Source organism: Streptomyces sp. NPDC048361, from assembly GCF_040651795.1.
Classification (GTDB): domain Bacteria; phylum Actinomycetota; class Actinomycetes; order Streptomycetales; family Streptomycetaceae; genus Streptomyces.
Window position 1 is genome coordinate 1 of sequence record NZ_JBEZKW010000007.1, and the last position, 56,788, is coordinate 56,788.

Genomic DNA, 56,788 nt, shown 5'->3' on the forward strand with positions numbered 1-56,788 from the left:
GGTAACGGGTGGAGCTGACTGGTACTAATAGGCCGAGGGCTTGTCCTCAGTTGCTCGCGTCCACTGTGTTTGTTCTGAAGCAATGAACTCCCGCACACCCTGGTTGGGGTGTGTGCCGGTCGAGTTCAACTTCATAGTGTTTCGGTGGTCATAGCGTTAGGGAAACGCCCGGTTACATTCCGAACCCGGAAGCTAAGCCTTTCAGCGCCGATGGTACTGCAGGGGGGACCCTGTGGGAGAGTAGGACGCCGCCGAACAATCTTTAGGGAAAAGCCCCGCACCAGATCGTAGAAATACGGTCACGGTGCGGGGCTTTTTCGCGTTGGTGGACTGCCGGGGCCCGCCCTCGTAACAGGAGGAGGGAGCGGTTGTAGACGACCGACGCTGGGCTGCGTAGGGAAGAGTTTCCGGATCGATCGTTCAGATACGCGCGGCAGCCCGGACGAGTCCGGCCACGGCTCGGGAGCGGCTGTGGGGTGGCCACGCGATCACCGTTGTGACCTGCGGCGCGTCCACGACCGGTACGGTCAGCAGATCCGTACGGAGCTGCGCCCTGCACGACTCCGGGGCGATCCAGCAGGCCCGGCCGAGCGCGATCAGCTGAAGCAACTGGGCATGGTTGCGGGCCTGCGGGCCGGGGCCCTCCGGGTAGGAGCCGTCCCGGTCCGGCCAGCGTGGCATCGGCAGGTCGGAGAGTGCGGCGACCTCAGCGGTCCGTACCTGGTCGTGTCGGCCGAGGGGATGCCCGGCCGGCAGCACCACCACCTGTCCCTCCGTGCGCAGTTCCTCGGTGTCGAAGCCGGCCGTGGCATCGAAGGGCAGGTGCAGGAGAGCGACGTCGGCCCGGCCGTCGCGCAGCATGCGTTCCTGCTCGCCGATTCCGCAGAGGAGCAGATCGACGGCGACCGCATCGGGTTCGGCGGCGTAGGCGTCGAGGAGCTTCGCCAGCAGTTCGCTGGAGGCGCCCGCCTTGGTGGCGAGGACGACATCGGGCGCGCCGGTGGCGGCGCCGGCGGCTCGGCGGGTGCGGCGCTCGGCGGCCTCGATCGCGTCGAGTGCCGCGCGGGCCTCCCGCAGCAGCACCGCGCCGGCTTCCGTGAGCGTGACCGCGCGGCTGGTGCGCTCCAACAGCGTTGCGGCCAGGCGGCGTTCGAGCTGGCGGATGGCGCGGGACAGCGGGGGCTGTGCGATACCGAGCCGCTGGGCAGCCCTGCCGAAGTGCAGTTCCTCGGCGACGGCGACGTAGTACCGCAGCTCTCTCGTCTCCACACCGCCAGCGTACTGCTCCGACCTGGATCGATACTCGGGCGGTATCGATGCGAACCCGATCGGTGTTGGCCGGCCTCCGGTGGGGTGGGCCAGGATCGAGGCATGAGCGAACAGAAAATCGCGCTGGTGACCGGCGCGAACAAGGGCATCGGATACGAGATCGCGGCCGGACTCGGCGCCCTGGGCTGGATGGTCGGAATGGGCGCGCGGGACCAGGAGCGGCGCGAGGCCGCGGTGGCGAAACTGCGTGCGGCCGGTGTGGACGCGTTTTCCGTACCGCTGGACGTGACCGACGACGCGAGCGTGACCGAAGCCGCCCGGCTGATCGGGGAGCGGGGCGGCCGGCTCGACGTGCTCGTCAACAATGCGGGGACGACCGGCAACGCGCCGCAGATGCCGACCACGGTCGACGTGGAGACAGTGCGGGCGGCCGTGGAGACGAACGTGATCGGCGTCATCCGCGTCACCAACGCGATGCTGCCGCTGCTGCGCCGCTCGGCGTCGCCGCGGATCGTGAACATGTCCAGCAGCGTCGGGTCGCTCACCCTGCAGACCACGCCCGGCGCCGAAGTGGGCCCGATCTCCGCCGCGTACTCGCCCTCGAAGACGTTCCTGAACGCCGTCACCGTCCAGTACGCCAAGGAGCTCCGCGACACCGACATCCTGATCAACGCGGGCTGCCCCGGCTACTGCGCCACCGACCTCAACGGATTCCGCGGCGTCCGCACCCCGGCACAGGGCGCCGCGATCGCCATCCAGCTCGCGACCCTGCCCGACGACGGCCCGACCGGTCACTTCTTCGACGACGCGGGGGAGGTGGCGTGGTGACCTCCGCCGCTGTCGCGGGCGCCCGCTCCATGCCCTCCGGTCGACGGGTCGCGGCGCGGTGAATCCCCCCGAGCCGCATACGGCACGGGCGCAACTCGATTGCACGCACGGGTACTTGGCGCTTGCTCCGATCCGGGCACGTAGGGGTACGGGGGCAGCGCCCCGGGCCCTGTGCACTGCCGACGCAGAGGCTCCGTAACCGCAACTGAGCCGCCTCGGGTCACTGAGCAATGGCCGGACACCGGCTGCCCGTTGGGCGCCTGAGTTCGTCATCGAGAGGGCCCGGCGAGGGCCTCGCAGACACCCGGATGGCACCAGCGCCCCTACGGGCTGCCGCACCAACGCAAAGACCCCGTCCTCAGCGAACTCGCTGATGGCGGGGTCTTGTGACACTTACACAGTAAGTGCCCCCGGCAGGATTCGAACCTGCGCACACGGCTCCGGAGGCCGTTGCTCTATCCCCTGAGCTACGGGGGCGTCCGCCGCGTTCGGCGGCGACGGGTTGAACACTACCAGCTCTCCCGGGGTGGCTGTGAACAGGTATTTCCGGTGCCTGTGCGGGTGGTGTCCCCCGGCCGGGGTGGAAGTGGGGAAAACCCGGACGCGGTGGCGTCCTCGGACCTAACCTCAAGGTGTGCCAGGCGCGTCCGGCCGGGTTCTTGTTGTGGACGACAACAAGGTCATCCGGCAGCTGATCAGGGTCAACCTCGAGCTGGAGGGCTTCGAGGTCGTGACCGCGGCCGATGGTGCCGAGTGTCTGGAAGTCGTGCATCAGGTGAGCCCCGATGTGATCACCCTCGATGTGATGATGCCCCGGCTCGACGGACTGCGTACGGCCGCGCGGCTGCGCTCCGACCCGCGGACCAGCCGGCTGCCCGTGGCCATCATCAGTGCGTGCAACCAGTACGAGGTGGAGACCGGGCTCGCGGCCGGCGTCGACGCCTTCCTCGCGAAGCCGTTCGAGCCCGCCGACCTGGTTCGGCTCGTACGGCAGCTGCTGCACCGGGAGGCTCCGCCGTCTGCCGACGGCAGCAGGGAACCCGGCCGGGCCGGTAGCACCCGAGGCTGAGCCCTTTTCCTGCTCACGGGCTCACGGGCTCACGGGCTCACGGGCGTGTGCGGCGACACGGTCATCTCCATCGTCCCCGAGGCTGAGCCCTCCTCACGGGCTCACTCACGCGAGCAAGCCAGCAGCACCCAGCACCCCAGGCCGAGCCCCGCCGGCGCCGAGCCGCCCGCGCCGCGGCCCCGGACCGCCCACATGGCGAAACCGGTTCGCGGAAGGGCCCCCCTTCTCGCCTACGCTTGTCCCGTGACCCCCTCCGAGCTCTCCCGTACCGTCGTGCGCGTCGTGCGCAGCGCGGTGGACGAGGGCGTCCTCGACCTCCCGCCCGTGGGGGAGCTCGTCGTCAAGGTCGAGCGGCCCCGGCCCGGGGGGCGGGGGGACTACGCCAGCGGGGTCGCGCTCAAGCTCGCCGCCGCGGCCGGGCTGCCGCCCCGCACGGTTGCCGAAGTGCTGCGGCAGCGGATGACCGGGCAGGCCGGCATCGCGCACGTCGAGATCAGCGGGCCCGGGTTCCTCAACATCACCCTCGACCGCGCCGCCCAGGACGATGTCGTACGGCAGGTGCGCGACGCGGGGCTTCGCTACGGGTACGGGGAGGCGCTACGCGGGCAGAGCTTCACGTTCGCGGCCGTCTGCGAGGAGCGGGCCCGGGTGGTCGCCGAGGTCGTTGTGCGGTTGCTCACGGCCCAGGGGGCTCTCGCCCGGCTCGGTACGGACGGCGGCGTGGAGGATGGCGCGGAGGGCGGGGTGGGCCTTCCCGTCGTGCCGTGTGCCATGCCGCGCCTCGCCGATCTCGTCGGCGTCGACGCCGCGCGCTGGGCCATGCTCCGGGCCGCCCGGCACGACCGGCCGCGTACCGATGTCGAGGAGCTGCTCGCGCAGCGGGAGAGCAACTCCCTTTTCCGGGTGCGGTACGCGTACTCCCGCAGCCGCGCCCTCACCCGCAACGCCGGCGAGCTCGGCTTCGGGTCCGAGCCCGGTCCCGTGTCCGAGGGCGCGGAGCTGCTCGCGCTCCTCGGCGATCACCCCGCGGTGCTCGAAGGCGCCGCCCGGCACCACGCGCCCGACCGGCTCGCCCGGCACCTCGAAGCCGTGGCCGACGAACTGCTCCGCTTCCAGCACCAGGTGCTGCCGCTCGGTGACGAGAAACCCTCGGCCGCCCACCGCTCACGGCTCGCCCTCGCCGAGGCCGCCGGGACGGTGCTGGCCGGTGGCCTGTCCCTGCTCGGCGTCGACGCCCCCGAACTTCTGTGACATGCGCAGACGGACACCGCCGTCAGCCGCCGTCACGACCCAGACGTGCAACCCGACGTGCCACCACACGTGCAAGACGAGAAGAGACGCAAGAAGATGAGCCGATCCGCGCACCCCGCCGGCCCCCGCCACGCCGACGTGCTCCCCGAAGGCCACTACTCCGCGCCGCCCGCCGACCTCAACTCCCTCGACCCGAAGGTCTGGTCGAGCACGGTGGCCCGTGACGAGGACGGCGCCCTCACCGTCGGCGGGCTGCAAGTGGCGCGCCTGGCCGAGGAGTTCGGAACGCCTGCCTACTTCCTCGACGAGACCGACTTCCGGGAGCGGTGCCGCGCCTGGGCCGACGCGTTCGGCCGTGACGCCGATGTGTTCTACGCGGGCAAGGCGTTCCTGTCGCGGGCCGTCGTGCGCTGGCTGCACGAGGAGGGGCTCAACCTCGACGTGTGCTCCGGCACCGAGCTCGCCACCGCGCTCGACGCGGGGATGCCCGCCGAGCGGATCGCCTTCCACGGCAACAACAAGAGCGAGGCCGAGATCCGCCGCGCCGTCGAGGCCGGGGTCGGGCGCATCGTGCTCGACTCCTTCCAGGAGATCGTGCGGGTCGCGCACATCGCCCGGGAGCTGGGCAAGGTGCAGAAGGCGTTCATCCGCGTCACCGTCGGCGTCGAGGCCCACACCCACGAGTTCATCGCCACCGCGCACGAGGACCAGAAGTTCGGCATCGCGCTCGCCGGCGGCCAGGCCGCTGAGGCCGTGCGCCGCGCCCTCAAGCTCGACGGGCTCGAACTGACCGGAATCCACTCGCACATCGGCTCGCAGATCTTCGACATGGCCGGCTTCGAGGTGTCCGCCCGCCGCGTCGTGCAGCTCCTCGCCGAGGTGCGCGACGAGCACGGCGTCGAGCTGCCCGAGATCGACCTCGGCGGCGGCCTCGGCATCGCGTACACCTCCGAGGACGACCCGCGCGAGCCGCACGAGATCGCCAAGGCGCTCACCGAGATCGTCTCGCGCGAGTGCGAGTCCGCCGGGCTGCGCGCGCCCCGCATCTCCGTCGAGCCGGGCCGCGCCATCGTCGGCCCTACCGCGTTCACGCTGTACGAGGTCGGCACCATCAAGCCGCTCGAAGGGCTGCGTACCTATGTGAGCGTCGACGGCGGCATGTCCGACAACATCCGTACCGCGCTGTACGACGCCGAGTACTCCGTGGCGCTCGTCTCGCGCACGTCGGAGGCCGAGCCGATGCTTGTCAGGGTGGTGGGCAAGCACTGTGAGAGCGGTGACATCGTGGTGCGTGACGCGTTCCTGCCCGCCGACCTCGCGCCGGGTGATCTGATTGCCGTGCCGGCCACCGGTGCGTACTGCCGCTCCATGGCCAGCAATTACAACCACGCGCTGCGCCCGCCGGTCGTCGCCGTGCGCGACGGTGCGGCGCGGGTGATCGTCCGACGCGAGACGGAGGAAGATCTCCTGCGTCTCGATGTCGGATAAATGAAATAGTTGTCTCAGGATCCGGACGACGGGCAGAAACCCCCGTCCGGTGAGTGAGACTGGTTCGTATTCCAGGTTTGAAGAGGAAACGAGGTCGGATGATGCGTACGCGTCCGCTGAAGGTGGCGCTGCTGGGCTGTGGAGTGGTCGGCTCAGAGGTGGCGCGCATCATGACGACGCACGCCGACGACCTCACGGCGCGCATCGGCGCCCCCGTGGAGCTCGCCGGGGTCGCCGTGCGCCGGCCCTCCAAGGCGCGGGAGGGCATCGACCCCGCCCTGGTCACCACCGACGCCACCGCCCTCGTCAAACGCGGTGACATCGACGTCGTCGTCGAGGTCATCGGCGGCATCGAGCCCGCCCGCACCCTCATCACGACCGCCTTCGAGCACGGCGCCTCCGTCGTCTCCGCGAACAAGGCGCTGCTCGCCCAGGACGGCGCGGCGCTGCACGCCGCCGCCGTCGAGCACGGCCGTGACCTGTACTACGAGGCCGCCGTCGCCGGCGCGATCCCGCTGATCCGGCCGCTGCGCGAGTCCCTCGCCGGTGACAAGGTCAACCGGGTCCTCGGCATCGTCAACGGCACGACCAACTTCATCCTCGACAAGATGGACTCGACGGGCGCCGGCTACCAGGAGGCCCTCGACGAGGCCACCGCGCTCGGCTACGCCGAGGCCGACCCGACCGCCGACGTCGAGGGCTTCGACGCCGCCGCCAAGGCCGCCATCCTCGCCGGGATCGCCTTCCACACCCGAGTCCGCCTCGACGACGTGTACCGCGAGGGCATGACCGAGGTGACCGCCGCCGATTTCGCGTCGGCGCGCCAGATGGGCTGCACCATCAAACTGCTCGCGATCTGCGAGCGCGCCGCCGACGGCGGCTCCGTGACCGCCCGGGTCCATCCGGCGATGATCCCGCTCGACCATCCGCTGGCCTCCGTACGGGGCGCCTACAACGCGGTGTTCGTCGAGGCGGAGGCCGCCGGGCAGCTGATGTTCTACGGGCCCGGCGCGGGCGGCGCCCCGACCGCGTCCGCCGTCCTCGGCGACCTGGTCGCGGTCTGCCGCAACAAGCTCGCCGGGTCGACCGGGCCGGGTGAGTCGGCGTACACGCGGCTGCCCGTGAGCCCCATGGGCGACGTCGTGACCCGCTACCACATCAGCCTCGACGTGGCCGACAAGCCGGGCGTGCTCGCCCAGGTGGCGACGGTCTTCGCCGAGCACGGGGTGTCCATCGACACCGTGCGGCAGTCCGGCAAGGACGGCGAGGCCTCCCTCGTCGTCGTCACCCACCGCGCGGCCGACGCGGCCCTCACCGGGACCGTGGACGCCCTGCGCAAGCTCGACACCGTGCGTGGTGTCGCCAGCATCATGCGTGTTGAAGGGGAGTAACCAGCAATGACCCACCAGTGGCGCGGAATCATCGAGGAGTACCGGGACCGGCTCCCCGTCTCCGCTACGACCCCGGTCGTCAGCCTCCGCGAGGGCGGCACGCCGCTCGTGCCCGCGCAGGTGCTCTCCGAGCGCACGGGCTGCGAGGTGCACCTCAAGGTCGAAGGCGCCAACCCGACCGGGTCCTTCAAGGACCGCGGCATGACGATGGCGATCACCCGGGCCAAGGAGGAGGGCGCCAAGGCGGTCATCTGCGCCTCCACCGGCAACACCTCCGCCTCGGCCGCCGCCTACGCGGTGCGGGCCGGCATGGTGTGCGCGGTCCTCGTGCCGCAGGGCAAGATCGCACTCGGCAAGATGGGCCAGGCGCTCGTGCACGGCGCCAAGATCCTCCAGGTCGACGGCAACTTCGACGACTGCCTCACGCTGGCCCGCTCGCTCTCCGACAACTACCCGGTGGCGCTGGTCAATTCGGTCAACCCGGTGCGCATCGAGGGCCAGAAGACCGCCGCGTTCGAGATCGTGGACGCGCTCGGCGACGCGCCCGACATCCATGTCCTGCCCGTGGGCAACGCCGGCAACATCACGGCGTACTGGAAGGGCTACAAGGAGTACGCCGCCGACAGCATCTCGACGCACACCCCGCGCATGTGGGGCTTCCAGGCGTCGGGCTCGGCGCCGATCGTGCGCGGCGAGGTCGTCAAGGACCCGTCGACCATCGCCACCGCGATCCGCATCGGCAACCCGGCCTCGTGGCAGTTCGCGCTCGCCGCGCGCGACGAATCCGGCGGCTTCATCGACGAAGTGACGGACCGTGAGATCCTGCGCGCCTACCGGCTGCTCGCCTCGCAGGAGGGCGTCTTCGTGGAGCCCGCCTCCGCGGCTTCGGTCGCTGGACTGCTCAAGGCCGCCGAGCGCGGTCTTGTCGACCCGGGCCAGAAGATCGTGTGCACGGTGACCGGAAACGGTCTCAAGGACCCCGACTGGGCCGTCGCCGGAGCGCCGCAGCCCGTCACCGTCCCGGTGGACGCGGCGACCGCGGCCGAGCGCCTCGGCCTCGCGTAACACCAGGCCGCAGCGGTTGCGTACGCGTCCCGTTCCGCGAGGACACGTACGTAAAACCGGACAAGCCCGCACGTAGGGGCACAGGGGGCTCGCGACACGCATCGTGCGCCTCCTGTGCGCCCTATGTCGCCACGGAACCTTCCTTCGATAGGCTGTACTCAACCCGCCCCGCCGCATATGCCGCGGTGCAGTTGCCCACGTGGCCCTCGGGTGTTCAGTACGTCTTCGAGAAACCTCGCAGCAGACCCCAGCAGCAGCCTCACAAGGAGTCATCAGAGCGATGGCCGGTCCCGCATTCCGCGCCGCCGCCGTACGGGTGCGCGTCCCCGCCACCAGTGCCAACCTCGGCCCGGGCTTCGACTCCCTCGGCCTGTCACTGGGGCTCTACGACGACGTGGTCGTCCGCGTCGCCGACTCCGGCCTCGGCATCGACATCGCGGGCGAGGGCGCCGACACGCTGCCCCGCGACGAGAGCCACCTGCTCGTACGGTCCCTGCGCACCGCGTTCGACCTGCTCGGCGGGCAGCCGCGCGGCCTTGAGGTCGTCTGCGCCAACCGCATCCCGCACGGCCGCGGCCTCGGCTCCTCCTCCGCCGCCATCTGCGCCGGCATCGTCGCGGCGCGCGCCGTGACCATAGGCGGCGACGCCCGGCTCGACGACGCGGCCCTGCTGGAGCTCGCGACCGAGATCGAGGGCCACCCCGACAACGTCGCGGCCTGTCTGCTCGGCGGGTTCACGCTCTCCTGGATGGACGGCGGAGCGGCCCGCGCGATCCGGATGGACCCGGCGGACTCCATCGTTCCGGTGGTCTTCGTGCCGGGCAAGGCGGTCCTGACGGAGACGGCCCGCGGACTGCTCCCGCGCACCGTGCCGCACGTCGACGCCGCAGCCAACGCGGGCCGCGCGGCCCTGCTCGTGGAGGCCCTGACCAGGCGCCCCGAGCTGCTGCTCGCCGGCACCGAGGACCGGCTCCACCAGGAGTACCGCGCACCGGCGATGCCGGAGAGCGTGGCACTGGTCAACCGGCTGCGCGCGGACGGTGTCCCGGCGGTCATCTCCGGCGCGGGCCCCACGGTGCTCGCGCTGGTCGAGGACGGTGCGGCCGACAAGGTCGCACGCCTTGCGGGGGAGGGGTGGGCCGCCAACCGGCTCCGTCTCGACGCCGCGGGTGCGTGCGTCCTGCCGCTCGGGGCGTAGGACTGGCCAGGGCCCGGGGCCGGGCGTCAGGGAGCACGGCTTGCCGGTGAACGAGAGGGGGAATGTTTGTTGGATCCGGTAGTGTTAACCTCAAGTCTGCATCGGTCGTCTTCGTGGCGCGGTGCTTCGTGTCCCCTTCAGGGACCGCCTTTCTTCCGAGAGCCTCCCCAACTGCCTGCGCAGCCTGCCTGAGCAGTTTCGAGCACGCTCCGGAACCGGTACGACACCCCACGCTCCTTCCCGGCAGGGGCCGAGCAGGGGGATCTCGGGCCGGAACCCACGCACTTTGTCTCTCCGCCGTACGCGGCGGACCACCGCCCCGGCACGATCAGTGATCGACACGATCACGGGCCGCAGCCGGACAGCACAACCGGTCGCCGAGCCAGACAGGCCGACGTCCGCTCCAGGGAAGGACCCTTCGTGAGCGACACCACCGATCTGATGGGCGTGACTGCCGACAACTCTGTCGACAATGCCGCGCCCGCCGCAGGTGCTGCCTCCGGCACCACCGCACGGCGCCGCCGCTCCGGCACCGGCCTCGACGGCATGGTCCTGGCCGAGCTGCAGCAGGTCGCGTCCGGCCTCGGCATCAGGGGCACCGCGCGTATGCGCAAGAGCCAGCTGATCGAGGTCATCAAGGAGGCGCAGGCCGGTGGGGGCACCTCCCAGGCTCTTTCGGGCTCTGGGGGAGGTTCCGCGGCTCCCGCCAAGGCCTCCGCGTCGACCGCCGGTGCCGAGGCCAAGCCGAAGCGCCGCGCCACCTCCAAGGCCCGTACGGGCGACGAGGCCGCCGCTCCCGCCGCCGAGAAGCAGGCCGCGCAGCAGCAGATCGACATTCCGGGCCAGCCGTCCGCCAAGGCCTCCGACCAGAGCGCCGGCGACGAGCAGCCCGTAGGCGAGCGTCGTCGCCGCCGCGCCACCGCGCCGTCCGGCAGCCCCGAGTCCGCCTCGGTGGCGGTCGAGACCGCCACCAAGACGGAGGCCAAGGCCGAGGTGAAGACCGAGGCCAAGGAGCCCGAGGCGAAGGCCGCCGAGGCCGTCGACACCGCCGAAGGCCGCCGGGAGCGCCGCGACCGCGGTGAGCGCGGCGACCGCCGGGACCGTCAGCAGCGCGGTGAGCGCGGCGGCGACCGTGGCGAGCGCGGTGAGCGCGGCGACCGCGGCGAGCGCGGCGACCGCGGTGACCGTCAGCGCGGCGACCGTGGCAAGGCCGACGACCAGCAGGGCGGCCAGCGCCAGCAGCGCCAGGGCGGGCAGGGCGGCCAGCAGGGCCAGCAGCAGAACCAGAACAACGGCCCGCAGGACGACTTCGACGACGACGGCAGCCGCCGTGGCCGTCGCGGACGCTACCGCGACCGCCGTGGCCGCCGCGGTGTCCGCGACGAGTTCGGCGCCGAGCCGCAGGTCGCCGACGACGACGTCCTGATCCCCGTCGCGGGCATCCTCGACATCCTCGACAACTACGCGTTCATCCGGACCTCCGGCTACCTGCCGGGCCCGAACGACGTGTACGTCTCGCTCGCCCAGGTCCGCAAGAACGGCCTGCGCAAGGGTGACCACGTCACCGGCGCGGTGCGCCAGCCCAAGGACGGCGAGCGCCGCGAGAAGTTCAACGCCCTGGTGCGGCTGGACTCCTCCAACGGCATGGCTGCCGACTCGGGCCGCGGGCGCCCGGAGTTCAACAAGCTGACCCCGCTCTACCCCCAGGACCGGCTCCGTCTGGAGACCGACCCGGGCGTCCTGACCACGCGGATCATCGACCTCGTGTCGCCGATCGGCAAGGGCCAGCGAGGCCTGATCGTGGCCCCGCCGAAGACCGGCAAGACCATGATCATGCAGGCGGTCGCCAACGCGATCACCCACAACAACCCCGAGTGCCACCTGATGGTCGTCCTGGTCGACGAGCGTCCGGAAGAGGTCACCGACATGCAGCGGTCGGTGAAGGGCGAGGTCATCTCCTCGACGTTCGACCGTCCCGCCGAGGACCACACCACCGTCGCCGAGCTGGCCATCGAGCGCGCCAAGCGTCTCGTCGAGCTCGGCCACGACGTGGTCGTCCTGCTCGACTCGATCACCCGCCTGGGCCGTGCGTACAACCTGGCGGCCCCGGCCTCCGGCCGCATCCTGTCCGGTGGTGTCGACTCGACCGCGCTCTACCCGCCGAAGCGCTTCTTCGGTGCCGCGCGCAACATCGAGGACGGCGGCTCGCTGACCATCCTCGCCACCGCGCTCGTGGAGACCGGCTCGCGCATGGACGAGGTGATCTTCGAGGAGTTCAAGGGCACCGGCAACATGGAGCTCAAGCTCGACCGCAAGCTTGCCGACAAGCGCATCTTCCCCGCGGTGGACGTCGACGCGTCCGGCACCCGTAAGGAAGAAATCCTGCTCGGCAGCGACGAGCTGGCCGTCACCTGGAAGCTGCGCCGTGTGCTGCACGCGCTCGACCAGCAGCAGGCCATCGAGCTGCTCCTCGACAAGATGAAGCAGACGAAGTCGAACGCCGAGTTCCTGCTCCAGATCCAGAAGACGACTCCGGGTCAGGGCAACGGCAACGACTAGCAACTCCCGGCCCCGCAGGGCCAGTTGAGAGCGCCCCCGGCACTTCGGTGCCGGGGGCGCTCGCGTGTGCGGGCGGGCCTGCCGGGCCACGGCCGTACGTCATCGCGGTCACCGTGCGGTCACTGCGGTCGCCGCGTGGTACGTCATCGCGGGCGCCACGCGGTGCGTCACCCCGGTCACTGTGCGTACCGTCGCGTGCGCTGAGGTATTCGACACACGGGCAGTGGCCCGCCCCCGGCGGGGCGGCGTCCACGGCCTCCGCGAACCCGCAGGTGAGAGCGGTGTGCAGAGCGCCTGGCCGCACGCGGGACCTGCCCCGCTCTTAGCGGGCTCTTAGAACCCTGTGCAACCCTTCTTGGTGCTTCGACGTCTGACGAGTGTCGACAATCCGTGCCTGAACACCGGGGCAGGGGGTAATCGGAGGAGCGCCGAGAACTGAGGAGAACATGACCGAGCAGGGCACACGCACCAGCCGAATACGCGGGGCCGGCAAGCGCCGCAAGCAGCTCAGCACGCGCCGTCGCGCCGTGCGGATAGCCGCGTGGACCGCGGCCGGCGTAGTGCTCGTCGGCGGGGGCGGACTCGGCTACGTGTACTTCAAGCTCAACGGCAACCTCAAGGGCGTCGACATCAACGCCCAGCTCGGTACCGACCGCCCGCAGAACGTCGACAACGGCTCCGAGGACATCCTCGTCCTCGGCTCGGACTCGCGGGCCGGCGCCAACAAGGAGTACGGCGCCGACGAGGGCGGCGCCCGGTCCGACACCGCGATGATCATCCACGTCTACCAGGGCCACAAGACCGCGAGCGTGGTCTCCATCCCGCGCGACGCCCTGGTCACGCGGCCCTCCTGCACCACGGAGAGCGGCAAAACCGACCCCGGCGCCAAGCGCCAGATGTTCAACACGGCGTACGAGGTCGGCGGCCCGGCGTGCGCCGTCAAGACCGTCGAGCAGATGTCCGGCATCCGCATGGACCACTACATCGAGGTCGACTTCACCGGCTTCAAGAAGCTGATCGACCAGCTCGGCGGGGTGCCCGTCACCACCAACAAGCCGATCAAGGACGACAAGAGCCACCTCGACCTGCCGGCCGGCAAGCACACCCTCAACGGCGAGCAGTCGCTCGGCCTCGTACGGACCCGGCACGGCGTCGTCGGCGACGGCAGCGACCTCGGCCGCATCCAGCTCCAGCAGGCCTTCATCAAGGCGCTGATCGGCCAGGTCAAGAGCGTCGGCGTGTTCAGCAACCCGGCCAAGCTTTACGGCCTCGCCGACGCGGCCACCAAGACGATCACCACCGACTCCGACCTGAGCTCGGTCAACTCGCTCATCGGGTTCGCGAGCGGCCTCAAGGGCCTGGACGCCTCGAACGTCAAGATGATCACGCTGCCGGTGCAGTACGACAAGCTCGACCCCAACCGCGTCAGCCCCCTCGAAGAGCAGTCCCGGCAGGTCTGGGACGCCCTCTCCAAGGACCAGCCGATCCCGGCGTCCGCGACCGCCGACTCGGCGGGCGACAAGGGCACCGCGGGCGGCTACGTGGCCGGCCAGTAGCGTCCCGGGCCGGTTCCGGACGCCTCGGGCGGGGGTGGGGGAATAGTTCCGCCTCCACCCCGGTTTTGGGAGATGCGCCCAGTCCTGGCAGACTGGTACGTCGGCCCCGGTTCACGTATGCGCAATCCGCGTCTACGACCCGGCGCCCTCCCGAACCTAGGAGACACCTTGAAGCGCGACATCCACCCCGAGTACGTCGAGACCCAGGTCAGCTGCACCTGTGGCGCGGCTTTCACCACCCGTAGCACGATCGGCGGCGGCTCCATCCGCGCCGAAATCTGCTCCGAGTGCCACCCGTTCTACACGGGCAAGCAGAAGATCATGGACACCGGTGGCCGCGTGGCCCGCTTCGAGGCCCGCTTCGGCAAGGCCGCTGCCGGCTCCGCCCAGAAGTAGCGAGCCCACTGCGCCGGTCCGTGGCGCCTCCGTTCCGGGGGCGCCGCGACCGGCGCTTTGCCGTCAACACCTACTTCTACGTTTGACCCCCAGGAGCATCCGATGTTCGAAGCGGTCGAGGACCTGATCGGCGAGCACGCCGACCTCGAGACGAAGCTCGCCGACCCTTCGGTCCACGCCGATCAGGCCAACGCGCGCAAGCTGAACAAGCGCTACGCCGAGCTCACGCCGATCGTCGGGACCTACCGCGCCTGGAAGCAGGCCGGCGAGGACATCGAGACCGCCCGGGAGTTCGCCGCCGACGACCCCGACTTCCTGGCCGAGGTCAAGGACCTGACCGCGCAGCGCGAGGAGCTCACCGAGAAGCTCCGCCTGCTCCTGGTCCCGCGCGACCCGAGCGACGACAAGGACGTGCTCCTGGAGATCAAGGCGGGTGCGGGCGGCGACGAGTCGGCCCTGTTCGCCGGCGACCTCCTGCGCATGTACCTGCGCTACGCCGAGCGCGTCGGCTGGAAGACCGAGATCATCGACTCCACCGAGTCCGACCAGGGCGGTTACAAGGACGTCCAGGTCGCCGTGAAGACCAAGGGCGGCAACGGCGCGACCGAGCCCGGCCAGGGCGTCTGGGCACGGATGAAGTACGAGGGCGGCGTGCACCGCGTGCAGCGCGTGCCCGCGACCGAGTCGGCGGGCCGCATCCACACCTCCGCCGCCGGCGTGCTCGTCACGCCCGAGGCCGAGGAGGTCGACGTCGAGATCAACATGAACGACCTCCGCATCGACGTGTACCGCTCCTCCGGCCCCGGCGGCCAGTCCGTCAACACCACCGACTCCGCCGTGCGCATCACGCACGTGCCGACCGGCGTCGTCGCCTCCTGCCAGAACGAGAAGAGCCAGCTCCAGAACAAGGAGCAGGCCATGCGCATCCTGCGCTCCCGGCTGCTCGCCGCCGCGCAGGAGAAGGCCGAGGCCGAGGCCGCCGACGCCCGCCGCAGCCAGGTGCGCACCGTCGACCGCTCCGAGAAGATCCGGACGTACAACTTCCCGGAAAACCGCATCTCGGACCACCGGGTCGGCTTCAAGGCGTACAACTTGGACCAGGTCCTCGACGGCGACCTGGACGCGATGATCCAGGCCTGCGTCGACGCGGACTCCGCCGCCAAGCTCGCGGCCGCCCAGTAATCACCCCCGTACGACTGCCGGAGGACCAGCGTGCAGCAAAACTCTGGGGGGCGACCCCCAGGCCCCCGAAGCGTGCTGCTTGCCGAGGTGGCCCAGGCCACCCGGCGGCTGGCCGACGCCGGTGTGCCCTCGCCGCGGTTCGACGCGGAGGAGCTCGCCGCGCACATCCACGGTGTGAAGCGGGGAGAGCTGCACAACGTCAAGGACGTCGACTTCGACGCCCGCTACTGGGAGGCGATCGCCCGCCGCGAGGCGCGTGAGCCGCTCCAGCACATCACCGGCCGCGCCTTCTTCCGCTACCTCGAACTCCACGTCGGGCCAGGGGTGTTCGTGCCCCGCCCCGAGACGGAGTCCGTGGTCGGCTGGGCCATAGACGCCGTCCGCGCGATGGATGTCGTCGAGCCGCTCATCGTCGACCTGTGCACCGGCTCGGGCGCCATCGCGCTCGCCATGGCGCAGGAGGTCCCGCGCTCACGCGTGCACGCCGTGGAGCTGTCCGAGGACGCCCTGGCATGGACGCGGAAGAACGTCGAGGGGTCCCGCGTCGTTCTCCACCAGGGCGACGCGCTCACCGCGCTGCCCGAGCTCGACGGCCAGGTCGACCTGGTCATCTCGAACCCGCCGTACATCCCGCTCACCGAGTGGGAGTACGTCGCCCCCGAGGCGCGCGACCACGACCCCGAGCTCGCGCTGTTCTCCGGTGAGGACGGCCTCGACACCATCCGGGGCATCGAACGCACCGCGCACCGCCTCCTGCGGCCCGGCGGGCTCGTCGTCATCGAGCACGCCGACACGCAGGGCGGCCAAGTGCCGTGGATCTTCAACGAGGAGGCCGGCTGGGCGGACGCGGCCGACCACCCCGACCTGAACAACCGCCCGCGCTTCGCCACGGCCCGCAAGGCGACGCCGTGACCAGCATCAGCACCCAGACCGTGTACGTGTACGAGGAGGCCCGCTAATGGCTCGGCGATACGACTGCAACGACGCGACCGACCGCACGACCGGTCTGCGCGAAGCCGCGTCAGCCGTCCGCCGCGGCGAGCTCGTGGTGCTGCCCACCGACACCGTGTACGGCATCGGCGCGGACGCCTTCAGCTCGCAGGCCTGCATGGACCTGCTCGACGCCAAGGGCCGGGGCCGCAACATGCCCACCCCCGTCCTCATCGGCTCGCCCAACACCCTGCACGGCCTGGTCACCGACTTCACCGAGCAGGCCTGGGAGCTCGTCGACGCGTTCTGGCCCGGCGCCCTGACGCTGGTCACGCGCCACCAGCCGTCCCTCCAGTGGGACCTCGGCGACACCAGGGGCACCGTCGCCATCCGGATGCCGCTGCACCCCGTCGCCATCGAGCTGCTCACCGAGGTCGGCCCGATGGCCGTCTCCTCCGCCAACCTCACCGGCCACCCCTCTCCGGAGGACTGCGACGCGGCTCAGGGCATGCTCGGGGACTCCGTCTCGGTGTACCTGGACGGCGGCCCCACCCCGGGCATCGTGCCCTCCTCCATCGTCGACGTGACCGGCAAGGTCCCGGTGCTGCTGCGCGCGGGCGCCCTCGACGCGGACGCGCTGCGCAAGGTGGTACCCGACCTCGAGGTGGCCAATTGACCGCCCCTGAGGGGCGTGGCATAGGCACGGTTCACCCGGTGGGGAACTCGTTCCGCATCCTCCACGTCAGCACCGGCAACGTCTGCCGCTCGCCCATCACCGAGCGGCTGACCCGCCATGCCCTGAGCGACCGGCTCGGGGACCCGTTCACGGCCGGCCTCATCGTGGAGAGCGCAGGCACCTGGGGGCACGAGGGCGCTCCGATGGAGGCCAACGCCGCCGCGGTGCTCGCCGACTTCGGTGCGGACGCCACCGGCTTCACCGGGCGCGAGCTCCTCGACGAGCACGTCATCACCGCCGACCTGGTCCTCACCGCGACCCGCGACCACCGCGCCCAGGTCATCTCGATGGGCCACTCGGCGGGCCTGCGCACCTTCACCCTGAAGGAGTTCACCCGGCTCGTACGGGCCATAGACCCGGCCACGCTGCCCGACCCCCTCCAGGAGGGCATGGTCGAGCGCGCGAGGGCCCTGGTGCGGGCCGCGGCGGCGCTGCGCGGCTGGCTGCTCGCGCCGAACGCCGAGGCCGACGAGGTCAACGACCCCTACGGCGCACCCATCACCTTCTTCCGCTCCATCGGCGACGAGATCAACCAGGCCCTCGACCCGGTCGTCACCGCCCTCACGGGCGTGCCCACGCACCACTGAGACACGCCATCACACCGGGCGCGCCGGGCAACCGGGACCTACGCTGGACGCATGTCCGTCACCTCCGCAGTTGGCACTGAACGTGCGGGGTCCGACGCCCTGAGGCGGCAGGACCCCGACATGGCCGACGTGCTGCTCGGCGAGGCCGAGCGCCAGGCCACCTCGCTCCAGTTGATCGCGGCCGAGAACTTCACCTCGCCCGCCGTGCGCGCCGCCCTCGGCTCGCAGCTGGGCAACAAGTACGCCGAGGGCTACCCCGGCGCCCGCCACCACGGCGGCTGCGAGGTCGTGGACGTCGCCGAGCGCATCGCCGTCGAACGCGCCAAAGCCCTCTTCGGGGCGGCCCACGCCAACGTCCAGACGTATTCGGGTACTTCGGCGGTGCTCGCGGCCTACGCGGCGCTCCTGAAGCCCGGGGACACCGTCCTGGCGATGGGGCTGCCGTACGGCGGACACCTCACACACGGCTCGCCCGCCAACTTCTCGGGACGCTGGTTCGACTTCGTCGGGTACGGCGTCGAACCGGACACCGGGCTCATCGACTACGGCGAGGTGTGGGACCTGGCGGCCGAGCACCGGCCCCGGGCGATCGTGTGCGGTTCCATCGCCTACCCCCGCCACCCGGACTACCGGGCGTTCCGGGAGATCGCGGACGACGTGGGCGCGTACCTCATCGCGGACGCGGCGCACCCGATGGGCCTGGTCGCCGGGGGAGCGGCGCCGAGCCCGGTCCCGTACGCGGACGTGGTGTGCGCCACCACCCACAAGGTGCTGCGCGGACCGCGCGGCGGCCTGATCCTGTGCGGCGCCGACCTCGCCCAGCGCATCGATCGCGCCGTCTTCCCCTTCACGCAGGGCGGCGCCCAGATGCACACGATCGCTGCCAAGGCCGTCGCCTTCGGCGAGGCGTCCGCCCCCGCGTTCACGGCCTACGCCCATCAGGTCGTCAGCAATGCCCGCATCCTCGCGGAGGGACTGCTCGCCGAGGGGTTCGGGGTGGCCACCGGCGGCACCGACACCCATCTCGTGCTCGCCGACCCGGCGCCCTTCCGCGTCGACGGCCGTACCGCGCGCGGCCGCCTCGCGGGCGCGGGCCTCGTCCTGGACAGCTGCGCCCTGCCGCACGCGGACGCCCGCGGCATCCGTCTGGGCACCGCGGCCGTCACCACGCAGGGGATGGGCGAGACCGAGATGGCCAGAATCGCGGTGCTCTTCGCGATGGCGATGCGCGAGGATCCAAGGACGCGGGCGGAAGTGCGGGAACTGGCCGAGCGATTCCCTCCTCCTTAAGAGGGGCGCCGGGACGAGGGGCGCCGGGACAAGCGTCCGAAACAAGGCGCGGAAAAGGGCCGGAACGCACGGTCGGCCGCATACTCACAGGGTTCGCATACGGGAAAAATGCAGGCTTATCCCCGCTCTGTGGGGGTACCTGCAACCATCTGCCGGATCCGGATGTCCTCAACCACATGCGCGCGAAGCTAGGGTGTGGGGCTGAGATGGCCAGCGATACCTCTGGGGCAGCCCGTGCGTGAATACCTGCTGACGCTCTGCGTCACGGCCGCGGTGACCTATCTGCTCACCGGGCCGGTGCGGAAGTTCGCCATCGCCGTGGGCGCGATGCCGGCGATCCGTGCGCGCGACGTGCACCGGGAGCCGACGCCGAGACTCGGCGGCATCGCCATGTTCGGCGGCCTGTGCGCGGGACTCCTCGTCGCCGACCACCTCGACGGGCTCAACGCCGTCTTCAGCCAGTCCAACGAACCGCGCGCGCTGCTCTCCGGCGCCGCCCTGATCTGGCTGATCGGCGTCCTCGACGACAAGTTCGAGATCGACGCCCTGATCAAGCTCGGCGGCCAGATGATCGCAGCGGGCGTCATGGTGATGCAGGGTCTGACCATCCTGTGGCTGCCGATTCCCGGCATCGGCTCGGTCTCGCTGACCTCGTGGCAGGGCACCCTGCTCACCGTCGCCCTCGTGGTGATCACCATCAACGCGGTCAACTTCGTCGACGGTCTGGACGGCCTGGCCGCCGGCATGGTGTGCATCGCGTCGGCGGCGTTCTTCATGTACGCCTACCGGCTCTGGTACGGGTACGGAATCGAGGCGGCCGCGCCCGCCACCCTCTTCGCCGCCATCCTCATGGGCATGTGCGTGGGCTTCCTGCCGCACAACATGCACCCGGCGCGGATCTTCATGGGTGACTCGGGCTCGATGCTGATCGGGCTCGTCCTCGCGGCGGGCGCCATCTCCATCACGGGCCAGGTCGACCCGGACGCGATGAAGCTCAACTTCGGCGGCACCCGCGATGCCACGCACGCGATGCTCCCGGTCTTCATTCCCCTGCTCATGCCGCTGACGATCATCGCGATCCCGATGGCCGACCTGGTGCTCGCGATCGTCCGCAGGACCTGGAACGGCCAGTCGCCGTTCGCCGCGGACCGCGGACACCTGCACCACCGGCTCCTGGAGATCGGACACTCGCACAGCCGCGCGGTGCTGATCATGTACTTCTGGTCGGCGCTCATCGCCTTCGGCGCGGTGGCCTACTCGGTGCACTCGGCGTCGATGTGGATCGTGCTGATGGTCGTCGCGCTGAGCGCGGTCGGGCTGGTGCTCCTGCTGTTGCCGCGGTTCTCCCCGCGCGCCCCGCGCTGGGCCGAGCGGTTCGTGCCGCCGCGCTACCGGCGTACCAAGCCGGAGCCGGAGGCGGAGCACGCCCCGGCGTCGGACGAGCAGGACGACGAGGTGCGCGGCGAGCGCCCCGCGGTGGTGGCCGGCGTCTCCGGCGTCAACGGGGCGACAGCGATCGGCCCCCGTTCGCGTTTCCCCGACCGACGGAAGACCGGCGCATCGCGCTGACGATTTGCCGCGTGGATGCTCAATACCAGACATCTCGCCGCCCGTTGCGCACAAACGCGCAGCATCACTCTCAAGTGTGCTGCCCATCACACTTCCATGGTAAAGACCTCATCAAATAGTTTGTGATACGGTTCACGAGACCCGGCGCCAGAGCCGAAGGACCGTAGTGCGACGGTCCGTTGGCCCGAGGTACCAACTCGGCCCGGGCTTACGCTCGTCCATGACGACACCACTTTGCCCCCACCAGCAAGCGGAGCTGCCGCCATGCCGTCCAACGACGCACGCACTCTTCTCCCGACCGCCCTACCCACCGCTGCCGCGGGCGCTGTTGCGACCCTCGTGAGCGGTGTGGTCGTGGGCGGCAAGGGGGCGGTGGGTGCCATCGTTGCGACGCTGGTCGTGATCCTGTTCATGGGTGTGGGGCTCGTCGTTCTTGAGCGCACCGCCAGGTCCTACCCGCAGCTGTTCCAGGCCATGGGTCTGGCGCTGTACACGGCCCAGCTGCTGCTGCTGTTCATCTTTGTCGCGGCCTTCAAGAACACGACGCTGTTCAATCCAAAGGCCTTTGCCATCACGCTGGTTGCGCTGACCCTCGTATGGATCGGCGCGCAGGCGCGCGCACACATGAAGGCAAAGATCCTTTACGTCGAGCCTGATTCGACCAAGACCGAAAAGTCCGAAAAGCCGGGATCGAAATCGTGAACGGTAGGGGCAGGATAAGTACGAGTTCTGGACCCTGCTATCGTCCGGTGCCAACTGCGGCACTGCGGGCCTGGGCATCTGAGCTGACGCCTGCTCGATCGCGAGGCTTGATGCCCGACCGCCGCCCCATCATCCGAAACACCAGTCCAGTGCCGAACCGCGGCCGCGTGCCGCGCCGACACAACGAGGTTGCCGTACCTATGCGCCACGCTGAAGGAGCCCGCGGTGAGTGCTGATCCGACGCAGGTGCTCGCCTTCGAGACCAACTGCCACCTTTTCGACGGGTGTGGCTTCCCGGCTCCCGGCCTGCACTCGTTCCTGTTCAAGCCCCTCTGGGGCGACGGCGACAGCAACCTGTACTTCAACAAGACGATGTTGCTGGCCCTGCTCGGTTCGGTCGTCATCGTGGCCTTCTTCTGGGCGGCCTTCCGCAAGCCGAAGCTCGTCCCCGGCAAGCTGCAGATGGTCGCCGAGGCCGGCTACGACTTCGTGCGCCGCGGCATCGTGTACGAGACGATCGGCAAGAAGGAGGGCGAGAAGTATGTGCCCTTCATGGTCTCGCTGTTCTTCTTCGTCTGGATGATGAACATCTGGTCGATCGTTCCGATCGCCCAGTTCCCGGTGACGGCGATCATCGCCTACCCGGCCGCCATCGCCGCGATCGTCTACATCATGTGGGTCAGCCTGACGTTCAAGCGGCACGGATTCGTCGGCGCTTTCAAGAACTTCACGGGCTACGACAAGTCGCTCGGCGCGGTCCTGCCGCTCTCGATGACGATCGAGTTCTTCTCGAACCTCATCGTCCGGCCGTTCACCCACACCGTGCGACTGTTCGCCAACATGTTCGCGGGCCACACGCTGCTGCTGCTCTTCACGATCGCCAGCTGGTACATGCTCAACGGCATCGGCATCGCGTACTCGGCGGTCTCGTTCGTGATGGTCATCGTCATGACCGCCTTCGAGCTCTTCATCCAGGCTGTCCAGGCCTACGTCTTCGTGCTGCTGGCCTGCAGCTTCGTTCAGGGCGCTCTCGCCGAGGGCCACTGACCCAGCCACACCCCCCAAGCCATCAGACGTCCGGTGGCCAACCCCCACCGGTCCATGAAAGAAAAGGAAGAACCGGCATGTCCGCTCTCGCGCAGACCGTCGCCGCTGGCGTCGAAATCAAGGGCAACCTGGGCTCCATCGGCTACGGCCTCGCCGCCATCGGCCCCGGCGTCGGCGTCGGCATCATCTTCGGTAACGGCACGCAGGCGCTGGCCCGTCAGCCCGAGGCCGCCGGCCTCATCCGCGCCAACCAGATCCTCGGCTTCGCCTTCTGTGAGGCGCTCGCCCTCATCGGTCTGGTCATGCCGTTCGTCTACCCGAGCGCCTGACACAGTCCCTCGGACTGCACTTTTAGACGAAAGGCACTGATGTGAACCTCACCATGGTTCAGCTGGCGGCCGAGGAGCAGGAAAACCCGCTCATCCCGCCGTGGCCTGAGCTCGTCATCGGCTTCATCGCCTTCGTCATCGTCTTCGGCTTCCTCGCCAAGAAGCTCCTCCCGAACATCAACAAGGTTCTGGACGAGCGTCGCGAGGCCATCGAAGGCGGGATGGAGAAGGCCGAAGCCGCTCAGACCGAGGCCCAGAGCGTCCTTGAGCAGTACAAGGCGCAGCTCGCCGAGGCCCGCCACGAGGCTGCCCGCCTGCGCCAGGAGGCGACCGAGCAGGGCACCGCGCTCATCCAGGAGATGAGGGCGGAAGGCCAGCGGCAGCGTGAGGAGATCATCGCTGCCGGCCACGCCCAGATCGAGGCCGACCGCAAGGCCGCCGCGCACTCGCTCCGTCAGGACGTGGGCAAGCTGGCGACCGACCTGGCCGGCAAGCTGGTCGGCGAGTCCCTTGAGGACCACGCGCGCCAGAGCCGCACCATCGACCGTTTCCTCGGCGAGCTCGAGGAGAAGGCCGAGGCCGTCCGATGAACGGCGCGAGCCGCGAGGCACTGGCCGCCGCACGAGAGCGTCTCGACGCGTTGATGGACCGCCCGTCCGTCGACGCGGCGAAGCTCGGCGACGAGCTGGCCGCCGTCACCACGCTGCTCGACCGCGAGGTCTCGCTGCGTCGGGTCCTCACCGACCCGGCGCAGGCCGGCGAGGCCAGGGCCGAGCTGGCCGCGCGCCTGTTCGGCGGTCAGGTGGGCGGCGAGACGGCCGACCTGGTGGGCGGCATGGTCCGCTCGCGCTGGTCGAGCTCCCGTGACCTGGTGGACTCGCTCGAAGAACTGGCGAGCACCGCCGACCTCACCGCCGCGCAGCAGTCGGGCGCGCTGGACGACGTAGAGGACGAACTGTTCCGGTTCGGCCGCATCGTCACCGGCAGCACCGAGCTGCGCTCCGCGCTCACCAGCCGCACGGCTACGGTCGCGGCCAAGAGCGAGCTGCTGCGCAGCCTGCTCGGCGGCAGGGCGAACCCGGTCACCGAGCGTCTGGTCACCCGTCTGGTGACCCGGCCGCGTGGACGTAGCCTGGAAGCGGGCCTCGAAGCCCTCTCCAAGCTCGCCGCGCACCGCCGGGAGCGGATGGTCGCCGTGGTCACCTCGGCGGTTCCGCTGACCGACCTCCAGAAGTCGCGCCTCGGTGCGGCCCTGGCGAAGATCTACGGCCGCCAGATGCACCTGAACCTCGACGTGGACCCCGAGGTCCTCGGCGGGATCTCGGTGCGCGTCGGCGACGAGGTCATCGAAGGCACCATCGCGGAGCGCCTCGAAGAGGCGAGCCGGCGGCTGGCGGGCTGACCTCACGGTCGGCGCACCACCTGAATTAGCAACACCAGCGGCCCGGTTGGGCCGTGCAGAAATTGCAGAAGATTCCTGGGGGTCGGCCCCCAGACCCCCTTAGAAACTTCGGGCCCAACAAGGAGAGCAGGGAACCCAGATGGCGGAGCTCACGATCCGGCCGGAGGAGATCCGGGACGCGCTGGAGACTTTTGTCCAGTCGTACCAGCCGGACGCGGCCTCGCGCGAGGAGGTCGGTACGGTCAGCGTTGCCGGCGACGGCATCGCGAAGGTCGAGGGTCTTCCCTCGGCCATGGCGAACGAGCTGCTGCGGTTCGAGGACGGAACCCTTGGTCTCGCCCTCAACCTCGAGGAGCGCGAGATCGGTGCGATCGTCCTCGGCGAGTTCAGCGGAATCGAAGAGGGCCAGCCGGTGCAGCGCACCGGTGAGGTGCTCTCGGTCGGCGTAGGCGAGGGTTACCTCGGCCGCGTCGTCGACCCGCTCGGCAACCCGATCGACGGCCTCGGCGAGATCGAGACCGACGGCCGCCGAGCCCTGGAGCTGCAGGCTCCGGGCGTCATGGTCCGTAAGTCGGTGCACGAGCCGATGGCGACCGGTTACAAGGCCGTCGACGCGATGGTGCCGATCGGCCGTGGCCAGCGTCAGCTGATCATTGGTGACCGTCAGACCGGCAAGACCGCTCTGGCCGTCGACACGATCATCAACCAGCGCGACAACTGGCGCTCGGGCGACCCGAAGAAGCAGGTCCGCTGCATCTACGTCGCCATCGGCCAGAAGGGCTCGACCATCGCCTCCGTGCGTGGCGCCCTGGAAGAGGCCGGCGCGCTGGAGTACACGACGATCGTCGCCGCGCCCGCGTCCGACCCGGCCGGCTTCAAGTACCTCGCCCCGTACACCGGTTCGGCCATCGGCCAGCACTGGATGTACGACGGCAAGCACGTCCTCATCATCTTCGACGACCTGTCGAAGCAGGCCGACGCCTACCGCGCCGTGTCGCTGCTGCTGCGCCGTCCGCCGGGCCGCGAGGCCTACCCGGGCGACGTCTTCTACCTGCACTCGCGTCTCCTTGAGCGCTGCGCGAAGCTGTCGGACGAGATGGGTGCCGGCTCGATGACGGGTCTCCCGATCGTCGAGACCAAGGCGAACGACGTGTCGGCGTTCATCCCGACCAACGTCATCTCCATCACCGACGGCCAGTGCTTCCTGGAGTCGGACCTGTTCAACGCCGGTCAGCGCCCCGCGCTCAACGTCGGTATCTCCGTCTCCCGAGTCGGTGGTTCCGCGCAGCACAAGGCGATGCGCCAGGTGTCGGGCCGACTCCGTGTCGACCTCGCCCAGTACCGCGAGTTGGAGGCGTTCGCCGCCTTCGGTTCCGACCTGGACGCGGCTTCCAAGGCCTCCCTCGAGCGCGGCAAGCGCATGGTGGAGCTCCTGAAGCAGCCGCAGTACTCGCCGTACCCGGTCGAGGAGCAGGTCGTCTCCATCTGGGCCGGCACCACCGGCAAGATGGACGACGTACCCGTCGAGGACATCCGCCGCTTCGAGGCCGAGCTGCTGGAGTACCTGCGCCGCGAGCGCAAGGAGCTCCTCACCTCGATCGCCGAGGGCGCCAAGATGTCGGACGACACGCTGCAGTCCGTCGGCGACGCCATCGCGGGCTTCAAGCGCCAGTTCGAGACCTCGGACGGCAAGCTCCTCGGTGACGACGCGCCGGCACCGGTCAGCACCAGCAAGTGACGACGACGGAAGGGACCTGACTCATGGGAGCGCAGCTCCGGGTCTACAAGCGTCGCATCCGATCCGTCACCGCGACCAAGAAGATCACCAAGGCGATGGAGATGATCGCCGCCTCGCGCATCGTCAAGGCGCAGCGCCAGGTGGCGGCCTCCACGCCGTACGCGACCGAGCTCATCCGTGCGGTGACCGCGGTGGCGACCGGCTCCACCACCAAGCACCCGCTCACCACCGAGGCGGAGGCGCCGACCCGCGCCGCGGTCCTGCTCATCACGAGCGACCGCGGTCTGGCCGGCGGCTACTCCTCCAACGCCATCAAGGCCGCGGAGAAGCTCTCGGAGCGGCTGCGGAGCGAGGGCAAGGAGGTCGACACGTACATCGTCGGCCGCAAGGGTGTCGCCTACTACGGCTTCCGTGAGCGCAAGGTCTCACAGTCGTGGACCGGCTTCACCGACAGCCCGACCTACGCGGACGCCAAGCAGGTCGCCGCACCGCTCATCGAGGCCATCCAGACGGAGACGGCCGAGGGCGGAGCGGACGAACTGCACATCGTCTTCACGGAGTTCGTGTCGATGATGACGCAGAGCCCGGTCGACAACCGGATGCTGCCGCTGTCGCTGGAGAAGGCTCCGGAGGAGGAAGGCGCGAAGGGCGAGATCCTTCCGCTCTTCGACTTCGAGCCGTCGGCGGAGGACGTCCTCGACGCCCTGCTGCCGCGCTACGTCGAAAGCCGCATCTACAACGCGCTGCTTCAGTCGGCCGCTTCCGAGCACGCCGCCCGTCGCCGCGCGATGAAGTCGGCCACCGACAACGCCGGAGAGCTCATCAAGAGCCTCTCCCGGCTTGCCAACGCGGCCCGCCAGGCCGAAATCACCCAGGAAATCAGCGAGATCGTCGGTGGCTCCAGTGCGCTGGCCGACGCGACCGCGGGGAGTGACAAGTAATGACGACCACTGTTGAGACGGCCGTTGCCACGGGCCGCGTCGCCCGGGTCATCGGCCCGGTCGTCGACGTGGAGTTCCCCGTCGACGCGATGCCGGAGATCTACAACGCGCTGCACGTCCAGGTGGCCGACCCGGCCGAGGACGGCAAGCTCAAGACGCTGACGCTCGAAGTCGCCCAGCACCTGGGTGACGGCATCGTGCGCGCGATCTCGATGCAGCCCACCGACGGTCTGGTCCGCCAGGCCCCGGTGACCGACACGGGCAACGGCATCACGGTGCCGGTCGGCGACTTCACCAAGGGCAAGGTGTTCAACACCCTCGGCGAGGTGCTGAACAAGCCCGAGGAGAACGCCAACATCGGCGAGCGCTGGCCGATCCACCGCAAGGCGCCCAACTTCGACCAGCTCGAGTCCAAGACCGAGATGTTCGAGACCGGCGTCAAGGTCATCGACCTTCTCACCCCGTACGTCAAGGGTGGAAAGATCGGCCTGTTCGGTGGTGCCGGTGTCGGCAAGACCGTCCTCATCCAGGAAATGATCTACCGCGTGGCCAACAACCACGACGGTGTGTCGGTGTTCGCCGGTGTCGGTGAGCGCACCCGTGAGGGCAACGACCTCATCGAGGAAATGCAGGAGTCGGGCGTCATCGACAAGACCGCCCTGGTCTTCGGTCAGATGGACGAGCCGCCGGGCACGCGTCTTCGGGTCGCCCTGGCCGGTCTGACGATGGCGGAGTACTTCCGTGACGTCCAGAAGCAGGACGTCCTCTTCTTCATCGACAACATCTTCCGGTACACCCAGGCGGGTTCCGAGGTGTCGACCCTGCTCGGCCGTATGCCCTCCGCGGTGGGTTACCAGCCGAACCTGGCCGACGAGATGGGTCTCCTCCAGGAGCGCATCACCTCGACCCGTGGTCACTCGATCACCTCGATGCAGGCGATCTACGTCCCCGCGGACGACCTGACCGACCCGGCCCCGGCCACCACCTTCGCCCACCTCGACGCGACGACGGTTCTCTCCCGTCCGATCTCCGAGAAGGGCATCTACCCGGCCGTGGACCCGCTGGACTCCACGTCCCGGATCCTGGACCCGCGCTACATCGCGCAGGAGCACTACGACGCCGCCATGCGCGTCAAGACGATCCTGCAGAAGTACAAGGACCTCCAGGACATCATCGCCATCCTCGGCATCGACGAGCTCGGCGAAGAGGACAAGCTGGTCGTGCACCGCGCCCGCCGCGTGGAGCGCTTCCTGTCGCAGAACACGCACGTCGCCAAGCAGTTCACCGGCGTCGACGGTTCGGACGTCCCGCTGGAAGAGTCGATCATCGCGTTCAACCAGATCTGCGACGGCGAGTACGACCACTTCCCCGAGCAGGCGTTCTTCATGTGCGGTGGCCTGGAAGACCTCAAGGCCAACGCCAAGGAGCTGGGCGTCTCCTGACGCGCCCGACCGCGTGGAGGGGCGGGTGCGTCCCGCCCCTCTGCGTATCGCCACGCAAGAACTGACTAGAATCGACCCAACACCCGGCCGAACCGCCGGGTGGTGACCCAAGGAGCCAACCATGGCTACTGAGCTGCACGTCGAGCTCGTCGCCGCGGACCGCAGTGTCTGGTCCGGCGAGGCCACCCTGGTCGTCGCGCGCACCACGTCCGGCGACATCGGCGTCATGCCCGGTCACCAGCCGCTCCTTGGTGTGCTGGAGTCGGGCCCGGTGATGATCCGTACGAGCGAGGGCGGCACCGTCGTCGCGGCGGTGCACGGTGGATTTCTCTCCTTCGCCGACAACAAGCTGTCGCTGCTCGCCGAGGTTGCCGAGCTGGCGGACGAGATCGATGTCCAGCGCGCCGAGCGTGCGCTGGAGAGTGCGCAGTCGGAGTCGGACGCCGCGGCCGAGCGCCGCGCCGACGTACGACTGCGTGCGGTGGCGAAGGGCTAGCCCTCTCGCCCGTGATTTTCCTCAGCCGCGGCTCGGTCCGGAATCTTCCGGAGCCGGTCGCGGCTGAGGCGATGCAGGCAGATTTTTCCGTTGCTGGATTACTGGTTGAGCGAGGAGGTCGGTGTAGATGACTCTCGCTCTGCTTGTGTGTGGCCTGGTCGTCGCGCTGGTACTGGTGGGACTCTTCGTCTTCGGTCTGCGCCGGCGGCTGATCCAGCGTTCCGGTGGGACGTTCGACTGCAGTCTGCGCTGGGGCCTTCCGGAGACGCCGGACACCAGTGGCAAGGGCTGGGTGTACGGGGTGGCCCGCTACAACGGCGACCGGATCGAGTGGTTCCGGGTCTTCTCGTACGCGATGAGGCCGCGGCGCGTTCTTGAACGTTCCGCCATCGACGTGGTGTCCCGTCGCCTCCCCGAGGGCGAGGAGGAGCTCGCGCTCCTGTCCGACGCGATCATCCTGGGGTGTACGCATCGGGGCACGCGGCTTGAGCTCGCGATGAGCGAGGATGCGCTGACGGGGTTTCTGGCCTGGCTGGAAGCGGCGCCCCCCGGCCAACGCGTCAACGTCGCCTAGCCCTCGTCCTCAATCGCTGGACGGGCTGCGTATGCCCATGCCGGGCGGCACCAGTACCGCCAGGGGCGCGGGGAACTGCGCGACCAGCCACGCGCGGTCTGCACACGAAGGCGGGGCTGCTGGGGCTCCGCCCCAGACCCCGTTCGCGCCTGAAGGGCGCTCGTCCTCAATCGCCGGACAGGCTGTGGTTGCGCATGCGGGCCCGCATCCAGTAGTCAAGGGGCGCGGGGAACTGCGCGACCAGCCACGCGCGGTCTGCAGGCGATAGACGCTTCCCGGGGGCGGACGCCCGGAAGCCCCGGCGCGGGGGACGGGCCCGGCCGGGGTTCGTGGAGGGGGATGGGTTACTTCAACCCGGAGTCCATCGCCGTCAGCAGCTCCCCGTTCGACGTGTCACCGCTGAACTCCCAGAAGAACGCGCCCCGAAGGCCCTGGTTCTTCACGTAGCTCATCTTCCCGGTGATCGTCGACGGCGTGTCGTAGCTCCACCAGTTCGACCCGCAGTGCGCGTACGCCGTGCCCGCGATCGTGCCGGTCACGGGGCAGGACGACTTCAGGACCTTGTAGTCCTCGATGCCCTGCTCGTACGTGCCCGGCGCCGGCCCCGTCGCCGTGCCGCCGGGCGCGTCCTGCGTGACGCCCGTCCAGCCGCGGCCGTAGAAGCCGATGCCCAGGTTGAGCTTGCTCGCCGGGACGCCCTTGCCGAGGTACTTCTGGATCGCCGCGTCCGTGTTGAAGCCCGCGATCGGGATGCCGTTGTACGAGGTGAGCGGGGAGTGCGGGGCCGTGGGCCCCTTCGCGTCCCACGCGCCGAAGAAGTCGTACGTCATGACGTTGTACCAGTCGACGTAAGCGGCCGCGCCGCCGTAGTCCGCCGCGTCCATCTTGCCGCCCGTCGACCCGTCGGCGGTGACCGCCGCCGTGACCAGCGCCGAGCTGCCGAACTTGGTGCGCAGCGCCGCGAGCACGTTCTTCAGGGCCGCGGGACCGCTGGTGTCACAGGAAAGGCCGCACGCGTTGGGGTACTCCCAGTCGATGTCGATGCCGTCGAAGACATCGGCCCAGCGGGGGTCCTTGACCAGCGAGTAGCAGGAGTTGGCGAACGCCGTCGGGTTGGCCGCGGCCGCGCCGAAGCCGCCGGACCACGTCCAGCCGCCGAACGACCACAGGATCTTGATGTTCGGGTACTTCTTCTTCAGCTCGCGGAGCTGGTTGATGTTGCCCGCGACCGGCTGGTCCCACGTGTCGGCGGTGCCGTCGACGCTGGAGGACGCGTCGTACGTCTTCTGGTAGTCGGCGTACGCGTCACCGATGGCACACTGCCCGTTGGTGACGTTGCCGAACGCGTAGTTGATGTGGGTCAGCTTGCTCGCCGAGCCCGAGGTGACGATGTTCTTCACCTGGTAGTTGCGCTGGTAGATGCCCCAGTCGGTGAAGTAGCCGAGCCGCACCTTGTCGCCGCCGGGGGCGGGGCCGCCGCCTCCGCCGGTGGTCGTCACGGTGACCGAGCCCGAGGAGGGGCCGGTCTGGTCGGCGGTGTCGCGCGCGGTCACGCTGTAGGTGTACGTCGTGCCCTTGGTCAGGCCCGAGTCGGCGTACGTGGTGCCGGTGACGGTGGCGATCTTCGCCGAGCCCCGGTAGACGTCGTAGTTCTTGACGCCCTTGTCGTCGGTCGCGGCGGACCAGGACAGCGAGACACCGGTGTCGGTGACGTTGCTCGTGGTCGGGGTGCCGGGGGCCGAGGGCGGGTTGTCGCCGGTCGGCGGCGTCGTACTCCCGTCACAGGAACCGCCGTTGAGCTTGCAGCCCGAAGGCGATCCGGAGCCCGCGCCGTTGAAGCCGAAGCTCACGCTCGCGCCGGGTGCGATGGCGCCGTTGTACGACTTGTTCTTGGCGGTCCAGTGGGTGCCGGAGCTCGTGACGTCCGCGTCCCAGGCCGAGGTCACGGACGTACCCGAGGGGTAGTCCCACTCCACGGTCCAGGAACTCAGCGCCGTGGTGCCGGTGTTCTTGATGGTCCAGGCGGCGCCGAAGCCGGAGCCCCAGTCCGAGGACTTGGCGTAGGTGGCGGTGGCCGAGGTGGCGGCCTGGGCCGGGGAGGCGAGGCCGACGAGGGCGGCCACGGGGAGGGCGAGTGCGGTCAGGGCCGCTGCGGCTCTTGATCTGAAGCCCGTACGGATGCGACGTGCGGTTCTCAAGGCTGCTCCCGAATGGTGCGACGGTGGTGGGGGTGGAACCCTGCTCCGTCCGGTGAGCGTGCCTCGACGCGCCAGGGATGGCATGCCCACCACAGCAGTGTGCGGTGAGCGTAGAAAGGTCTGGACCAACCGTCAAGAGGTCCAGACCTTCGATGCCTTGTCGTCCACCGGATTCCCAACTCCCGTGCCAGGAGCGCCGCTTGAGCCCTGCTGCGCAACCTCGGCTTCCCCAGCAATCTGCTGACGTGCGTCTTCACCGTCGCCTCGGCCATGTCGAGACGGAGCGCGAATCTCCGGCGCACCAGTGGGGCGGTGCTGCTCAGCGCACTGGTCCTCGAAGTGCTGCCGCTCGTGGTCACCGCCGTCGGCCTGGGATCGGCGCGCAGCCCGACTGGAAGCACGGCCGGCCTCCGACCGCGGCTCAGGGGGGCACACAGTCGGGGACCGTACGCTGACCCGGCGGTAGCCGGATGAAGTGAGGAAGCGGATGAGCGGGCCGAGCCGGGCCGGAGACGTTCTGGTCGTGGACGACGACGACGCGGTGCGCCGCTCGCTCGACCGGGGGCTGCGGCTGAGCGGCTTCCAGGTCCGCACCGCCGACAGCGGGCCGGCCGCGCTCGCCGCGATCGCCCGGCGCCCACCCGACGTCCTGGTCCTCGATGTGTCCATGCCCGGCATGAGCGGCATCGAGGTGTGCACCACGCTGCGGCGGGACGGGCACGACCTGCCCGTCCTGATGCTCTCGGCGCTCGACGAGACCGCCGACCGCATCGCCGGACTCCAGGCGGGCGGCGACGACTACCTGGTCAAACCCTTCGCCCTCCAGGAGCTGGTGCTGCGGCTGCACGCCCTGCTGCGCCGGCGTCCGCCCGCCGAACACGACGTGGTCCGCGTCTGCGGCCTGGTCATCGACCCGGCGGCCCGCACCGTCCACCGCGAAGGCCGCACCCTCGACCTCACCCGGCGCGAGTACGAACTCCTCGAAGTGCTCGCCCGCAACGCCGGGATCGTCCTCAGCCGCGACCAGCTCCTCGACCGGGTCTGGGGGTACGACTTCGACGTACGCACCGACGCCGTCGACACCTTCGTCAGCTATCTGCGCCGCAAACTGGAGGCCGGCGGGGCGTCCCGGCTCGTGCACACCGTGCGCGGCGTCGGCTTCGTCCTGAGGGAGCAGCCGTGAAGCTCGCCACCCGGATCGCGCTCGCCGTCGGCGTCACCGTCCCGCTCCTGGTCCTCGCCTGCGGCTGGCTGCTGCTCACCCTGGTCGGCCGCGATCTGCACCGCGCCGAGGACAGTCATCTGCGGGCCCGGGCCACCGCCGTCGCGCAGGACGCGCGCACCCTGCTGCAGGCCGCCGCCAACGGCCGCCCGACCGCCGAGGAGAATCGGCAACGCAGGCTGTTCAACGCCGCGTTGGACGTCGGCGTACGGCTCGTCGGGCCCGACGGCACCTTCAGCGGCGGCCCCCAGCCCGACCCATCGGTGGCGCTGCCCGCCGCCACGAAAGGGCCGGTCACCGTGGGCGGCGGGGGCCGCAGCTGGCGGGCGTACGCGCTGCCCGTCACGGGGGCGCAGGTCTCCGGCACCCTGTGGGTGTTCGAGCCGGACACCGCGAGTCGCGCGCGGATCGCCCTGGTCCGCAGGCGGGTCGTGACCACCGCACTGCTCGCCGCGCCGCTCTCCGCGCTGCTCGCCTGGGGCATCGCGAGCGCCGCGGCCCGCCCGCTCGGCCGGCTGCGGCGGGCGGCGGCCGGGCTCGACCCGCGGGCCACATCGGCCCGCCTGGAACACCGGCCGACCCGGATCGTCGAGGTCGACGACCTGGCCGCCACCCTCCAGACGGTCCTCGCCCGCTACGACGAGCAGGCCGCCCGCACCGCGGAGGCTCTGGATACCGCGCGCTCCTTCGCCGCGGCCGCCTCGCACGAACTGCGCAACCCGCTGATGAGCATGGGGACCAATCTCGACGTCCTGGCCCACCCCGGGCTGCCCGGTACCGAGCGCGCCGAGGTCGTCGAGGATCTGCGGCGCGAGCACGGGCGGCTGCTCGGCATGCTGGTGGCGCTGCGCGAGCTGGGCCGCGGCGACCTGGTCGAGGCCGACGCGTTCCGGATGCTCGACGTTGCGGAGGTCGCCGACGCCGCGGTCGCCGAGGCCCGCAGGCGCGCCCCGGACGCCCTGATCACCCTGGACGCCGGGCCCGCGCCGCTGTACGGCTGGGAGCCGGGCGTCCGCATCCTGCTCGACAACCTGCTGGGCAACGCGCTGGCCCACGGCAGGGACGCGCGGGGCCGGGCCGAGATCGCGGTGGGCGTGGGGCTCGCGGGCGGTCAGGTGCTGCTCACCGTCGACGACCGGGGCCCGGGGATCGAGCCCGCCGCCCGTCAGGAGGTGTTCCGCCGCTTCCACCGGGGGCCGGCCAGTACCGGGTCGGGGCTGGGGCTGACCCTGGTGGCGCAGCAGGCGGCGCTGCACCGGGGCACGGTGGAACTCGGCGCGGGCCCTGACGGCACGGGCACCCGGTGCACGGTGCGGCTGCCTGCGGAGGGCTCGGGGCGGGAGGGCGAACTCCGCCTGCGGCGGGACTGGTTGACGGCCACCGCGGAGCGATCACAGAGTTCCCACAAAGAGCCTTCCTAGCCTCCTGGGCGTACCGGAAACCCGTACATCAGGGAGGCAGCAGCCATGCGCAACGCCATCTTTCGACCCCGCCGGATCGCGGCGGCGGCCCTCGCCGCGACGGCCGTACTGACCGTCACCGCGCCCAGCGCCTTCGCGGACTCCACGCCTTCGCCGGCGGCCTCCGCGAAGACCCGGACCGCGAAGGCGCCGACCGGGGACGGCGCCAAGGGCGTCTGCAAGCGGGAACCCAAGGCCGAGAAGCACATCGAGCGCGCCCTGAACCGGCTCGACGGGGGAGTCACCACGGTGGGCTCGGTGGCGCGGATGCAGCAGCGGCTGGACAACGCGAAGAAGGAGGGGCACACGGAGATCGCGACGCTGCTGGACCACAAGCTGACGTATCGCAAGGGGTTGGTGACGACCCTTCAGCAGCGTCAGAAGGACATCAAGGACGTGGCGACCTGGTGCGCGGCGAACGGGAACGGGGCGAAGTGATGCGGCGGGGCGGGGTGTGGGCGGTGGGGGTCGCTGCGGCGGCGGTGCTGGTGGCGGGGTGCGGGGGTTCGCACGCGCGGCCGGACTCGTCGTCCGCCCCGTCTCCCTCCTCCTCCCCGTCTCCCTCCTCCTCCCCGGCTCTCTCCTCCTCCTCCGGAACGGAGCAGCAGATGGAGAAGAAGGTGAGCGACGCGGAGTCCGCTGCCGCGGCGGCCGACGAGGACACCAAGTCCAACCAGTGAACCCCTCAAACTCCCCCAAGGCCTCAAGGGCCAGGGGGACCCCCATGACGGGCTGAGGTTGTCCATGCGGGTCGGCACCGAGCAGTTCAGGGGCGGGGGGAACTGTGCGAGACGCGGGCACGGTCCGCACCCGAAGGCGGGGTCAGGGGCGCGGGGAACTGTGCGACCGGCCCCGTACGGTGCGCAGGTGGCCGGGGTCAGCGTTCGCCGCCCGGGACCCACAGGACGTCCCCGACCTCCGCGTTCGCCGTCCGCGCCAGGATGAAGAGAAGGTCCGACAGCCGGTTCAGGTACGTCGCCGTCAGGGCGTTCATGACCTCGCCGTGGGCTTCGAGCGCCGCCCATGTCGAGCGCTCCGCGCGCCGCACCACCGTGCACGCCTGGTGCAGCAGCGCCGCGCCCGGCGTGCCGCCGGGGAGGATGAAGCTGCGGAGCTTCTCCAGGTCCTCAAGGAAGCGGTCGCAGTCCGCCTCCAGCTTGTCGACGTAGGACTGCTCCACCCGCAGCGGCGGGTACTCCGGGTTCTCGACGACCGGCGTCGCGAGGTCCGCGCCGACGTCGAAGAGGTCGTTCTGGACCCGGACCAGCACCTTCACGACCTCCTCGGAGAGCTGCCCGAGCGCGATGGCCGTGCCGATGACGGCGTTGGCCTCGTTGGCGTCGGCGTACGCCGCGATCCGCAGATCGGTCTTGGCGGTCCGGCTCATGTCCCCGAGGGCGGTCGTGCCCTGGTCGCCGGTGCGGGTGTAGATGCGCGTCAGATTGACCATGCCGCCAGAGTAGTTATGCTCCGGCCGTCCGGAAGGCGCGTGTGCCCACCGTCACGGCGAGTACCGCGAAGCCGGCCGCCACCAGGCCCCCGTACAGCATGGCCGTGGTCGCGTACGAGCCCAGATACGCGGCCGGCCGCGACCCGAAGGCCGTCTCCCGCGAGGTCCTCGTCCTGATCGACGAGATGGAGGGGCTCCTGGGGGACAAGGTGCTCAACTACGCCGTACGGGGCGCCCGCTGAGACCCACCTCACGCCGTCCGGTGTGATGTCCGTCATCTGAGACGTGACGCGCATCTCTTAGCACTCCCAGAAGGCCGCCCGGCCGATAGCCTCCGCCAAGAAGGCTCAAGAAGGCTTGGTTGGAAACCTGTTGGAGGGAAGTGTCGTGGCCAGGAAGCTCGCCGTCATCGGAGCCGGACTCATGGGGTCCGGTATCGCGCAGGTCTCTGCCCAGGCGGGCTGGGACGTCGTCCTGCGCGACGTCACCGACGAGGCCCTCACGCGGGGCACCGACGGCATCAAGGCCTCGTACGACCGCTTCGTGGGCAAGGGGAAGCTGGCCGCCGAGGACGCCGAGGCCGCGCTCGCCCGCATCACCACGACCACCGATCTGGACGCCGCCGCCGACGCCGACATCGTCGTCGAGGCCGTCTTCGAGAAGCTGGAGGTCAAGCACGAGATCTTCCGCACGCTCGACAAGATCGTGCGCCCGGAGACCGTGCTCGCCTCCAACACCTCCGCCATCCCCATCACCAAGATCGCGGCGGCCACCGAGCACCCCGAGCGGGTCGTCGGCGTCCACTTCTTCTCGCCGGTCCCGATGATGCAGCTGTGCGAGCTGGTGCGCGGCTACAAGACCAGCGACGAAACCCTGGCCGCCGCGCGCGAGTTCGCCGAGTCGGTCGGCAAGACCTGCATCGTCGTCAACCGCGACGTGGCCGGCTTCGTCACCACCCGCCTCATCTCGGCGCTCGTCGTCGAGGCGGCCAAGCTGTACGAGTCGGGCGTGGCCAGCGCCGAGGACATCGACCTCGCCTGCAAGCTGGGCTTCGGCCACGCCATGGGCCCGCTCGCCACCGCCGACCTCACCGGCGTGGACATCCTGCTGCACGCCACCAGCAACATCTACACCGAGTCCCAGGACGAGAAGTTCGCCCCGCCGGAGCTGATGCGCCGGATGGTGGACGCGGGTGACATCGGTCGCAAGAGCGGGCAGGGCTTCTACAAGCACTGAACCGCCGACCGCCCGAGACCTCACTCCATGGGGTGAATTAGGTATCGGTTCGCTCACGGGCGGCAACTTCCGCGGCCGTCGGGCAGTCAGTTGTTGAGTCGGTTGTCGTAAGAGCCACACCATCCTCGGGAGCGCATATGCACATCAGGGGCGACCACGTCGAGCTGGTCGTCGGGGGCCGCCTCGACGTCCGCAGCGCGGCGGACGCCCGTACGGCCCTGCACTCGGCGGTCGACGACGGGGTGGGCGACCTCGTGCTCGACCTCACCGAACTGGACTCGTGGGACGCCACGGGACTCGGCGTGATCATGGGAGCCCACCGCCGGGCCGGCCGGTGCGGCCGGCGCCTCGTGCTGCGCGGCGTCCCGGCCCAGATGCAGCGCCTCCTGGTCGCCACCCGGCTGCACCGCATCCTCGCGATCGAGGGCGGCATCGTGGCGGAGGCCCTGCCGCGCGTGTAGCCGGCCCGGGCGCCGCGGCGGATCCCGGATGCCCCGGCGGGCGCTGAAACCCGTACACGGCTTCCCAGGACGGGCGTTGTCAGGACAGGAGTACGGTAATCGGACTCCGCACGCAATCCTCACGAGACTGTGACGTCTTGGGCGGGGCGGCACCCCGCCTGTTCGTAGATACTGTCCCGAGGTCTAAGGTTCGGCTTCCCGCCGATCGACGAACCCACACGGCGGGCACCGGACCAGAAGCGACAGCGAAGAGCGAAGTGTAAGGACCGGGAGGGGCATTCCTTACGCACCACGCATCTGGGGGGCTTTCACCATGGACCCGATGAGCCGGGGACCGGAAGAGTTCAACCATGCCGACGACGCGGTCGGCGTTGCGGGCGCACACACGGAACCGGCCGCCGCATCGCACCGCCCGCCGCGCGACAAGGAGCCCGCCACCACCGACTTCGGACAGCGCGCGGCCGGACTGGCCCGCACCGTCCAGCTCGTCGCCGGCGACTTCCTCCTCACCGTCAACCCGGTCGACGGCAGCGAGATCGAGAACTGCCCGCCCGGCGAGATACCCGCGCGGCCCGCGCGGCGCGACGCCACCGACCGCGCCGAGTACCAAAGGGCCGCCCTGCCGCCGCTGCCCCCCGGCCTCATGGCGCCCACCCCCGCCCTGCTCGAACGGCAGGAGGAACGCGCCAGGCTCGTACGCCTCCTCGGCCGCGGCCGCTCCGTACGGCTCACCGGGCCTGCCGGCTCCGGGCGCAGCGCCCTCCTCGACGCCGTAGCCGGCGACTGCGCCGAACTCGCCCCCGACGGCGTCGTACGCCTCTCCGGCCACCGGCGCACCCCCACCGAGCTGCTGCACGAGCTCTACGCCACGGTCTTCCAGGCACCCCGGCACCGGCCCGACCGGGCCACGCTCCTCGACCGGGTCCACGAGATCGGCGCCGTCGTCGTCCTGGACGACCTCGAGTTCGGCGGGGCCACCCTCGAAGAGCTGCTCCTGGCCACCCCCGAGTGTGCCTACGCGCTCGCCGCCACCCCCGATGTGCAGGCCCCGCACGTCGAGTCCCACGTCGAAGAGGTCTTCCTGTCCGGCCTCGGCCGCAACGCCTCCCTCGAACTCCTGGAACAGGCCGTCGACCGGCCGCTCACCGACGAGGAAGCCAACTGGGCGGGCGACCTGTGGTTCGAGTCCGAGGGGCTGCCGCTGCGCTTCGTCCAGGCAGGCGCCCTGCTGCGCCAGCGCGACCGGCTGCGCGGCGAGGTCAACTCCCTTGATCCGTACGGCTTTCCGGTGGACGAGCCCGCCGAGGCGTCGGTGTTCTCGGGCGAGGGCCGCGAGGGCCGCGAGGTCCCGCTGCCCACGCTCGGCGAAGGCGCGGCCCCCGCGGCGCTCCTCGCCTCCCGGCTGAGCGAGGCCGCCCGGGCCACCCTGCGGTTCGCCGTCGCCCTCGGCGGCGAAGTGCCGCACCAGGCGCACCTGCCCGCACTCATCGGCGACACCCACGCCGACGCCGCCCTCGGCGAACTCCTCGACAGCGGACTCCTGTCCCCGGCCGGCTCCCGTTACCGCCTCGCCGCGGGCGTCCTCACCCAGCTGGAGAACTCGGGGTACGCGACCGACGCAGGCGAGCTCGCCCACACCGCGGCCCGGCACTACACCTGGTGGACCGGGCACCCCTCGGTCACCCCCGAGCGCGCCGCCGCCGAGGCGGACGGGGTGCTCGCCTCGATGAGCGCGCTGCTCCCCGGTGACGAGCCCGACCACCCCGCCGCCGCGGTCGAACTGGCCCGCACCGCCGCCCCGGTCTTCGCCGCGAGTCTCCACTGGGGGGCGTGGGAGCGCGCCCTCAGAGCCGGCTCCGAGGCGGCCCGCCGCACCGGGGAGGTGGCAGAAGAGGCCTACTTCCACCACGAGTTGGGTGTCCTCGCGCTCTGCAACGGAGGGCTCGACCGGGCCCGCGCCGAGCTGGAGGCCTCCATCGGGCTGCGCGGCGCACTCTCCGACAAGCGCGGCACCGTCGCCGGTCGCCGCGCCCTCGCCCTGGTCGAGGACCGTTCCGGCGCGCTGCTGCCGGGCGGCCGCGCCCCGGCCGCGGCCGAGACCCCGGTCGCCCGCCCCGAGGAGTTCCAGGGGCCGGCCATGGGCGCCCCGTCGGCCGTGGTGACCGCTCAACTCCCCGGCGCGGAGAGCGCGTTGATCACCCGCCGGGACACGCCGGTCGGGGCCGCCATGCCCAAGGCGCGGCGCACCCTGTTCGGCGGCGCACGGCGCAACCTCGTCGCGGCCGGCGCCGGCGCCCTGCTCGCCGCGGTCCTCGGCACGGTGGTCACGCTCGGCGCGACCTCCGGCAGCACCGGCGAGCACCCCGACAACGACGTCAAACAGCAGCAGCGGTCGACCGGCGAAGCGGGCGACGACGGCAGCGGTGCGAGCACCGGCCCCGACGACCCCAGCGGCGGCGCCACACCGGGCGACAACAAGGGCGGACCCGCGAGCACCGGCAAGCCGGGCGTCATCCCGAAGCCCGGCAGCTCCGGGCAGCCGGTGCCGGGCACCAGCGGATCGCCGAGCACCCCGGGCGCCACCGGCCACCCCTCGACCGGGCCGTCCACACCGGGTGGCCCGAAGTCCTCGACGCCGGGCAGGCCCTCGGGCTCGATCACGCCGACGAAGCCGACGCCGCCGGACCCGACCCCGCCCAGGAGCGACCCGCCGACGGGCACTCCCTCGACGCCGGCCTCGTCGTCGCCCGGTAGCGGGGGCAGCAGCCCGCCGGACCCCAGCAGTAAACCGCCGCCCGGCAGCACGGCCCCCACCTCCCCGACGTCCACCGCGCGGGCCGGATCCACGCCGCCGTCGACGTCGACCACACCCAGCTGAAACCCCGCCGTCGACATCGATCACGCCCACTGAAACCCCGGCGTTCCCGTCGACCACACCCAGCCGAAACGCCCCCGGCGACCTCGACCTCATCGGTCCCGGCGGGTCGGCGCAGGACCCCGCGGGGCCATCGGCGCGACCGTCACCCCGGGTGACGGTCGCGCCCCCCCGCAGCACACGAGAAGGGGCCCACTCCGCGGGCCCCTTCTCGTACACCTGGTGAACGGCTCCCGTACGCATCCGGGGGGGCGGTGCGTACCAACGGGCTCAGAACAGGCGGAGCTTGTCGTCCTCGATGCCGCGCAGGGCGTTGTAGTCGAGCACCACACAGCCGATGCCGCGGTCGGTGGCGAGCACCCGGGCCTGGGGCTTGATCTCCTGCGCCGCGAAGACGCCCTGGACCGGGGCGAGGTGCGGGTCGCGGTTGAGCAGCTCCAGATAGCGGGTCAGCTGCTCCACACCGTCGATCTCGCCGCGCCGCTTGATCTCGATCGCGACGGTCCTGCCGTCGCCGTCCCGGCACAGGATGTCCACCGGGCCGATCGCCGTGGGGTATTCGCGGCGGATCAGGGTGTATCCGTCGCCGAGGGTCTCGATGCGGTCCGCGAGCAGCTCCTGAAGGTGCGCTTCCACGCCGTCCTTGATCAGGCCAGGGTCCACACCGAGTTCGTGCGACGAGTCGTGGAGGATCTCCTCCATCGTGATGATGAGCTTCTCGCCCGCCTTGTTGACGACCGTCCAGACACCTTCGCTCTCCCCGGCCCCCTCCTTGAGGGTGCAGGGCGGCGACATCCAGTTGAGAGGCTTGTACGCCCGGTCGTCAGCGTGGATGGACACGCTGCCGTCCGCCTTCACCAGGATGAGACGGGGGGCGGAGGGGAGATGGGCGGTGAGCCGGCCCGCATAGTCGACGGAGCAGCGGGCGATGACGAGACGCATGGGGCGCAACGCTACTCGACTCCCCCCGGGGAACGCGATTCGCCCTGGAGTGCACTGTTCGTTATTGGCCGGTTATGTGCCAAGTACCTGCCATGGGCCCGACTTCGCGCCTACCGTGGAAGCGGGAGGTTGTCGGCCGCGCACGCTGCGTTGTCGAAAGAGACGGCCGTCATGCTCCCTTTCCCTGCCCGTAAGGCCCCGCTCCCCGGGGTCGCGAGAGGAGAAACCATGTCGCTCGACGTCTCACCGGCCCTACTCGAACAGGCCGAGCGAGGCGAGGTCGACGAAGCCGCCTTCGTCGACTGCGTCCGGACCTCCCTGCCCTACGCATGGGAGATGATCAGCTCTCTGGTGGCCCAGCTGAAGGTCGACGGCGGAGCCTTCGCCGACAACCAGACGCCCCCGCCGGACGAGCAGGCGCGCGGTCAGCTGCTGCGTGCTCTTGCGAGTGACGCCATACGCGGTGCGCTCCAGCGGCACTTCGGTGTCCGCCTGGCGTTCCAGAACTGCCACCGTGTCGCGGTGTTCCCTCTGGACCCCTCGTCCGATGAGCGGCTCGCCCGCTTCACCTCGATCAGGGGTCAGTTGCTCAACCAGTCTCCGGAGCTTCGGGACTGCTGACGGCTTCGCCGCCGCTCCGCGTCGCGGGAGGTGCAACTGACGCGGGGCGGTGGCCCGTTGCCCTGGCGGGCCGCCCGGGCCCGTACGGTATGCCTCAGGACGTCTCAGGGCGCCTCGGTACGCCTCGGGACGCCTCAGGTCAGCAGAGGCAGCACCTCCGTGCCCAGCCTCCCTACGTTCTCCTCGGTGGCGGCCAGGTCGCCCGAGCCCTCGACGAGCAGCGCGAAGCGGGTGATGCCGGTGCGCTCGGATGTGGCGGCCAGCCGGTCCGCGGCTTGCCGGGGCGTGCCCACCGGGTGGATGCCGCAGAGGAATTCGGTGTACGCGACCGGGTCGCGCATCGCGCGGTGGCGGCCGTCGACCGTCACATGGGCGTCGAGCCCCTGCTTCAGCCAGCCCGGCATGGACTTCAGAAGCGTCTCGGCGGCGTCGGCCCTGCGGTCGGCGATCTGGGCGACCCCGGCCGACACATGGCCCGCGCCCGCCACCCGCTCCGGCGTATGGCCCGCGGCGAGGGCCTCCCTGCGCCACAGTGCGACCATCTCCGCCTTCTCCTCATCGCCGCAGTGCATCCCGAGCAGCATCGCGAGCCCGCGCTCCGCGGCGAGCTTCACGCTCTTCGGGGACGTACAGGCCACGATCACCTCCGGGCAGGCGTCGTCGGGGCCGCCGTCCAGGATCTCCGCCGGGCGCGGCACGACCGAGACCTCGCGGAAGGTGAATCGTTCCCCCTGCGCGCCGACGCGGGGCTCGCGCAGCCAGCGCAGCAGCAGATCGAGCGACTCCGGGAAGCCCTGCTCGTACGCCGCGAGTCCGGAGCCGAAGACTTCGAGGTCCACCCAGGGCCCGCCACGCCCCACGCCGAGGGTGAACCGACCGCCCGAGGTGAGGTGCAGCAGCGCGGCCTGCTCGCCGAGCGCCACCGGGTGCCCGCTCGGCAGCACGCTGACCGCGGTGCCGACCCTGATCCGCCGGGTCCGCCCGAGCAACAGCGCCGCAAGCGTCACGGCGGACGGACACACGCCGTACGGTACGAAGTGGTGTTCGGCCAGCCAGACCGTGTCGAGCCCGGCCTCCTCGGCGACCTCGGCGGACCTGACCGCTCGATGGAGCGTTTCTCCCTGCCCCTGGCCCGGAAACTGGGCTGCCAGTACAAAAGTGCCCACACGCATCGCCTTGTGCCTCCTTGCGGCCGACGCGGCTCTCCCCCTCTTACTGGCAAGAACGTCTGACAAGTGCCAAGGGCACGGCCAGGCGCCAACTTTTTGCGATTGTCCGCTAAGAGTCCCTCGAACGGGTGACGGTGGCGCTCCCTCCCCGGACGGGTACCCCGACCGCGTGGGCCTAGGCTGGAGAGAAACGTCCGCCCGCCCCATGAGGTGTCTACGTGTCCCCGCGCCGCAACCGCCCCAAGGGCGGCGAGAAGCCGACCGAGTCCGACAGTCGGCCGAGCGGTGACCGCTTCGGCCTCCAGGGCACCGAGTCGTGGCAGGGCGAGGAGTGGTCGGTCCGGCATGTGGCGGGCGCGAGCGCCGCGGGCAAGCGGTACCGCTGTCCCGGCTGCGACCAGGAAATCCCCTCCGGCGCGCCGCACTTGGTCGCCTGGCCCGAGTACGGGGGCGTGGACGAGCGCCGGCACTGGCACAAGGCCTGCTGGAACGCGAAGGACCGCCGCACCACGCGGGTGCAGCGGTCCAGGAACGCGCCCAGGTACTGAACGGCCTTATACGTCGCGCTTCTTGAGCGTGAGGTACGCGCCGGCCAGGGCGACGCCGGTGACCCCGGTGATGATCCACAGCGAGTCCCAGCCGGAGGGCCCCGCGCCCGGTCCCGAGGCCGCGGAGCCGTAGAAGGCGATCAGCTGGCTGGGCACCGAGTAGTTCATGAGAAAGTTCCGCACGCCGCTCAGTGACTCGGTGTACATGAACATGGCGAGGACCAGGGGGAGCAGCACCAGGCCGATCATGATCGTGATCGCGCCGGCGGAGTGCCGGATCAGCGCGCCCATCGCGAGCGACAGCAGACCCAGCATCGCGGTGTAGGCGCCGATGCCGACGGTCGCCCGCAGCCACTCCCCGCCGGTCGGCGCCGTGTCGTGCGGCACCATCGCGTTCTGCACGATGGCGACCAGCGCGGCATCGACCGTCACCACGACGAACGACAGCAGGAAGAAGACGACCGACTTCGCGGCAAGGATCCGGCCCCGGCTCGGGCAGGCCGTGAACGTCGTACGGATCATGCCGGTGCCGTACTCGGAGCTGATGGTCAGCACCCCGAGGGTGATCACACAGAGCGAGCCGAGGATCACGCCGAAGGCACCGAACACCAGGACCGGAGTGGTGTCCGAGCCCCCGTTGCTGTGGGCCCGGACCAGGACGGCGACGAGCAGTCCGATGCCGAGCATCAGCACGATCAGCACGCCCAGGGTCCACAGGGTCGAGCGCACCGAGCGGATCTTCGTCCACTCGGATGCGAGCGCGTCCTTGAACGTGGCCTGCCGCACGGCGATCGGCGAGGTGTACGTGCCGAGCGGGCCCCCCTGCGCGTGCTGGAGGGGCGGCTGCTGGTGCTGCTGCTGGTATGGGGTGCTCATCGGTCGTCCTCGGACGTCGTCGGGGCGGCAGGGGCGGCCGGAGCCTGCGGAACCGGGGGAGCGGCGGGCCGGGACGCCTGCTGGACGGGCGGCTGCGCCATCGTCACCGGCGCCTGCGGCGCGCCCGCGTACGGGTTCTGGCCGGGCGGCGGCGGGGCGTACCAGTCCTGCTGCGGCACCTCGGGGATCGCCTGGGGCGGCGGCGCGTACCCCGGCGCCATCACGGGTTGCAGGCCGGCCTTCTGGTCGGTGGTCGAGCGGTAGTCGACCGCGCCCTGCGTCATCCGCATGTACGCCTCTTCGAGGGAGGCCTGGTGCGGGGAGAGCTCCCACAGGCGTACGTCCGCCTCGTGCGCCACATCGCTGATGCGGGGCAGCGGGAGCCCGGTCACGCGCAGCGCGCCGTCCGGCTCGGGGAGCACCTGGCCGCCGGCCTCGGTCAGCGCGGAGGAGAGCTTCTCGCGCTGCGCGGGATCCGTCGCCGGGGTGCGGACCCGGGCGAAGTCCGCGGAGTTGTGCGAGATGAAGTCGGTGACGCTCATGTCTGCGAGGAGCTGCCCGCGGCCGATCACGATGAGGTGGTCGGCGGTCAGCGCCATCTCGCTCATCAGGTGCGAGGAGACGAACACGGTGCGGCCCTCGGCGGCGAGCATCTTCATCAGGTTGCGCACCCACAGGATGCCCTCGGGGTCGAGACCGTTGACCGGCTCGTCGAAGAGCAGCACCTTCGGGTCGCCGAGGAGCGCGGCGGCGATGCCGAGCCGCTGGCCCATGCCGAGCGAGAACCCCTTGGAGCGCCGCTTGGCGACGTCCTGGAGGCCGACGACCCCGAGCACCTCGTCGACCCTGCGGGCCGGGATGCCGGAGAGCTGGGCGAGCGAGAGCAGGTGATTGCGGGCGCTGCGGCCGCCGTGCACCGCCTTGGCGTCGAGCAGCGCGCCGACCTGGCGGGGCGCGTTGGGCAGGTCACCGAAGGGGTGGCCGCCGATGGTGACGCGGCCCGCGGTCGGCTGGTCGAGGCCGAGGATCATGCGCATGGTGGTGGACTTCCCGGAGCCGTTGGGCCCCAGGAAACCGGTGACCGCACCCGGCCGCACGTGAAAGGAAAGGTTGTGCACGGCTGTCTTGGCGCCGTAGCGCTTCGTCAGGCCGACTGCCTCGATCATTCTCCAGCCCCATCGACGGTTTGGGTCGTCGGGGCGGTGTCCGGCGCGCGGCCGGCATGCCCCCGTATGAGTGAGGAGCTTATCCAGGCCTTGACGGTTCCGGCTAAGTCGTGATCTCTGGTCACGCCCCTGGCGGCTTGGGCTCCCGCTCGTCCAGGGCTCAGGCGTCCTGCTTCCTCAGGACGCCCCCGATCCCCCCGGCCGGCTCAGGCGTCCCGCTTCCTCAGGACGAGGTAGCCGCCCGCGAGCGCCGCGATCACCCACAGCACCATGATGCCCATCCCGCCCCAGGGCCCGTACGGTGCGGGATCGCTGTTCATGGCGTCCGGCACGACCTGCATGATCTGCGAACCGGCCCGGTCCGGGAAGTAGCGGGCCACGTTCTTGGCGCCCGGCACCGCGGAGAGGATCTGCGAGATCAGGAAGAAGAACGGCATCAGGATCCCGAGGGACAGCATGGAGCTGCGCAGCATCGTCGCCACGCCCATCGAGAACAGCGCGATCAGCGCCATGTAGAGCCCGGCGCCGAAGACCGCGCGCAGCACGTTGGGCTCGCCGATGGTGGTCTTGTGCGAGCCGAGCAGCGCCTGGCCGAGGAAGAAGGACAGGAAGCTGGTGATCATGCCCACGATGAGCGCGAGCACGGTGGCCACCGTGACCTTCGAGAAGAGGAAGGTCGCGCGCCGCGGCACGGCGGCGAGCGAGGAGCGGATCATGCCCGAGCTGTACTCGGTGCCGACGACGAGGACACCGAAGACGACCATCGCCAGCTGACCGAGGATCATCCCGGAGAAGCTGATGAACGTCGGGTCGAAGGTCAGCTTCTCGGCCGGCTTGAGGTCGTCGAACTGCGACTTCATCAGGGCGCAGAGCGCCGCGCCGATCGCGACCGTGACGATCAGGGCACAGGCCAGCGTCCACGTGGTGGAGGAGACCGTACGGATCTTGGTCCACTCGGACTTGAGGACCGCGGGTACCGACGCCATGGCTCAGACCCCCTTGCCCTGCTCGCCCGCGCCCCAGTTCGGGGCGGGTTGCCCGCTGCCCCATGCCGGCGGCGCCGCGGGCGGGCCGCCCGGTGTGGTCGCGCCGTGCGCGTGGTACTCCACCGAACCCGCCGTCATCTGCATGAACGCCTCTTCCAGGGAGGCCTGCTGGCCCGAGAGTTCGTGCAGCACGAGCTGGTGCTGCGCGGCCAGTTCACCGAGCGCCTCGATCCTGCCGTTGTCGATTTCGACGGCGCCGTCACCGGTCTGCGTGTACGCGATGCCCGCCTGCTGCAACACCTCGATGAGCCGTTCCCACTGCGGGGAACGCAGCCGTACGAAACTCCGTGAGTTCTGCCGGATGAAATCCGCCATCGATGTATCGGCGAGCAGTCGGCCCTGCCCAATGACGATCAAGTGATCAGCCGTGAGGGCCATTTCGCTCATCAGGTGAGACGAAACGAAGATCGTCCGCCCTTCACTCGCGAGCTGCTTCATCAGATTGCGGATCCAGTGAATTCCCTCGGGGTCCAGACCATTGACGGGTTCGTCGAACATCAGGATCTCGGGGTCGCCGAGGAGCGCGGAGGCGATTCCCAGCCGCTGCCCCATGCCGAGCGAGAACCCCTTAGCCTTCTTCTTCGCCACCGCCGTCAGGCCCACCGTGTCGAGGACCTCGGAGACCCGGGACGCCGGGATCCGGTTCGACTGGGCCAGGCACAGCAGGTTGTTGTACGCGGTACGGCCGCCGTGCATCGCCTTGGCGTCGAGCAGCGCCCCGATGTACTTCAGCGGCTCGGCCAGCTCGCGGTAGTGCTTGCCGTCGATGCGTACGGTTCCGCTGGTGGGGTTGTCCAGATCGAGCAGCATGCGCATCGTGGTCGACTTGCCGGCTCCGTTGGGTCCCAGAAAGCCGGTCACCACTCCCGGTCTGACCTGGAAGGACAGCTGGTCGACGGCGACCTTGTTGCCGTAGCGCTTGGTGAGACCCTCTAGCTCGATCATGCGGCTACGCTAGACGTCGACAAAGCCCCCCGCCACCGGAATGGCAGGGGGCTTCGCGGATTTCTTCCGCAGCCCACGGGGGAAGGGCTGCGGTGACTAGCGGGTCTGCTGCGCCGGAACGCCGCGCGAGGCGGGCTCGTCGTCGACCGGGGAACCGGCGGCGGCCACGGCCGCACCGGTCAGCGTCGCCAGCATCTCGCGGACGTTGGTGAGCTGCGCGTTGATGGAGTCGCGGCGGTTGGTGAGGGCCGCGAGCTCGCGCTCGGATTCCGAACGGATGCGGTCGGCCTTGGCGTTGGCGTCGGCCACGATGTCCTCGGCCTGGCGCTGCGCCGTCTCCACCGTCTGGCGCGCCCGGCGCTCCGCGTCCGTACGCAGCTTCTCGGCCTCCAGGCGCAGCTGCTCCGCGCGGTGCTCGATCTCCGCGAGACGCTTCTCGGCCTTGGCCTGACGCGACGCCAGGTCGCGCTCGGACTGCTCGCGGCGCTTGGCGAGGTTGGTCTCGAAGTCGGCAGCGGCCTGGGCGGCCTTGGCGCGGGTCTCCTCGAAGAGGGCGTCCGCCTCCTCGCGCTTGGACTGCGCGTCCTTCTGCGCCTCGGAACGGAGCGTGGAGGCGTCACCCTTCGCCTTCTCGACGATCCGTACGCCCTCGTCCTCGGCCTTCGCCTTGCGCTCGGAGGCGAACGACTCGGCGTCGTTGCGCACCTGCTGCGCGGCGGACTCGGCGAGCTCGCGGTGCTGCTCGGCGGCGCGGCGGGCCTCCTCGCGCAGGTCCTTCGCCTCTTCCTCGGCGAGCCGCAGGATCTTTTCGACCCGCGCGCCAAGACCCGCGTACGACGGCTCCGCGTCGTTCACCTGGGCCTGGGCGTTCTGCGTTTCGAGGTGGAGCTCCTCGATGCGCTTTTCCAGAGAAGTGATCCGTGCCAGAGCACTGTCACGGTCGGCGACGAGCTTGGTAATGCGGTCATCCACCTGACCGCGGTCGTAACCACGCCGCACGAGCTCGAAGCCGAAGGGGGAGGAAGTGTCGCTCATGGGGTTCCTGTCGAATGAGACCGGTGAGGTGATAGGGGGAATCCTAGGGGCCCAAGCGGCGTGTCATCGAGCGGATGCCCGTTTGATCTGGAGAATGTCCAGCCTTTTGAGTGGCTAGCCCTCCGAAGACTTGCCACTCGAACGTGTCGCCCCGGCCGCCGCACCTGCCTTGACGCCGGTGGAAGAACCGCCGCCCGACCCGGATTTGCCGCCCGCGGCCGGCGCCTCGAATGATTCCAACGCCTCAAGTACGTCCTGGACACGGGAGATCTCCGCATTGATGTCCTGCCGGCGCCGCACGAGGACGTCGAGTTCACGCTTGCCCTCCTCGACCGTGCGGCGCGCCTCCGCCGCCGCCTCGTCGCGCAGCGCGGTCGCCTCGCGGATCAGCTCGGCCTTCTTGGTCTCAGCCTCCTTGAGGAGCGCCTCGGCCTTCTTCACCGCGGCGATACGCACCTTGTGCGCCTCGGAATCGGCGTCCTCCACCAGCGACTTGGCCTTGGCCTCCGCCTCGGCGGTCTGCTCGGTCGCGGCCTTCACCAGCTTGTCGACGCGCTCGCCCGCCGTCTTCATCTGCTCGGCGCTCTCGCGGCGGGCCCGCTCGTGCAGCTCCTCGATCTCCGCCTCGGTACGGACACGCACCTCCTCGGTGCGCTCCCTTATGGCGGTGGCGTCCGCGCGGGCGCCGGCGAGCAGCTCATCGGCGTCCGTACGGGCCTTCTCCACCAGGGAGTTGCCCTCGACCGTCGACTCCGCGACGATCCGCTCGGCCTCCTTGCGGGCCGCGCCGACCATCGTGTCGGCCTGTTCCTCGGCCTCGGTGGCGGCGCGCAGCGCCTCCTCCTGAGCCTTGTTGATGAGCTGGTCGGCCTGCTGGGCTGCGTCCGAGCGCCGCTTGGCCGCGGCGGTACGGGCCTCGTCGAGCAGCCGGTCCGCCTCCTCGCGGGCCTCGGTACGCGTCTTCTCGGCGGCCTCGTCGGCGCGGGCACGGTTCTTCTCGGCCTCGGCGCGGATCCGCTCGGCGGCCTGCTGGGCGGAGCCCACCGTGTCGGCGGCCTCCGCGCGCAGCCGCTCGGCCTCGCCGCTCGCCTCCGCGATGAGCTGGTCGGCCTGGGTGGCCGCGTCGGAGCGCCGCTTGTCGGCGGCGGCGCGCGCCTCGTCGAGCAGCCGCTCGGCCTCGGCACGGGCCTCGCTTATGGTCTGCTCGGCCTCGGCGTTGGCCGCGCCGAGCGTGGAGCCCGCGTCGGAACGCGCCTCGGTGGTGACCAACTCGGCATACGCATTGGCCTCGTTGGTGGTGCGCTCGGCGTCCGTGTGCGCCTTGCTGGTGACGCGCTCGGCCTCCTCACGGGCGGCCGTCGTGGCCTGCTCGGCCTCGGCGAGGGCGGCGGCGGTGACCCGCTCGGCCTCCTCGCGCGCCTCGGCGCGCAGCGCGTCGGCCTCGGCCTGCCCCTCGACCCGTACCTGCCGGGCCTCGGTGACAAGGCGCTCCGCCTCGGCCGTGGACTCGGCGGCGAGCCGCTCGGCCTCCGCCGTCGCCTCGCTGACCAGACGGTCGGCCTGGCTCGCGGCGTCGGAGCGGATCCGGTTGGCGTCCTCGCGGGCCTCGGCCCGGGTGCGGGCCGCGTCCTGCTCGGACGAGGCGAGCGCGTCGGAGGCCTCGGTGCGCATGCGCTGCGCGTACTCGGCCGCGTCCGAACGGGCCTTCTCCGCCTCGGCCATGGCATCCGTGACGGTCCGCTCGGCCAGCGCCTTGGCGGCCTCGGACTCCTCCTGGGCGCGGGCCCGGACCCGGCCGGCGTCCTCGCTCGCGCGCTCCCGCTCGGCGTGCGCGTCGGCGCGGACCCGGTCGGCCTCCTCCTGCGCCTCGGTCGTGGTGCGCTCCGCCGCGTGCTCGGCGGCGCTGCGCAGCCCGGCGATCTCCTGCTCGGCCTCCTCGCGGAGCCCGGCCACGGAGTCCCGTACGTCCTTGGCGGTCTGCTCGGCCGTCGACACCAGCTCGGTGGCGCGCCGGTCGGCTTCCTCGCCGAGCCGCTGCGCCTCGGTCTGCGCCTCCTCGACCCGCTTGCGGGCCGAGGCGAGCAGCTCCTCGCTCTGTTCACGCGCCTGAGCGCGCTCGGAGTCGGCCTCGGCGCGCGCCGAGCCCAGCGTCTCCTCGGCCTCGCGGCGGCGCCGCACGGCCTCCTCCTGGGCGGCGGCGAGGGCCTCCGCGGCCTCGGCGGCGACCCGTTCGGCGGCGGCCGCGGCCTCCGCGCGCATCCGGTCGGCGCTCTCCTGCGCCTCGGACTTGAGCCGCTCGGCCTCGGCGGTCGCCTCCGCGCGCATCCGCGCCGCGGCGTTCTCCGCCTCCGCCCGGGCGCTCGACGCGTCGGACGCGGCCTCGGTGCGCAGCCGCTCCGCCTCCTGCTCGGCCTGCGCCTGGAGCGTACGGATGCGCTCGGCGGCCTCGGTGCGGATCCGTTCGGTCTCCTCGGCGGCCTCGCGCCGGATCCGCTCGCCCTCGGCGCGGGCGTCGGTGAGGGCCTGCTCGGCGGCGGTGTGGCGCTGCTCGGCCTCGGTGTGCAGCCGGGCCAACTCCTCGGCGGCCTCGGCCTGACGGGCCGCTATCGCCCGCTCGGTCTCCTCGCGCAGCCGGACGGCGGCCGCCTCGGCCTCCGCGGTGGTCTGCTCCGCCTGCTCCTCGGACTCCGCACGCATCCGCTCGGCCTCGGCGCGCGTACGCTCCAGGGTCTCCTCGGCCTGCTTGCGCAGCGTGTTGGCCCGCTCGACCGCTTCGCCCCGTACCCGCTCGGACTCTGCGCCCGCGGTGGTGCGCAGCTCTTCGGCGTCGGCCTTGGCCTTGGCGAGCAGCTCCTCGGCGGTCTTCGCCGCCTCCTCGATCTGCTGGACCGCCTCGCGGCGCGCCTCGCCCCGGATCCGCTCGCCCTCGGCGACCGCCTCGGCGCGCAGCTGCTCGGCCTCGCCGCGCAGCCGGCGGGCCTCCTCCTGCAGCTCGACCGTCTTGGCCCGGTACTCCTTGGTGTCGTCCTTGGCCGCGCCCTTGAGCTCGTCGGCCTGCTCGGCGGCCTCCCCGCGCAGCCGCTCCGCCTCGGCGTCGGCCTCGCGGCGGATCCGCTCGGCCTCCTCGGACGCCTTGCGGGTGGTCTCCCGGGCGTCATCGGACGCCTTGGTCAGGACCTCTTCGGCGGTACGGGCGGCCTTGGCGAGCTGGGCCGCGGTGTCCTCGGCGGCGCTGGTGCGCGCCGTTTCGGCGGCCTCGGTGCGCAGCCGCTCGGCCTCCGCCTTCGCGTCCGCGAGCGCCTGCTCGGCCTCGGCCTTGAGGGTCTCGGACTCCTTGGTGGCCTCCGCGACAAGCCGCGCGATCTCGGTCTTCGCGGTGCGGGTGCGCTGCTCGTTGGCGGACTCGGCGCTCGCGACCTGCTTGGCCGCGGCCTCCTTCGCCTCGGTGACCGCCCGCTCGGCCTCGGCGCGCGCCTCACGCAGCGCGGCCTCCGCCTCCTGCATCCGCTGCTCGGCCGCACGGCTCAGCTCGGCCGCCTGCTGGCGCGCCTGGGCGGCCTCGGCGGCCGTGGTCGTACGCAGCTGCTCGGCGTGGGAGGTGGCCTCCTGGGCCTGCGTGGAGGCCGCGTTCAGGAGCCGCTCGGCGTCCTTGCGGGCACGAAGCAGCGTCGCCTCGGCCTCGGCGCGCGCCGACTCGGCCTCCGAGCCCAGCCGTTGGCGGGCCTCCTCGGCGATCCGGGTGGCCTCCGCGCGGGCCGCGGCGAGCGACTGCTCGGCCTCGGCGCGAGACTCCTCCATGAGGCGGCGGGCCTGCGCCTCGGTACGGGCCCGCAGTTGCTCGGCCCACGCCACGTTCTCGTTGACGTGCGACTCGACGGTGGCCCGGCGCTCGGCCAGCTCCTGGTCGAGGCGCTGACGGCGGTTGACGGCCTCGGCGTGCAACTCCGCCTGCAGCCGCGCCTGGTGCTCGGCGTGCTCCTGAAGGATGCGCTGGGTCTGGGCGCGGGCGTCACGCAGCTCGCGCTCGGCGTCCGTGCGCAGCTGCTCGGCCTGCATCTGGGCGTTACGGAGCAGCTGTTCGGCCTGGTAGCCGACGTTCGCCGTGTCGTAGGCGGGACGGGTCGCGAGATTGCGGCGCGCCTCGTGGAGCTTGGCGCGCAGCACTTCGACCTGGTAACCGAGATCCTCGGCGTGCTGAACGGCCTTCTCCCGCTCGGTCTTCAGCCGCTCCATCTCGGCCTCGAACCGCGAGAGGTGGTCGTCAGGCCGGTGGCTCTGGGTCTCCTGGCGTTCGTAGCCCCGCACTGCGCGGTCCCATCCGTCCCCTGGTCGCGAACACTGCCCGTACGAGCACCGTCCGACCGCACACGACGGACGGGGCCCCCGGTGAATGGTGTCAGATCAAAACAGGGGCGTGGGTCTCAGGCCCCGACCCGACCCCGGCCCGGAACCGCCCACTGTACCGGGCCGAGTATCCGGAGGACGGGCCTCCATCTGTGCGGACTCAGTGGGCGGCGGTGTCCGTGCGGTCCTGAGGGGCGGACGTGACGAGTTCGGTGAGCACGCCGTGGCAGTCCTTGGGGTGCAGGAAGGTGATCTGCGAGCCCATCGAACCGGTGCGCGGCTGGTCGTACAGGACCCGCACGCCCTTGTCCCGGATGGCCTCGGAGTCCGCGGTGACGTCGCCGGTGCCGAAGGCGATGTGGTGGACGCCCTCGCCGTTCTTGGCGAGCCACTTGCCGACCGCGGAGTCCTCGCGGGTGGGCTCCAGAAGCTGGAGGTAGGAGGCCCCGCCGTCCGAGGTCTCGTTGATCTTGAGCATGGCCTCCCGTACGCCCTGCTCCTCGTTGACCTCGGTGTGGAACACCTCGAAGCCATAGGTGGCACGGTAGAACTCGACGGTCTTGTCGAGGTCGAGACAGGCGATTCCGATGTGGTCGATTCGCGTCAGCATGGACTCAGTGCAGCGTTCCCGGAGTGGTTACGCAACGTGCGCGCCATCACACCGGCTGCCCGATGACGTGGGGAGGTACCGCTCAGTACGCTCCAAGTAAACCCTCGTTCACATCTCCCTAAGGGCCGTGCCTCATGTCTGGAACGACCGGTACCACCTCAGTGATCGTCGCGGGCGCCCGTACGCCCATGGGCCGCCTGCTCGGCTCCCTCAAGTCCTTCTCCGGCGCCGACCTCGGCGGCTTCGCCATCAAGGCGGCCCTGGACCGGGCCGGCATCGGCGGGGACCAGGTGCAGTACGTGATCATGGGCCAGGTGCTCACCGCCGGCGCCGGCCAGATCCCGGCCCGCCAGGCCGCCGTGAAGGCCGGCATCCCCATGAACGTGCCCGCGCTCACCGTCAACAAGGTGTGCCTCTCGGGTCTCGACGCCATCGCGCTGGCCGACCAGCTGATCCGCGCCGGCGAGTTCGACATCGTGGTCGCCGGCGGCCAGGAGTCCATGACCAACGCCCCGCACGTGCTGCCGAAGTCCCGCGAGGGCTTCAAGTACGGCGCGATCGAGATGCTCGACTCGATGGCGTACGACGGTCTGACCGACTCCTTCGAGAACATCCCCATGGGAGAGGCGACCGAGCGGCACAACACCCGCCTCGGCATCACCCGCGCCGAGCAGGACGAGATCGCCGCCGCCTCCCACCAGCGCGCCGCGGCCGCCCAGAAGAACGGCATCTTCGAGGCCGAGATCACCCCGGTCGAGATCCCGCAGCGCAAGGGCGACCCGGTCCTGTTCGCCAAGGACGAGGGCATCCGCGCCGACACGACCGTGGAGACGCTCGCCAAGCTGCGCCCCGCCTTCACCAAGGACGGCACGATCACGGCCGGCACCGCCTCGCAGATCTCCGACGGCGCCGCCGCGGTCGTCGTGATGTCGAAGGCCAAGGCCGAGGAACTGGGCCTGGAGTGGATCGCCGAGATCGGCGCCCACGGGAACGTGGCGGGCCCCGACAGCTCGCTCCAGTCGCAGCCGTCGAACGCGATCAAGCACGCGGTCGGCAAGGAGGGCATCACGGTCGAGGACCTCGACCTGATCGAGATCAACGAGGCCTTCGGCGCGGTCGCCGCGCAGTCAATGAAGGACCTCGGGGTCTCCCCGGAAAAGGTGAACGTGAACGGCGGCGCCATCGCGCTCGGCCACCCCATCGGCATGTCCGGCGCCCGCGTGGTCCTGCACCTCGCCCTGGAGCTGAAGCGCCGCGGCGGCGGTGTGGGCGCCGCGGCCCTGTGCGGCGGCGGCGGCCAGGGCGACGCTCTGATCGTGCGCGTGCCGGGCAAGTAACCCGGAAGCGATTCCTGACCCTGCGGTGCGTACGCGACTGAACGGAGCGGCAATGGTGGACGTCCCCGAACTGGTGGCCCAGGCACGGGAAGGCCGGCCCAGGGCCGTCGCCCGGCTGATCTCGCTGGTCGAGGGGGCCTCCCCGCAGCTGCGCGAGGTGATGGCGGCGCTGGCCCCGCTCGCGGGCAACGCGTACGTCGTGGGCCTCACCGGCTCGCCCGGTGTCGGCAAGTCGACCTCCACCTCCGCGCTGGTCACCGCCTACCGCAGGGCGGGGAAGCGGGTCGGTGTCCTCGCCGTCGACCCGTCCTCGCCGTTCTCGGGCGGCGCCCTGCTCGGCGACCGGGTCCGGATGTCCGACCACGCCTCCGACCCCGGTGTCTACATCCGCTCGATGGCGACCCGAGGCCACCTCGGCGGCCTCGCCTGGTCCGCGCCCCAGGCGATCCGCGTCCTGGACGCGGCGGGGTGCGAGGTGATCCTCGTCGAGACGGTGGGCGTGGGTCAGTCCGAGGTGGAGATCGCCTCGCAGGCCGACACCTCGGTGGTGCTGCTCGCGCCCGGCATGGGCGACGGCATCCAGGCGGCCAAGGCCGGCATCCTCGAAATCGGCGACGTGTACGTCGTCAACAAGGCGGACCGGGACGGCGCGGACGCCACGGCCCGCGAACTCAACCACATGCTGGGCCTCGGCGAATCACGCGGCCCCGGCGACTGGCGGCCGCCCATCGTCAAGACGGTGGCGGCCCGCGCCGAAGGCATCGACGAGGTCGTGGAGGCGCTGGAGAAGCACCACGCGTGGATGGCCGAGCACGGCGTCCTCGCGGAGCGCCGCAGGGCCCGCGCGGCCCGCGAGGTCGAGACCATCGCGGTGACCGCCCTGCGCGAACGCATCGGCTCCCTCCACGGCGACCAGCGCCTGGACGCGCTCGCCCAGCGCATCGTCGACGGCGAGCTCGACCCGTACGCGGCCGCCGACGAACTGGTCACCAGCCTGACCGACACCCCCTAGCCCCCGCGCTCCGCAACAGCCCCGGTAAAAGCCCTGGTTGGGCGGTACCGGGGCTGTTAGCGTAGGAGGCATGTTCCTGCTCTGCGCCTAGGTCCCGCCCCGGCGCCGCGGCCGGCCCCCAGGGGGCGTACGGTCGGCGGCCCGCTCCGGCGACCCCTTTCGCGCAGAGCCCCAAGGAACCCCCATGTCTTCGTACGCCGCCGTTCTGCGGACCCCCCATGCCGCCCGCGCCTTCGGCGCCGCCCTGCTCGGGCGGCTCTCCTACGGAATCGCCCCGCTCGCCCTGGTCCTCGCCGTCAAACAGGGCTCGGGCTCCTACGCGGTGGCCGGCACCGTCATGGCCCTGTTCGGCATCAGCAGTGTGCTGCTCTCACCGGCCCGCGCCGCCCTCGTCGACCGGCACGGCCCACGCCGCGCCCTCGCCCCGATGGCCGCCCTGTACGGGGCGCTGCTCGTCGCGCTCGCTGTCATCTGCCTGCTCGGCGGGGGCGGCGCCCTGCAGCTCGGTGTCCTCGGGACGGCTGCGGGCGCCTGCACCCCGCCGCTCGGCCCGACCATGCGCACCCTGTGGAGCGAGCTGCTCGCCGACCGCCGGATGCTGGAGCGCGCCTACAGCCTGGACGGCGTATGCGAGGAACTCCTCTTCGTGAGTGGCCCGTTGGTGATCGGCGTGCTGGTCCAGTTCTGCCATCCGGCCGTCGGCATCCTGCTCGGCGCGGGACTCGTGATCGTGGGGACGCTCGCCCTGGTCGCCTCGCCCGCGGTCCGCGCGATGCAGCCGTCACCGGGCCGGCCCACGGCGGCCGGCACCAAGGGCCGCGCGCCCTGGCGGCCCGCCCTGGTGGCGGCCGGTGTGGGGCTCGGGATCGGCGCGGTCGAACTCCTGGTCCTGGTGTTCGCGGACGCGCACGGCCGGGCGTCGGCCGCGCCCTGGCTGCTCGGTGCCCTCTCGGTCGGCAGCGCGGTGGGGGGCCTGGTCAACGGGGCCGTGCACTGGCAGCGTCCGGCCGCGGCCCGGCTCGCCCTGTTCGCGGTCGGCCTCGCCGGAGCGCTGGCGCTCGCCGGGGCCGCGCCCGGCCTGTTCACCCTCGCCGGGGCCATGGTCCTCACCGGCCTCTTCGTCGCCCCCGCGCTCACCACGGCCTATCTGTACGCCGACGAACTCGCCGCGCCCGGTGCCCGTACCCGGGCCGGTGCGTG

Annotated in this window: 50 protein-coding genes, 1 tRNA gene, 1 rRNA gene and 3 pseudogenes (1 of these 55 cut by a window edge); 40 read left to right on the top strand and 15 right to left on the bottom strand. The window is 70.9% G+C overall.

Features of this window, described 5'->3' with window-relative positions:
- The first annotated feature begins 140 nt into the window (after window positions 1–140).
- Window positions 141–257: ribosomal RNA gene (gene rrf, locus AB0D31_RS05790) — 5S ribosomal RNA — on the top strand.
- Window positions 258–420: 163 nt separating this feature from the next.
- On the opposite strand, the gene AB0D31_RS05795 is transcribed toward rrf, so the two are convergent.
- Window positions 421–1,269: a LysR family transcriptional regulator gene (locus AB0D31_RS05795; protein ID WP_362717508.1), complete on the bottom strand. Its 849-nt coding sequence runs from the start codon at window positions 1,267–1,269 to the stop codon at window positions 421–423.
- Between the two features lie 102 nt (window positions 1,270–1,371).
- On the opposite strand from AB0D31_RS05795, the gene AB0D31_RS05800 reads away from it, so the two are divergent.
- Window positions 1,372–2,097, top strand: coding sequence for an SDR family oxidoreductase (locus AB0D31_RS05800; RefSeq protein WP_362717511.1), 726 nt, complete (start codon window positions 1,372–1,374; stop codon window positions 2,095–2,097).
- 405 nt (window positions 2,098–2,502) lie between these two features.
- On the opposite strand, the gene AB0D31_RS05805 is transcribed toward AB0D31_RS05800, so the two are convergent.
- Window positions 2,503–2,574, bottom strand: a tRNA-Arg gene (locus AB0D31_RS05805).
- Between the two features lie 157 nt (window positions 2,575–2,731).
- On the opposite strand from AB0D31_RS05805, the gene AB0D31_RS05810 reads away from it, so the two are divergent.
- From AB0D31_RS05810 to AB0D31_RS05930, 25 genes are all read left to right on the top strand, one after another.
- Complete coding sequence (locus tag AB0D31_RS05810) at window positions 2,732–3,166, top strand: response regulator (protein ID WP_362717514.1); 435 nt, start codon at window positions 2,732–2,734, stop codon at window positions 3,164–3,166.
- Between the two features lie 243 nt (window positions 3,167–3,409).
- A complete protein-coding gene (gene nrtL, locus AB0D31_RS05815) occupies window positions 3,410–4,417 on the top strand; it encodes an ArgS-related anticodon-binding protein NrtL (protein ID WP_362717517.1) in 1,008 nt (335 codons plus the stop codon).
- Between the two features lie 96 nt (window positions 4,418–4,513).
- Complete coding sequence (gene lysA, locus AB0D31_RS05820) at window positions 4,514–5,905, top strand: diaminopimelate decarboxylase (RefSeq protein ID WP_362717520.1); 1,392 nt, start codon at window positions 4,514–4,516, stop codon at window positions 5,903–5,905.
- Window positions 5,906–6,003: 98 nt separating this feature from the next.
- Window positions 6,004–7,296: a homoserine dehydrogenase gene (locus tag AB0D31_RS05825; protein ID WP_362717523.1), complete on the top strand. Its 1,293-nt coding sequence runs from the start codon at window positions 6,004–6,006 to the stop codon at window positions 7,294–7,296.
- Between the two features lie 6 nt (window positions 7,297–7,302).
- On the top strand, window positions 7,303–8,361 hold the full coding sequence (gene thrC / locus AB0D31_RS05830) for a threonine synthase (protein ID WP_362717526.1): 1,059 nt from the start codon (window positions 7,303–7,305) through the stop codon (window positions 8,359–8,361).
- 280 nt (window positions 8,362–8,641) lie between these two features.
- Window positions 8,642–9,559, top strand: a complete 918-nt coding sequence (gene thrB / locus AB0D31_RS05835; protein ID WP_362717529.1) for a homoserine kinase — start codon at window positions 8,642–8,644, stop codon at window positions 9,557–9,559.
- Window positions 9,560–9,979: 420 nt separating this feature from the next.
- Complete coding sequence (rho, locus tag AB0D31_RS05840; protein WP_362717532.1) at window positions 9,980–12,118, top strand: transcription termination factor Rho; 2,139 nt, start codon at window positions 9,980–9,982, stop codon at window positions 12,116–12,118.
- Between the two features lie 446 nt (window positions 12,119–12,564).
- The gene (locus AB0D31_RS05845; RefSeq protein ID WP_362717534.1) at window positions 12,565–13,674 is read left to right on the top strand and encodes an LCP family protein; all 1,110 of its coding nucleotides are present in this window, start codon (window positions 12,565–12,567) and stop codon (window positions 13,672–13,674) included.
- A 168-nt stretch (window positions 13,675–13,842) separates the two neighbouring features.
- The gene (gene rpmE, locus AB0D31_RS05850) at window positions 13,843–14,070 is read left to right on the top strand and encodes a 50S ribosomal protein L31 (protein WP_053726981.1); all 228 of its coding nucleotides are present in this window, start codon (window positions 13,843–13,845) and stop codon (window positions 14,068–14,070) included.
- A gap of 102 nt (window positions 14,071–14,172) precedes the next feature.
- Window positions 14,173–15,252: a peptide chain release factor 1 gene (gene prfA, locus AB0D31_RS05855; RefSeq protein WP_362717537.1), complete on the top strand. Its 1,080-nt coding sequence runs from the start codon at window positions 14,173–14,175 to the stop codon at window positions 15,250–15,252.
- Between the two features lie 30 nt (window positions 15,253–15,282).
- Window positions 15,283–16,164: a peptide chain release factor N(5)-glutamine methyltransferase gene (prmC, locus tag AB0D31_RS05860; RefSeq protein ID WP_267056406.1), complete on the top strand. Its 882-nt coding sequence runs from the start codon at window positions 15,283–15,285 to the stop codon at window positions 16,162–16,164.
- Between the two features lie 46 nt (window positions 16,165–16,210).
- The gene (locus AB0D31_RS05865) at window positions 16,211–16,858 is read left to right on the top strand and encodes an L-threonylcarbamoyladenylate synthase (protein ID WP_362717540.1); all 648 of its coding nucleotides are present in this window, start codon (window positions 16,211–16,213) and stop codon (window positions 16,856–16,858) included.
- A complete protein-coding gene (locus AB0D31_RS05870; RefSeq protein ID WP_362717542.1) occupies window positions 16,855–17,505 on the top strand; it encodes a protein-tyrosine-phosphatase in 651 nt (216 codons plus the stop codon). Before AB0D31_RS05865 ends, AB0D31_RS05870 begins: the two co-directional genes overlap by 4 nt.
- 51 nt (window positions 17,506–17,556) lie before the next feature.
- Window positions 17,557–18,795 carry a serine hydroxymethyltransferase gene (gene glyA / locus AB0D31_RS05875; RefSeq protein ID WP_362717545.1) on the top strand — a complete coding sequence of 413 codons (1,239 nt, stop codon included), beginning with the start codon at window positions 17,557–17,559 and terminating at the stop codon, window positions 18,793–18,795.
- A gap of 222 nt (window positions 18,796–19,017) precedes the next feature.
- Window positions 19,018–20,364, top strand: coding sequence for an MraY family glycosyltransferase (locus AB0D31_RS05880; protein ID WP_362717851.1), 1,347 nt, complete (start codon window positions 19,018–19,020; stop codon window positions 20,362–20,364).
- Window positions 20,365–20,628: 264 nt separating this feature from the next.
- Window positions 20,629–21,066, top strand: a complete 438-nt coding sequence (locus AB0D31_RS05885; RefSeq protein WP_362717548.1) for a hypothetical protein — start codon at window positions 20,629–20,631, stop codon at window positions 21,064–21,066.
- A gap of 225 nt (window positions 21,067–21,291) precedes the next feature.
- Entirely contained in the window at window positions 21,292–22,113 is an 822-nt protein-coding gene (gene atpB / locus AB0D31_RS05890; RefSeq protein WP_362717551.1) for a F0F1 ATP synthase subunit A, read from the top strand.
- A 77-nt stretch (window positions 22,114–22,190) separates the two neighbouring features.
- Entirely contained in the window at window positions 22,191–22,442 is a 252-nt protein-coding gene (locus AB0D31_RS05895; protein ID WP_362717554.1) for a F0F1 ATP synthase subunit C, read from the top strand.
- Window positions 22,443–22,495: 53 nt separating this feature from the next.
- The gene (locus AB0D31_RS05900; protein ID WP_362717853.1) at window positions 22,496–23,032 is read left to right on the top strand and encodes a F0F1 ATP synthase subunit B; all 537 of its coding nucleotides are present in this window, start codon (window positions 22,496–22,498) and stop codon (window positions 23,030–23,032) included.
- On the top strand, window positions 23,029–23,844 hold the full coding sequence (locus tag AB0D31_RS05905; RefSeq protein WP_362717557.1) for a F0F1 ATP synthase subunit delta: 816 nt from the start codon (window positions 23,029–23,031) through the stop codon (window positions 23,842–23,844). Before AB0D31_RS05900 ends, AB0D31_RS05905 begins: the two co-directional genes overlap by 4 nt.
- A 139-nt stretch (window positions 23,845–23,983) precedes the next feature.
- Entirely contained in the window at window positions 23,984–25,582 is a 1,599-nt protein-coding gene (gene atpA, locus AB0D31_RS05910) for a F0F1 ATP synthase subunit alpha (protein ID WP_362717560.1), read from the top strand.
- 23 nt (window positions 25,583–25,605) lie between these two features.
- Entirely contained in the window at window positions 25,606–26,523 is a 918-nt protein-coding gene (locus AB0D31_RS05915; RefSeq protein ID WP_362717563.1) for a F0F1 ATP synthase subunit gamma, read from the top strand.
- The gene (atpD, locus tag AB0D31_RS05920) at window positions 26,523–27,965 is read left to right on the top strand and encodes a F0F1 ATP synthase subunit beta (protein ID WP_362717566.1); all 1,443 of its coding nucleotides are present in this window, start codon (window positions 26,523–26,525) and stop codon (window positions 27,963–27,965) included. Before AB0D31_RS05915 ends, atpD begins: the two co-directional genes overlap by 1 nt.
- 121 nt (window positions 27,966–28,086) lie before the next feature.
- Window positions 28,087–28,461 carry a F0F1 ATP synthase subunit epsilon gene (locus AB0D31_RS05925; RefSeq protein WP_362717569.1) on the top strand — a complete coding sequence of 125 codons (375 nt, stop codon included), beginning with the start codon at window positions 28,087–28,089 and terminating at the stop codon, window positions 28,459–28,461.
- Window positions 28,462–28,588: 127 nt separating this feature from the next.
- Window positions 28,589–29,035 carry a DUF2550 domain-containing protein gene (locus tag AB0D31_RS05930; protein WP_328309569.1) on the top strand — a complete coding sequence of 149 codons (447 nt, stop codon included), beginning with the start codon at window positions 28,589–28,591 and terminating at the stop codon, window positions 29,033–29,035.
- A gap of 344 nt (window positions 29,036–29,379) precedes the next feature.
- Here AB0D31_RS05930 and AB0D31_RS05935 read toward each other — a convergent pair whose 3' ends face one another.
- Together AB0D31_RS05935 and AB0D31_RS05940 are read right to left on the bottom strand one after the other, a co-directional pair.
- A complete protein-coding gene (locus tag AB0D31_RS05935; RefSeq protein WP_362717572.1) occupies window positions 29,380–31,233 on the bottom strand; it encodes a glycoside hydrolase family 18 chitinase in 1,854 nt (617 codons plus the stop codon).
- Between the two features lie 170 nt (window positions 31,234–31,403).
- Window positions 31,404–31,520, bottom strand: a pseudogene (locus AB0D31_RS05940) (LuxR C-terminal-related transcriptional regulator); the annotation flags it as partial.
- 200 nt (window positions 31,521–31,720) lie between these two features.
- On the opposite strand from AB0D31_RS05940, the gene AB0D31_RS05945 reads away from it, so the two are divergent.
- Genes AB0D31_RS05945 through AB0D31_RS05960 form a run of 4 tightly spaced genes read left to right on the top strand, consistent with a single transcriptional unit; the run spans window position 31,721 to window position 34,595 of the window.
- On the top strand, window positions 31,721–32,416 hold the full coding sequence (locus tag AB0D31_RS05945) for a response regulator transcription factor (protein WP_362717575.1): 696 nt from the start codon (window positions 31,721–31,723) through the stop codon (window positions 32,414–32,416).
- Entirely contained in the window at window positions 32,413–33,876 is a 1,464-nt protein-coding gene (locus tag AB0D31_RS05950; protein ID WP_362717578.1) for a HAMP domain-containing sensor histidine kinase, read from the top strand. The genes AB0D31_RS05945 and AB0D31_RS05950 overlap by 4 nt, the downstream gene beginning before the upstream one ends.
- Before the next feature lie 45 nt (window positions 33,877–33,921).
- Window positions 33,922–34,353, top strand: a complete 432-nt coding sequence (locus AB0D31_RS05955; RefSeq protein ID WP_362717581.1) for a hypothetical protein — start codon at window positions 33,922–33,924, stop codon at window positions 34,351–34,353.
- A 23-nt stretch (window positions 34,354–34,376) separates the two neighbouring features.
- The gene (locus AB0D31_RS05960; RefSeq protein ID WP_362717583.1) at window positions 34,377–34,595 is read left to right on the top strand and encodes a hypothetical protein; all 219 of its coding nucleotides are present in this window, start codon (window positions 34,377–34,379) and stop codon (window positions 34,593–34,595) included.
- 197 nt (window positions 34,596–34,792) lie between these two features.
- Here the strand turns inward: AB0D31_RS05960 and AB0D31_RS05965 are convergent, their stop codons facing one another.
- Window positions 34,793–35,365, bottom strand: coding sequence for a cob(I)yrinic acid a,c-diamide adenosyltransferase (locus AB0D31_RS05965; RefSeq protein WP_362717586.1), 573 nt, complete (start codon window positions 35,363–35,365; stop codon window positions 34,793–34,795).
- 13 nt (window positions 35,366–35,378) lie between these two features.
- A pseudogene (locus AB0D31_RS05970) lies at window positions 35,379–35,495 on the bottom strand (ABC transporter permease); the annotation flags it as partial.
- A gap of 1 nt (window position 35,496) precedes the next feature.
- On the opposite strand from AB0D31_RS05970, the pseudogene AB0D31_RS05975 reads away from it, so the two are divergent.
- From AB0D31_RS05975 to AB0D31_RS05990, 4 genes and pseudogenes are all read left to right on the top strand, one after another.
- Window positions 35,497–35,607: pseudogene (locus AB0D31_RS05975) on the top strand (TetR/AcrR family transcriptional regulator); the annotation flags it as partial.
- Window positions 35,608–35,752: 145 nt separating this feature from the next.
- The gene (locus tag AB0D31_RS05980; protein ID WP_362717589.1) at window positions 35,753–36,601 is read left to right on the top strand and encodes a 3-hydroxyacyl-CoA dehydrogenase family protein; all 849 of its coding nucleotides are present in this window, start codon (window positions 35,753–35,755) and stop codon (window positions 36,599–36,601) included.
- A 137-nt stretch (window positions 36,602–36,738) separates the two neighbouring features.
- Window positions 36,739–37,062 carry an STAS domain-containing protein gene (locus AB0D31_RS05985; protein ID WP_362717591.1) on the top strand — a complete coding sequence of 108 codons (324 nt, stop codon included), beginning with the start codon at window positions 36,739–36,741 and terminating at the stop codon, window positions 37,060–37,062.
- A gap of 313 nt (window positions 37,063–37,375) precedes the next feature.
- On the top strand, window positions 37,376–39,940 hold the full coding sequence (locus AB0D31_RS05990) for an ATP-binding protein (RefSeq protein WP_362717594.1): 2,565 nt from the start codon (window positions 37,376–37,378) through the stop codon (window positions 39,938–39,940).
- Between the two features lie 267 nt (window positions 39,941–40,207).
- On the opposite strand, the gene nucS is transcribed toward AB0D31_RS05990, so the two are convergent.
- Window positions 40,208–40,879, bottom strand: coding sequence for an endonuclease NucS (gene nucS, locus AB0D31_RS05995; RefSeq protein ID WP_362717597.1), 672 nt, complete (start codon window positions 40,877–40,879; stop codon window positions 40,208–40,210).
- A gap of 228 nt (window positions 40,880–41,107) precedes the next feature.
- Between nucS and AB0D31_RS06000 the strand changes: the two genes are divergently transcribed.
- On the top strand, window positions 41,108–41,500 hold the full coding sequence (locus AB0D31_RS06000) for an SCO5389 family protein (protein ID WP_100577461.1): 393 nt from the start codon (window positions 41,108–41,110) through the stop codon (window positions 41,498–41,500).
- A gap of 134 nt (window positions 41,501–41,634) precedes the next feature.
- On the opposite strand, the gene AB0D31_RS06005 is transcribed toward AB0D31_RS06000, so the two are convergent.
- Window positions 41,635–42,672, bottom strand: a complete 1,038-nt coding sequence (locus tag AB0D31_RS06005; RefSeq protein WP_362717600.1) for an LLM class flavin-dependent oxidoreductase — start codon at window positions 42,670–42,672, stop codon at window positions 41,635–41,637.
- A gap of 215 nt (window positions 42,673–42,887) precedes the next feature.
- Between AB0D31_RS06005 and AB0D31_RS06010 the strand changes: the two genes are divergently transcribed.
- Entirely contained in the window at window positions 42,888–43,217 is a 330-nt protein-coding gene (locus AB0D31_RS06010) for an ATP/GTP-binding protein (RefSeq protein WP_362717603.1), read from the top strand.
- Between the two features lie 6 nt (window positions 43,218–43,223).
- Here AB0D31_RS06010 and AB0D31_RS06015 read toward each other — a convergent pair whose 3' ends face one another.
- The 7 genes from AB0D31_RS06015 to mce form a co-directional block, all read right to left on the bottom strand.
- Window positions 43,224–44,093 (bottom strand): ABC transporter permease, encoded by an 870-nt coding sequence (locus tag AB0D31_RS06015; protein WP_362717606.1) that lies wholly within the window; start codon window positions 44,091–44,093, stop codon window positions 43,224–43,226.
- Window positions 44,090–45,259: an ATP-binding cassette domain-containing protein gene (locus tag AB0D31_RS06020; RefSeq protein ID WP_362717609.1), complete on the bottom strand. Its 1,170-nt coding sequence runs from the start codon at window positions 45,257–45,259 to the stop codon at window positions 44,090–44,092. The genes AB0D31_RS06015 and AB0D31_RS06020 overlap by 4 nt, the downstream gene beginning before the upstream one ends.
- A gap of 206 nt (window positions 45,260–45,465) precedes the next feature.
- Window positions 45,466–46,245 (bottom strand): ABC transporter permease, encoded by a 780-nt coding sequence (locus AB0D31_RS06025; RefSeq protein WP_362717612.1) that lies wholly within the window; start codon window positions 46,243–46,245, stop codon window positions 45,466–45,468.
- A 3-nt stretch (window positions 46,246–46,248) separates the two neighbouring features.
- Window positions 46,249–47,250, bottom strand: coding sequence for an ATP-binding cassette domain-containing protein (locus AB0D31_RS06030; protein WP_362717615.1), 1,002 nt, complete (start codon window positions 47,248–47,250; stop codon window positions 46,249–46,251).
- A gap of 96 nt (window positions 47,251–47,346) precedes the next feature.
- Window positions 47,347–48,285, bottom strand: a complete 939-nt coding sequence (locus tag AB0D31_RS06035) for a cellulose-binding protein (protein WP_362717618.1) — start codon at window positions 48,283–48,285, stop codon at window positions 47,347–47,349.
- Between the two features lie 114 nt (window positions 48,286–48,399).
- The gene (gene scy, locus AB0D31_RS06040) at window positions 48,400–52,590 is read right to left on the bottom strand and encodes a polarized growth protein Scy (protein ID WP_362717621.1); all 4,191 of its coding nucleotides are present in this window, start codon (window positions 52,588–52,590) and stop codon (window positions 48,400–48,402) included.
- A 199-nt stretch (window positions 52,591–52,789) separates the two neighbouring features.
- Window positions 52,790–53,239 carry a methylmalonyl-CoA epimerase gene (mce, locus tag AB0D31_RS06045; protein WP_362717623.1) on the bottom strand — a complete coding sequence of 150 codons (450 nt, stop codon included), beginning with the start codon at window positions 53,237–53,239 and terminating at the stop codon, window positions 52,790–52,792.
- A gap of 134 nt (window positions 53,240–53,373) precedes the next feature.
- On the opposite strand from mce, the gene AB0D31_RS06050 reads away from it, so the two are divergent.
- The 3 genes from AB0D31_RS06050 to AB0D31_RS06060 all read left to right on the top strand — a co-directional run.
- Window positions 53,374–54,576 (top strand): acetyl-CoA C-acetyltransferase, encoded by a 1,203-nt coding sequence (locus tag AB0D31_RS06050; RefSeq protein ID WP_362717626.1) that lies wholly within the window; start codon window positions 53,374–53,376, stop codon window positions 54,574–54,576.
- Window positions 54,577–54,628: 52 nt separating this feature from the next.
- Window positions 54,629–55,588 carry a methylmalonyl Co-A mutase-associated GTPase MeaB gene (gene meaB, locus AB0D31_RS06055; protein WP_362717629.1) on the top strand — a complete coding sequence of 320 codons (960 nt, stop codon included), beginning with the start codon at window positions 54,629–54,631 and terminating at the stop codon, window positions 55,586–55,588.
- A gap of 184 nt (window positions 55,589–55,772) precedes the next feature.
- On the top strand, window positions 55,773–56,788 hold the 5' portion of the coding sequence (locus AB0D31_RS06060; protein WP_362717632.1) for an MFS transporter. 223 nt of this gene lie beyond the right edge of the window; 1,016 of the gene's 1,239 nt are visible here — the first part of the coding sequence; its start codon is at window positions 55,773–55,775; its stop codon lies off the right edge, out of view.

Excerpts from the sequence above, each read along its gene's own strand:
- AB0D31_RS05800 (WP_362717511.1), top strand. The coding sequence starts at position 1,372 with ATGAGCGAACAGAAAATCGCGCTGGTGACCGGCGCGAACAAGGGCATC.
- lysA (WP_362717520.1), top strand. The coding sequence starts at position 4,514 with ATGAGCCGATCCGCGCACCCCGCCGGCCCCCGCCACGCCGACGTGCTC.
- AB0D31_RS05825 (WP_362717523.1), top strand. The coding sequence starts at position 6,004 with ATGATGCGTACGCGTCCGCTGAAGGTGGCGCTGCTGGGCTGTGGAGTG.
- thrC (WP_362717526.1), top strand. The coding sequence starts at position 7,303 with ATGACCCACCAGTGGCGCGGAATCATCGAGGAGTACCGGGACCGGCTC.
- thrB (WP_362717529.1), top strand. The coding sequence starts at position 8,642 with ATGGCCGGTCCCGCATTCCGCGCCGCCGCCGTACGGGTGCGCGTCCCC.
- AB0D31_RS05845 (WP_362717534.1), top strand. The coding sequence starts at position 12,565 with ATGACCGAGCAGGGCACACGCACCAGCCGAATACGCGGGGCCGGCAAG.
- prfA (WP_362717537.1), top strand. The coding sequence starts at position 14,173 with ATGTTCGAAGCGGTCGAGGACCTGATCGGCGAGCACGCCGACCTCGAG.
- AB0D31_RS05865 (WP_362717540.1), top strand. The coding sequence starts at position 16,211 with ATGGCTCGGCGATACGACTGCAACGACGCGACCGACCGCACGACCGGT.
- glyA (WP_362717545.1), top strand. The coding sequence starts at position 17,557 with ATGTCCGTCACCTCCGCAGTTGGCACTGAACGTGCGGGGTCCGACGCC.
- AB0D31_RS05885 (WP_362717548.1), top strand. The coding sequence starts at position 20,629 with ATGCCGTCCAACGACGCACGCACTCTTCTCCCGACCGCCCTACCCACC.
- AB0D31_RS05895 (WP_362717554.1), top strand. The coding sequence starts at position 22,191 with ATGTCCGCTCTCGCGCAGACCGTCGCCGCTGGCGTCGAAATCAAGGGC.
- AB0D31_RS05900 (WP_362717853.1), top strand. The coding sequence starts at position 22,496 with ATGGTTCAGCTGGCGGCCGAGGAGCAGGAAAACCCGCTCATCCCGCCG.
- AB0D31_RS05905 (WP_362717557.1), top strand. The coding sequence starts at position 23,029 with ATGAACGGCGCGAGCCGCGAGGCACTGGCCGCCGCACGAGAGCGTCTC.
- atpA (WP_362717560.1), top strand. The coding sequence starts at position 23,984 with ATGGCGGAGCTCACGATCCGGCCGGAGGAGATCCGGGACGCGCTGGAG.
- AB0D31_RS05915 (WP_362717563.1), top strand. The coding sequence starts at position 25,606 with ATGGGAGCGCAGCTCCGGGTCTACAAGCGTCGCATCCGATCCGTCACC.
- atpD (WP_362717566.1), top strand. The coding sequence starts at position 26,523 with ATGACGACCACTGTTGAGACGGCCGTTGCCACGGGCCGCGTCGCCCGG.
- AB0D31_RS05925 (WP_362717569.1), top strand. The coding sequence starts at position 28,087 with ATGGCTACTGAGCTGCACGTCGAGCTCGTCGCCGCGGACCGCAGTGTC.
- AB0D31_RS05930 (WP_328309569.1), top strand. The coding sequence starts at position 28,589 with ATGACTCTCGCTCTGCTTGTGTGTGGCCTGGTCGTCGCGCTGGTACTG.
- AB0D31_RS05945 (WP_362717575.1), top strand. The coding sequence starts at position 31,721 with ATGAGCGGGCCGAGCCGGGCCGGAGACGTTCTGGTCGTGGACGACGAC.
- AB0D31_RS05955 (WP_362717581.1), top strand. The coding sequence starts at position 33,922 with ATGCGCAACGCCATCTTTCGACCCCGCCGGATCGCGGCGGCGGCCCTC.
- AB0D31_RS05965 (WP_362717586.1), bottom strand. The coding sequence starts at position 35,365 with ATGGTCAATCTGACGCGCATCTACACCCGCACCGGCGACCAGGGCACG.
- AB0D31_RS05985 (WP_362717591.1), top strand. The coding sequence starts at position 36,739 with ATGCACATCAGGGGCGACCACGTCGAGCTGGTCGTCGGGGGCCGCCTC.
- AB0D31_RS05990 (WP_362717594.1), top strand. The coding sequence starts at position 37,376 with ATGGACCCGATGAGCCGGGGACCGGAAGAGTTCAACCATGCCGACGAC.
- nucS (WP_362717597.1), bottom strand. The coding sequence starts at position 40,879 with ATGCGTCTCGTCATCGCCCGCTGCTCCGTCGACTATGCGGGCCGGCTC.
- AB0D31_RS06000 (WP_100577461.1), top strand. The coding sequence starts at position 41,108 with ATGTCGCTCGACGTCTCACCGGCCCTACTCGAACAGGCCGAGCGAGGC.
- AB0D31_RS06005 (WP_362717600.1), bottom strand. The coding sequence starts at position 42,672 with ATGCGTGTGGGCACTTTTGTACTGGCAGCCCAGTTTCCGGGCCAGGGG.
- AB0D31_RS06015 (WP_362717606.1), bottom strand. The coding sequence starts at position 44,093 with ATGAGCACCCCATACCAGCAGCAGCACCAGCAGCCGCCCCTCCAGCAC.
- AB0D31_RS06020 (WP_362717609.1), bottom strand. The coding sequence starts at position 45,259 with ATGATCGAGGCAGTCGGCCTGACGAAGCGCTACGGCGCCAAGACAGCC.
- AB0D31_RS06025 (WP_362717612.1), bottom strand. The coding sequence starts at position 46,245 with ATGGCGTCGGTACCCGCGGTCCTCAAGTCCGAGTGGACCAAGATCCGT.
- AB0D31_RS06030 (WP_362717615.1), bottom strand. The coding sequence starts at position 47,250 with ATGATCGAGCTAGAGGGTCTCACCAAGCGCTACGGCAACAAGGTCGCC.
- AB0D31_RS06035 (WP_362717618.1), bottom strand. The coding sequence starts at position 48,285 with ATGAGCGACACTTCCTCCCCCTTCGGCTTCGAGCTCGTGCGGCGTGGT.
- mce (WP_362717623.1), bottom strand. The coding sequence starts at position 53,239 with ATGCTGACGCGAATCGACCACATCGGAATCGCCTGTCTCGACCTCGAC.
- AB0D31_RS06050 (WP_362717626.1), top strand. The coding sequence starts at position 53,374 with ATGTCTGGAACGACCGGTACCACCTCAGTGATCGTCGCGGGCGCCCGT.
- meaB (WP_362717629.1), top strand. The coding sequence starts at position 54,629 with ATGGTGGACGTCCCCGAACTGGTGGCCCAGGCACGGGAAGGCCGGCCC.